Origin of the sequence: Mycobacterium sp., from assembly GCF_052144515.1 — a bacterium.
Classification (GTDB): Bacteria; Actinomycetota; Actinomycetes; order Mycobacteriales; family Mycobacteriaceae; genus Mycobacterium.
In genome coordinates, this window is record NZ_JBKQQD010000113.1 from 1 (window position 1) to 51,477 (window position 51,477).

Consider the following 51,477-nt stretch of genomic DNA (forward strand, 5'->3'; position numbering starts at 1 on the left):
AAGATCATGCGCGACAATGCGTTAGATCTTCTGGGCGTCAAAGCCACAGTGGCGGCCTAGGCAGCCCGCCCGTGAGCGAATGGACCGTCGGGGCGGTGTTGGACGCCATCGCCGCCGTCATCCCCGACCGGCCGATGACGGTGTGCGGAGACCGCTGGAGCACGTTCGCGGAATCGGCACGGCGGACCACCCAATTGGCAAACTTCTTGAACGCCAACGGCTTCGGGGCGCACCGAGAGCAGGACACACTGAACCGCTGGGAGTGTGGTCAGGACCGGGTCGCGCTCATCATGTACAACGACCTGTACCCCGACGCGGTGATCGGATGCCTCAAGGCGCGAACCGTGCCGGTCAACGTGAACTACAGCTACTCGCCGCGGGAGATCGCCGAGCTGCTCGCCTACGTCCGGCCGCGCGGCATCATCTATCACCGGTCGATCGGTGCGCGGTGCGCCGAGGTGCTGCCGACGGTTGGCGCCGAGCTGCTGATCTCGATCGACGACGGAAGCGACGCCGCCGAACTGCCGGGCGCGGTATTGCTGGATGATGCGCTGGCACAAGGCGGTTCGGGCAACCCGGCGCCGGGATCGCCCGACGACCTGATCATGATGTGCACCGGCGGGACCACCGGCCGCCCCAAGGGAGTGCTGTGGCGGCAAAGCGACATGTACGTGGCGTCGATGGTCGGCGCCGACCACGCCAGCGGCGACGAGATCCACGCCAAGGTACGCGGCGGCGGACAGCCGTGGTTCGCCGTCTCTCCGCTGATGCACGCCGCCGGCATGTGGACCGCCTTCTCGGCGATCATGCACGGGTTGACGGTGGTGCTCTATGACGGGCGGGGCAAACTGGACGTGCGCTCGATCTGGGAAACCGCCCAGCGCGAAAGGGTAGCCATGATGACCATGGTCGGCGACGCCTACGCCGGCCCGCTGGTCGCCGAGCTGCAACGAGGTTCCTACGATCTGTCGTCGCTGAACACGATCGGCACCGGCGGGGCAGCCACCAACCCGAAGTTCAAGCGCGCGCTGATGGAAAAGCTGCCGCAGGTCACCATCATCGACGGGTACGGCTCATCGGAATCCGGGAACATGGGGTTCGGACACAGCCAACGCGGCACCCAGAGCGAGACCTTCCACCTCCGCGAAGGGGGAGCGGTGGTGTCTGAGGATCGCAGCAGGTTCCTGCAGCCCGGCGATCCCGAGATCGGCTGGGTCGCCCGCAGCGGCCGGATTCCGCTGGGCTACTTCAACGACGCCGACGCCACCGAGCGCACCTTTCCCGAAATCGACGGCAAGCGGGTGGTGATCCCCGGCGACCGGGCGAGCATCGAATCCGACGGCACCCTGCGGCTGTACGGGCGCGATTCGTTGGTGGTGAACACCGGCGGTGAAAAGGTCTTCGTCGAAGAGGTCGAAGAGGTGCTGCGCACACACCCCGGTGTTGCCGATGCGTTGGTAGTGGGGCGGCCCAGCGAGCGGTGGGGCCAAGAAGTCGTCGCGCTGGTGGCGCCGCACCCAGACTCGGACGTCATCGGGGAAGCCGAACTCACCTCCCTCTGCAAGTCGCAGCTGGCCCATTTCAAAGCGCCCAAGGCGATTCTGTTCGTCGAGCAGATTCAACGACTTGGCAATGGCAAGCCGAATTACCGGTGGGCTAAACGGGCTGCTGCAGAACAACTTCCGGCTGCCGCGCTGGCTGGTGTGGATACAGAGGGGCCCGCATGACCGGAAAAGCGATCGACTGCCTGATCAATGTGCATTTTGGCGAGACCGAGTCCCAGCCCAACTGGATGCTGAAGGTCCGCGACGACTACTTCAAGGGCCCGGAGTCGATGTTCGCCCCGGTCGACCTGTCCGAACTGCTCGACGAGATGGACGAGCAGGGCGTGCAGAAAGCGATCCTGATGGACAACCTCGCCAGCCCGTCGACCACCGCGCGCAAGTTCGTCGAAGCAAAGCCCGATCGCTTCGCATTGGCCATGGGCGGTGTCAACCTGCTGCGCCCGGTGCGGTCGCTGCGAGAGTTGACCGCGATAGTGAGCGAGCTGCCGGTCGCATACGCCGTTGTGGGACCCAGCTTTTGGGGCGACGGCCAGTACCCGCCCAGCGACGCGGTTTACTACCCGCTCTACGCCAAGTGCGCCGAACTCGAACTGCCGCTGTGCGTCAACACCGGCATCCCCGGGCCGCCGATCCCCGGAGAGGTGCAGCATCCCATGCACCTGGACCGGGTCTGTGTCCGGTTTCCTGAACTGCGGCTGTGCATGATCCACGGAGCCGATCCGTGGTGGGACGTCGCGATCCGGCTGCTGCTCAAATACGCCAACCTGCGCCTGATGACCTCGGCGTGGTCGCCCAAGCGGCTACCGGAAAGTCTGCTGCACTACATGCGAACGCGCGGCCCGAGCAAAGTGATCTATGCATCGGACTGGCCGGTACTGCGGATGCGACGAGTAATCCCCGAAGCGCGTGGGCTGGAGCTGCCCGCGGACGTGCTCGACAACTACCTCTACAACAACGCCCAGGAATTCTTCTTCGGACAGGAGCACTGACGATGGACCGCTTCGAACTGCGCAGACAGGACTACAGCCTGTCCGAACACCACGTGGACCTGCAGACCGCCTACAAACAGTTCTTCAAGACCCACTGCTCGATCGAAACCGTGCGTGCCGCAGAGCCTTCCGGCTTCGACAAGAACCTTTGGGAGCGGCTGTGCGCGATGGGCGCCTCGACGATGGCACTGCCCGAGTCGTGTGGTGGCGATGGTGCGACGCTGGTCGACCTGACCCTGGTGGCCGAAGAGATCGGTCGGGCGCTGGCGCCGGTTCCGTGGATCGACCACGTCTGCGCCGCGCGACTCTTGGCGCGCCTGGGAGCCCTGGGCACCGAAATGGCCCCCGAAACAGCCCTAGTGGCTGACGGAGAACAACTCGCCGCATTAGATGCGCGACTCGACAGCGTGCAGGGGGCCCGGCTGATTCCCATCGGGTCGATCGCCGATCACATCATCGTCCGCGACGGAGACCAGATTGTGCGCCTGACCTTCGGCACCAGGCCGGCGAAGGTAGACAACATCGGCCGGCTGCCGATGGCCTGGGTGGATCCGGCCGCCGCCGACACCCGTACCGTCGTGGCACAGGGCCTCGACGCGCTGACGAATTACCAACTGGCGCTGGACGAGTGGCGACTGCTGACCGCTGCCGCCCTGGTCGGTCTGGTCGAGGAGACGATGACCATCGCGGCCGAGTTCGCCAAGACCCGCTACACGCTGGGAGTGCCCATCTCCACATTGCAGGGCATTTCGCATCCGCTGGCGAATATGGCCATCACCGTTCAGGGTGGACGCAGCCTCGCGCGGCGGGCCGCCTGGTTCCTGGACAACGAGCCCGACGAGCGGCCCGAATTGGCGCCGTCCGCATTCGTGTTCATGGCCGAGGAAGCCTCCAGGGCGGCGACCATGGCGGTGCATATCCAAGGCGGCCTTGGAGTTTCGGCCGAAGCGGCGGCGACGGCATATCTGGTGCGGGCTAGGGGCTGGCCGTTGGCGGGCGGCGATCCGGGCGCGACGGCTCAGCGCGTCGCCGAGATCGTGGCCGCCCGCGAAGCCGTGCGCGTCTAGGGCAGGAGCGAGACGATGGATTTCTCCCGAGTCGAACTCTCCGACGAGGACCAGGCGTTCTATGACGAGGCACGAAGCTTTCTGGCCACGCACATGACCGAAGAGGTCAGGCGTCGCGACCGCGAGACGGGCGACAACTTCGACGAGGGCCTGCATCTGGCGTTCGGCGCCGCAGGCTATCTGGCCGGGGAATGGAAACCGGCGTCCGAAGGCGGCTTCACCCGGGTGCGGCGGCGGATCTGGGAGCAGGAGAAGCGGCGGGTGCATGTGCCGTGGGTGACCTGGGGGACCACCGCCATGGTGGCGCGGTCGGTGGCGAAGTTCGGCTCGCCCGAACTGCAGGACGAGGTGATGCCCGGGGTCTTCAGCGGCCATATCCGGCTATGCCTCGGCTACACCGAACCCGAGGGCGGCTCCGACGTCGCCACCTGTAAGACCCGCGCGGTACGCGATGGTGACGGTTGGATCATCAACGGCTCCAAGATGTTCACCACCGGTGCGCACAACTGCCAATACGTCTTTCTCATCACCAACACCGCCCCTGACGCGCCAAAGCACAAGAGCCTGACCATGTTCCTGGTTCCACTGAACTCGCCCGGCATCGAAATCCAGGGCGTCCGCACCGTGGACGGTGACCGGACCAACATCGTCTACTACAGCGACGTCCGCGTCGACGACAAGTACCGGCTGGGCGAGGTGAACGCGGGCTGGACGGTGCTGCGCGAGCCACTCAACGCCGAGCATGGCGCGGTTGCCGCGGTGCCGGATGGGCTGCAGGACACCGCGATCATGATGCACCAGGCCAATTTCATGGCGGCGGCGGTCGATGAGGCCGCCGCGCGCGTGACACGGCCGGATCCCAACGGGCGACGCCTGCTCGAGGATCAGTCGGTCGCATATCGACTGGGCCGCAGCGTCGCCAGGATGGAAGTGGCTCTTTCGTCTCCGAACATCTTCGGGCGCGTGGCCATCGCCCAGACGATGCGAGACATCTCCCCGGACCTGATGGACATACTCGGGGCCGCGTCGGCGCTGCCCCATGGGACAGACGGAGCCGCCGATGACGGCTGCGCCGAGTACGTCTACCGCTTCGCCCCGTTGGTGGGAATCTACGGCGGCACGCTGGAAGTGTTCCGCAACATGATCGGCCAGTACACGCTTGGCCTGGGTAAGCCCAACTACTCACCGCCGGTGACAAAGGTGTCCTGACGGTTCCGCGGGCTGGCCAGGGGCCCCGTCGCTGAGCGATTGTTGGGATCGGTAGCAAACGCGCGACGCAAGAATTTCGCAAGTGCTCGGCAATAACTTGAGGTCGACACCAGCGAAAGGACCACCCGTGAACTCGTCAATTCTGAAGCGGACCATTGGCCGGGCGCTGCTGTCGGGCGGCATCGCGGTGGCCGGATTAGGGCTGGCCGTGGGTACCGCCCAGGCGGATCCCGACCCCAACTACGGCCCACACCAGTGGTGCCCCGGGCAGTCGATGGAGTGGCCGACGGGGCCGTGGGGCCAGGTCGTTTGGGACATGGGTCGCTGCCACACGTGGTACGTCGTCGGCTACGGGAAGGGCAATGTCCCCGAGAGAACCGGCAGTCCGAGCGACATTTATGAGGGCCCGAATCCGACCCCCAACAACGCGATCCGGCACTGCCCGCCCATTGCTTTCATGTGTCCGTAACAGCTGCGCCGAACACCGCTGCGTGGCTAAGAGTGGAATCTAGGCCTGGTGGCCGCGCTTTTACTTAGGATCAGTATCCGGTCGCCGGCGCCAGCGTCCCGACCAGCTGCTCGGCGCAAAGGCGCGCACCGCGGTGTAACTTCAATCCGCACGTCCGCATATCCGAGGTGAGGTGCGTCATGGCTTCCGTCGAGGGGCTATCCCTGCAATTCTCGGATAACCGCGTCGTGCCAGACAATCTGGAAGCCATCAACAACGAATTGCAAAAGATCGGCGCCGGGGTGTGGCCGCTGGATCTGCGCGACAGACCAGCCGAAATCCGTGCTCTGCTGGCCAAACCCGTACTCGACGCGGCCGAAGCCGAACGTGTCAAAACGCAGTTCCTGCTGCCGAGGGAGCGGCTGCTGCAGATCGTGGCCCAGGCGGGGCGCATGCCGGCGGTTGCCGGCGGGGGCGCCCTCGCCACGTTTGTCGCCAATCTGGGCCATCACTACCCGCAGTTGCATCAGGTCCAAAAGGTGTCGATTACACCAGGTTCGACCGATTCCACGTAAATGCCGGGCCCGACGGCAGCGGTGTCGACGAGGTCTTTCAAATGCTCTCGGGCAGTGGATTTGTCATACATCAGCGAGTCGATGGCGGCAACATATTGACCTTGAGGCTGGGCTGCCTCGATGAGCGGCGCGGATGGCTGGGAACCTATAGCGGAGTCCGCCCGCATATCGGCAGCCTCAGTTCGGCCGCACTGGGTTCCAAGCTGTTGGTCCAAGCCTTTGGTGCCCCCGAGTGGACATTGACCTACACCGAGGAACCGCCGCTGAAATCGGCCCCGAAATGACGAACGAGCCGTAACGGCATACTGCGCTGCACAATATGGGCCGCTCGCGACTGGCCTGAACACTTGGTGGTGCCATCCGGCCGGGTTCTGGCGTTTACTTCGCCTGCACCCTGAATACCCCCCGGGCTATGATGGACATCATCACTAGCGAAGGGACCACGATGGTTGGTGACGAAGAAAGCATTGCCGCAGTGCTGAATCGGCTGCGGCGCGCGCAGGGCCAACTTGCCGGCGTGATCTCGATGATCGAGCAGGGGCGCGACTGCAAGGACGTTGTCACTCAACTCGCCGCGGTTTCGCGTGCGCTGGACCGCGCGGGATTCAAGATCGTCGCCACCGGCCTGCGCGAATGCGCAACCGGTAAAGGGGCAAAAGGGAAAAAGCCCCTGACGGAGGCCGAGCTGGAGAAGCTCTTCCTCGCTCTTGCCTGACACGCCGGATCGGGGCCACCTACGGTGGAGTGGCCGAATAGTGAGGCAACGGGTTCGAATCCCGTCTCCACCTCTTTCGTCGAATCGCGTCTCCGGGGTCGCGCAGAGACTGAAGTAGCGGGACGTCGGTTGTTGTCCCCGATCATCATCATGATGAAGGTTTCCTGACGGCGCTCCGACGCTGGGACGGTGTTGAATTCGTGCTGAGACGGGTCGACGCCGCGTTGCTGGAGCAGCAGTGTATTCGCAGGGCCGTGACGATACGTCCACGCCCATATGCCATACGGGGTAGGGTATAGAGATGCTACGCTCCAATTCGGAGCCAACGGGCCACATGAGGAGGTCAACATGCCAGGCCGCCGATTTGCGCAAGTGCCGAGGCAATCGCAGCCGATATGCCCCGAAAGCCCTCTAAAAGGGGGCCTAACGGCGCTGTTCTGCTGAGCGGCGCCGGCGTGTAACTGCGTTACCAACAGAATCAGCCACCGAACGGAACCACAATGTTGACCTTTGTCAAGCGGGCTTGGATACCGCTCGTCGTGGTGGTGGCAGTTGCGGTTGGTGCGATGGCCGTCGATAGGCTCCGTGGCGTTTTCGGGTCCGACGAGCTCTTTTCGTCGACGCGTAGTAGTGCAGAGGCAATCGTGCCCTTCAATCCCAAGAGTGTGACGTACGAGGTTTTCGGGCCGGGTGACACCGCGGGCAGCGTGAGTTATTTGAACAAGAATGCGGTGCCAGAACAAGCGAACTTCACCAGCCTGCCGTGGACCTACACGCTCACGACGACGGTTCCGGCCGTCATCGCCAACGTGGTAGCCCAAGGCAACAGCGACAGCATCGGGTGTCGCATCATCGTCAACGGCGATGTCCGGGACGAGCAATCTTCCAGCGGACACCATGCCCAGACCTTCTGCCTGGTGAAGGCCGCATGAACGTCAAGGATGACGACACCCGCCCGCTCTTCATGCGGATGGTCCGTACGTTAGCGGTGCCGATCATCCTGGCCTGGCTGCTTTTAACGATCGCCGTGAACGTTCTCGTGCCGTGGATAGAGTTTGTCGCGCGATCGCATGCCGTAACGATGTCGCCGCAAGATGCACCGGCAATGATCGCCGCGAAGCGCATCGGTGCGAAGTTCCAGGAGTCCGATTCGGACAACATTGTCATGGTTGTCCTGGAAAGCAACAAAGAGCTCGGTGAGGAAACTCACACCTATTACGACGGCTTGGTGAAAAAGCTGGCGGTCGACACCAAACACGTACAGCATGTCCAGAACTTGTGGGGAGACCGCATCACCGCCGCCGGTTCTCAAAGCGGGGACGGCAAAGCCGCCTACGTCCAACTCAACGTAGCCGGCAACCAGGGCAGCACCCTGGGAAACCAGTCCGTCGATGCGGTCCGCAAGATTGTCGACTCGTCACCACCGCCCAGCGGAATCAAGGCATACGTCACCGGCCCGGGAGCGCTCACCACGGACATGAACGAGGCCGCTGACAAAAGCATGTTCAAGATGATGGGCGTGACGGGCGTGGTCATCATGATCATGCTTGCCATCGTCTATCGCTCCGTCAGTACTGTGCTTCTGGTTCTCTTTATGGTCTTCGTCGAGATGCTCACGGCCAGGGGGGTCGTCGCGATTCTCGGATATTATGACCTACTGGGCTTTTCGACGTTCGTCGTCGCCATGTTGTCGTCTCTGGCGATTGCGGCGGGAACGGATTACGCGATATTCCTCATCGGGCGTTATCAAGAAGCACGTCAGGCCGGTCAAGATCGGGAAACGGCCTATTACTCGATGTTCCGCGGCACCTATCACGTCATCTTGGGGTCGGGGCTGACGATTGCCGGAGCATCGTTCTGCCTGCACTTCGCGCGGTTGTCCTATTTCAAGGCTCTCGGCATTCCTTCCGCATTGGGACTGCTCGTCGTGATCGCGGGAGCACTGACCGTAGCGCCGGCTGTGGTTGCTGTGGCCAGCCGGTTTGGTTTGCTCGATCCGAAACGGATGATCAAGACGCGGGGATGGCGTCGCATCGGAACTGCTACCGCCCGCTGGCCCGGGCCGATCTTTGTGGCCTCATTGCTCATCGCGCTCGTCGGCTTGCTCGTGGTGCCCAGCATGAACATCAGCTACAACGACCGCTTCTATATCCCGTCGAACGTGCCATCGAACGTCGGATACGCTGCGGCCGAACACCATTTCAGTGCCGCCAGACTCAATCCCGATATCCTCATGGTCGAGGGCGATCACGACTTGCGGAATTCAAGCGACATGATCATCCTGGACCGGATCGCCAAGGATGTGTTCCGCACGCCCGGTATTGCGCGCGTGCAAAGCATTACCAGGCCCTTGGGCGGCCCGATCGAACACAGCTCGATCCCATTCCAGGTCAGCATGCAGTCGCTTCCGATACAAGAGAACTTGCAGTTCATGAAAGACCGGATGACCGACATGCTCAAGATGAGCGACGATCTTGGCGTCATGATCGGCTCGATGCAACGCATGTATGGCTTGATGGGCCAGATGACCAACACGACACATCACATGGTCGGCGACATGGGTGACATGAAGGCCACGCTGGACGAGATGAGAGACCATTTGGCGGACTTCGATGATTTCGCGAGGCCGTTCCGCGGCTACTTGTACTGGGAACCACACTGCTTCAACATTCCCGTCTGCTGGGCGACGAGGTCTGTGTTCGAGGCGATCGACGGCGTGGACAAGTTCAGCGAGAACATGAGCGCGCTGCTCAAAGACATGAACAACATCGACGCGGTGCTGCCGCAAATGCTCGCACAGTTCCCGCCGATCATCGCGGTCGCAAAATCCATGCAAGGGACCCTGCTGACCCTGCACAGCAGTTTCTCGGGGCTGGTCACGCAAATGTCGCGGATGACGGACACCGCGAGTGCTATGGGCCAGGCCTTCGACTCGTCGAAGGCCGACGACTACTTCTACCTGCCGCCGGAAGCGTTCGACAACCCCGACTTCCAACGCGGCCTGAAGCTCTTCCTGTCGCCGGACGGCAAGGCAGCGCGGTTCATCATCACCCACGACGTAGACCCGGCAACTCCCAAAGGAATCTCGGCCGTCAAGCCGGAGCTCAACGCCGCGCATGAAGCCGTGAAGGGAACGCCGCTGGCCAACGCCAAGTTCTATCTCACCGGCACGGCGGCGGTGTACAACGACATCCAGACCGGCTCAGGGTTCGACCTTTTGATCGTCGGAATAGCTGCGCTGACACTGATATTCGTCGTCATGGTGGTCATCACCCGGGCTCTGGTCGCTTCACTGGTGATCGTCGGGACGGTGCTGCTATCGCTGGGCGCCGCCTTCGGCCTGTCCGTGTTGGTCTGGCAACACATTTTGGGCCTCGACCTGAACTGGATCGCCCCGGTGTTTGGGTTGATCATTCTTCTAGCTGTCGGGTCCGACTACAACCTGCTGCTCGTCTCGCGGTTCCAGGAGGAAATCGGCGCGGGACTGCGGACCGGCATCATTCGCTCGATGGGCGAAACCGGCGGTGTGGTCACCGCGGCAGGACTGGTCTTCGCCTTCACCATGATGTCCATGGCGGCGAGTGACCTGCGGTCGATTGGCCAAGCAGGCACCACGATCGGCCTCGGTCTGCTGTTCGACACCCTGGTCGTGCGCTCACTGATGACGCCGTCGATCGCGGCGCTACTCGGGCGGTGGTTCTGGTGGCCGCAGAAGGTGCGGCCGCGCCCGGCCAGCTACATGCTCCGGCCCTTCGGTGCGCGCCGGCTGGTTCGCTCCCTGCTCTTGGGCGAGGACGTCGATGCGGTAACGACCAAGCGCCAGGCGCCGTCAGGAGTCGGGGATTCCCAAACCGTTACCGCGGCTCCGTATGGTGCCGCAGGAAAGACGACTGAGTCCGAGCCGGTTTAGCCGATTGCGCTGATTGCAGCCATCAGCTTGGCGGCAGCTTCATCGGCGATTGCCTGCAGCGCCGGCTGGTCGACGACTTTGATCATGAGCTGTGGGTCCATCGCCTCGACCAGCACCGCATCACCCTGGCCGCCCGGATCGGTTCGCACGACGACGTTGCACGGCAACAACTGTCCGATCTGGCGGTCCACATCCAGGGCTCGGTGTGCCAGTGTCGGATTGCAGGCACCCAGAATCAGGTAGTCCTCCATGTCCGCGCCAAGCTTTTGCTTCAGTGTGGCCTTGACATCGATCCTGGTCAGCACTCCGAAACCCTGATCTGCCAGGGCTCGAGTGGTCCGTTCGACCGCTTCCTCGAACGTGGTGTTCAACTTGGTGCTCAGAGTCATTGCGACTCCTTCCTGATGGTTGTGCGCTGTGCCGATATTTGGTTGCGTGCCTGCGCTTTTGACTAGGTCGAGCGTCTCGGTGGTTGCCCGGGCGAAATGCCGTCGAGCCGCCCCCTGGGCACTGCCTCCTGCGGCCCGACAGGCAAACCTCCGCAGAGTTTCGCCATATGAGGAAATACCCCCACGGGTATTGATATTATACCGGATATGAGCGAACAGAAGCACTACCACGATGTACTGAGCGACCTCAACCCGCAGCATCGCGCCCTGCGCCAAAAGATCCCAGAGGTGTACCGGGGGTTTGCCGAGATGAGCAACGGCGCGCTCGCCTCAGGGGCATTGGACAAAAAGGTCAAGGAGTTGATCGCGATGGCCATCGGGGTCGTAGCCGGGTGTGACGGCTGCATCGCCTCCCACGCCCAGGGGGCCGCTCGTGCCGGAGCCTCCAAAGAGGAAGCCGCCGAAGCCATTGGCGTAAGCATTGTCATGCATGGAGGACCAGCGACGATTTACGGTGCTCGTGCTTATGACGCGTTCTGTGAGTTCGCCGACGCGGACGCCCACCCTGCAGCGGGATCGCCTCAATGAGTGCTGGATCGAAAGTAGCCGAAATGTCTGGGTGCCAAGATCGTGGAGCGCAAGCGGCCGCAAAGGCTTAACGGTCCAAGGACAATCCCGCGGGCTTGGGCACGCGCTCAGGTTGTCAGGATGGTGGCGGCGGCTGTGCCGGGCGCGCCGTAAACCTGCGCAAATCCGACCTGCGGGGTTCCGGGGACCTGGCGGTCACCGGACTGGCCGCGCAACTGGCGCACCAGTTCGTGCACCTGCCGCAGCCCGGACGCCCCGATGGGTTCGCCGTTGGCGATCAGTCCGCCGTCGGTGTTGACCGGCATCACGCCGGTGATCTCGGTGGCGCCGTCAGCCAGCAACTTTTCCTGTTCGCCGTCGGCGCAGAAACCGCACTCGGCCATGTGAATCACCTCGGCGCCCGCGTCCGTATCTTGCAGCTGAATCACGCCGACGTCTTCCGGTGCCACACCGGCCTTTTCGAACGCGGCCTCGGCGGCGTAGACCGTCGGCGACACGTCCTCGTCGACCGGCGCGTAGGTGGTGTTCACCTCGTAGGCGCCGTAGCGGCGGGTGCGGACCTCGACCGCGCGAACGTACACGGGTTTGTCGGTGAACCGCTCGGCGATGTCGGCGCGGCACATGATGGCCGCGGCGGCTCCCTCGTCGGGGGCGCAGAACATGTACTGCGTCAGCGGGTAGTTCAGTATCGGCGAATTGAGGATGGCGTCCTCGGACATCGGCTTGCGCCGAAACGCGTTGGGGTTCAACGCCCCGTTGCGAAAGTTCTTGGCCGCCACCTTGGCCAGCGTGCCGACGGAGACGCCGTGGTCGTGCAGGTAGCGGTTGGCCTTCATGCCGAAGAACTGGGTGGTGAGATACTGCCCGTTCTCGGCATACCAGCTGGGCATCCCGACCAGCGCCGGGTCCTCGGTGAAGGCGCCGCGCGGGTGCTTGTCCATGCCCACCGCGATACCGATGTCGTAGTCGCCCAACCGGATTCCGTCGGCGCACGCCTTGGTCGCGCTGGCCGCCGTCGCACAGGCGTTGAACACATCGGTGAACGGAATTCCGGTGAGCCCCACCATGCCGACGATCGCGTCCGGATTAGCCACCGTCCAGCTGCCACCGACCGCGAACTGGATGTCCTTCCATTCGACGCCGGCGTCGGCGAGCGCGAGTCCGATCGCGTCGGCGGCCATCTCCATGGCGGACTTGCCCTCGAAGCGACCGAACGGATGCAGGCCCACCCCGATGATGGCGACATCGTTCATGAGCGCCACTCTCCCCCGCAAGCGGGAGGTGCCCCCACCTCATCGCTCCGCTCTGCATCGTCGCCGGCGCGGTTCACGCGATAGCTCCCGCTTCCTTGAGTGCTTCGATGCGGTCCCAATCCATGCCGATCTCCATGAGCACGAGCTCGGTGTGCTCCGAGGCCTGCGGGGCCCGGGTCGTCACCAGCGGTTCGTGGTTGAACTGGACCGGCCCGCGCACGACTTTGAACGGTGCTCCGCCGCTGGCGAGCTCGACCTCGGCGATCATGTCGTTGGCGATGGCCTGCTCGTCGCCGGCCAGGTCGAGGAGGCTCTGGAACGGTGCCCATTGCCCCTTCATCGTCTTCAGGTGTTGCCGCCAGTAGTCAAAGGGCTTGGTGGCGAAGGCCTTTGCGATCAGTTCGGCGGCCGCGTCAGCGTTTTGTATCAGCGGTAGCACCTCGGAGAAGCGGGGATCGTCGGCGGCCTCGGGGATGCCGAGGTGCTCGAAGGTGTCGCGGATCAAGCCGGTCGGGCTGATGATGCACTGGTTGATCGTGCCGCCGTCGGAGGTCAGGTAGTTGCCCATGAAGGGGTTCACCGACACCGCGGTGGCGGAGCCCGGCATGGGCGTGCGCATGACCTCTCCGGTCTCCATGCCCTGTGTCATGCTCGCGCCCGCCGCCCACCACGCGGTGCTCAGCAGCGACACGTCAAGCTCCAGGGCTTCGCCGGTGCGCTCGCGATGCAGCAGCGCGGCCGAGATGCCGCCGGCGATGAACATGCCGCCGATGGAATCGCCGAACGCCGGAATGCCCTGTCCCAGTGCGCCGCCCAATTCCTCCGGCGTCAGGGCGTACCCCACGCCGCTGCGCGTCCAGAACGCCGTCCCGTCATAGCCGCCGATGTCGCGCTCGGCCCCCTTGTCGCCGTACGCCGAACCGCGAGCATAGACGATGTTCGGGTTCACCGCACGAATGTGCTCCACGTCGAACTTGTGTTTTTGCCGCTGCGCGGGCATGTAGTTGGTCAGGAACACGTCGGAGGTCTTGGCCAGTTCGTAGATCACTTCCTGGCCGCCCGGCGTCGAAACGTCGACCCCGACGCTGCGCTTGCCCCGGTTGGGGTGCTCCATCAGCGGATGCCGGTCCGGGTTGACCGGGATGCCACCCATGTTGAGAAAGCCGCGCTGGGTGTCACCTCGGACCGGGTGCTCGATCTTGAGGACGTCGGCGCCCCAGTCGGCGAGGATGGCTCCCGCCGCCGGGACGAACGTGAACTGTGCGAGCTCCAGGACCCGAAAGCCCTCCATTACCTTCACCATTGCAAGACCATGCCTTAGAACCTACTTGGCGCCGAACGTCACCGGAAGCGCATTCGGTGAACGGAAGGGTTGGCCGTGGATATGCGGGTCTTGAACGTCACTGTCGGTCAGCAGCTTGACGTTGGTCAACCGATTCAGCAGGCATTCGAGCGCGACGCGGGTCTTCAACCGGGCCAGGTGTAGACCCAGACAGGTGTGCTCGCCGGCGGCGAAGGAGATGTGCGGCACGTGCTTGCGGAAGATGTCGAATTCTTCCGAACGTTCCCAGCGCCGCTCGTCCCGATTCGCCGAGCCAATGCACACGCCGACCACCGAACGCGCCGGAATCTCGACCCCTTCCACCTCGGTGTCTTCTGTCGTGAACCGTTGCACCGTGGTTAGCGGGGTCTCGAACCGCAGCCCCTCCTCGATCGCCTGGGGCAGCAGCTCGCGGTCGGCTTGCACCGCGGCGAACTGGTCCGGATGTGTCAGCAGCAGGTACAGCAGGTTTCCCGAGGACCGGTAGGTGGTTTCCAGGCCCGCGGGCAGGAGCAGCCGCAGGAATGAGTAAATGGCTTCGTCGCTGAGCTTTTCGCCGTCGATCTCCGCGGTGACCAGGTCGCCGATAATGTCTTGGGTTGGTCTGGAGGCGGGCTTGGATTTGCGCTGTTCTATCTGCTCGAGGAAGTAATCCTTGAGCGCCGTCGACGCCTCGAAGGCGCGTTCGTAGTTGACGTGATAACTGATCAATTGCACGGCGCGCGTGCGGAACGTCGGCAGGTCTTCGGCCGGCAGTCCCAGTAGTTGAGCTATGACGCGGGTGGGAAATTCGAGGGTGAAATTCCGGATGAGGTCGGCTTCACCGGTCTGGATGAACTCGTCGATCAGCGCGTTGCAGATCGGCCGGACGATCGTGTTCTCCCACCGGGCCAACGCCTTGGACTTGAATGCCGCCGACACCAGGTGCGATGGTCGCGATGCTTCTTTCCCTCCATCGCCAGGATGGTCGGCCCCATGAACAGGCCGATGGTTTTGTCGTATGGCTTGGAGCTGAACACCCGGCCGTCTCGAAACACCTTGTTGACTGAGTCAAATGACATCGCCGAGAACTCGCGCTTGGGCCGAAAGTCCTCCGGCGTCTTGGAATAGTCCATGACGGTGCCCTTGAACACGGCGGCGTGCCGGCGTTTGTGGGCGAAGAACGGGTACGGGTCACGCAGGGCAACGGATTGGTCGCCGGTGCCGGCGGCGGTGTGAACGTGAGTCGTCACCTGATCTCCATTGCGTAAGATCGTACTGTAATTCTTACAGTACGCAACTCCGCTCCCGCAACGAAGGGGCCTTCACGGCTGGTGGGGCAGTAGGCTGACCATCAGGCCGTGGGCTTCGCTGAGCAGCGTGCCGTCGCCGGCCGTCATGGTCGCGGCGATGAACACCTTCCTGCCCTCGATGTCGGTGATGCGGCCGTGTGCGGTCAGCGGCTCATCGATCGGGGTGATGCTGCGGTAGTCGACATGGAGGTAGGCGGTGCGGGTCGGCCGAATCTCCGCAGCGGACACCACCATCCCGAACAGCCAGTCGTAGAACAGGGGGATCATCCCGCCATGCACCGCGTGGTTGCCGCCCACGTGGGATTGGGTGAAGTGCCCGTCCATGGTGACGCCGTCCGCCCCGGCGTCGGTCAGGGTCCACGGCGGCAGCAGTGGATGGCCCAACCCGGGCAGACTCAGGACGCGACCCGCGACAGCCTCGGTCTCCGGAACCTGGTGGCCGTCCAGCAGCGCGCACGCGTTGAGGACGTGCTCGGCCGCGGCGGCCCACAGTGCCTTGTCCGGGCGGGTGGAGACGGTTAAGTCTTGTAGCCGGTGCATCGCGGCCACGAAGTGGCCCAGCTCAGCCGGCGCGTCTTCGACCGGTCTGACTTCGGGAAACCCGCCGCGGATTTCGGGTGCTGTTTCGGTCAATGCGTCCCCCATGCCTGCAGCAGGTCGTCGGTTGTCGTGATGGTTGCCAGCAGTGACAGCGTGTTGGCGATGACGGCGGCGCCGTAGTCGGTGGGGATGCCGGCCACGGCATCGCGCGGCACGATCACCCGATACGCGGCATTGACCGCATCCATGACGAAGTTGGGGATCGCGATGTTCAGCGAAACACCAACCACGACGACGGTGGACACGCCGAGGTTGCGCAGTACCGCGTCGAGGTCGGTGCCACCCATCGGCCCGACGCCGTGCCACCTGCTCAACATCAGATCGGTTGGCTCGGGGCCTAATTCGGGTAGCAGCGCCGCCCCGGGCGTGCCTGGAGTGATGTCGACGTCACCGCGTCCGATGGCGAAGATCTTGGCGTTGTGGTTGGAGCCAAGCCCGTCTGGCCGTCGCTGCACCAGGCAGTGCACGACGCGCACCCCGGCCGCCCGTGCCGCCGGCAATAGCTTGACGATGTTGGGTAACGCGACGCGGCGTGCTTCTTCGGCGAGCAGCGCCAGCCCGGCGTGCGGGCCGATGACCGCGCCCTGGCACTCCTGAGTGACGATCGCGGTGTGTTCGGGCGCCGCGAGTTCGGCCAGTCCAGTCATCTTTGCCGCAACATTTCAGCGGGTGGCACCTCGTAGAACTGAGTCGCCCACTTACGCAGTGCCATATACCCTTTCGCGTCGACTTTGGAGAGTGCCGGATGCTCAACGTAGCGCTGGTAGCGCCAGATCTCCAGGTCGTCGAAGACGGTTGACAGGAACTGCTTTTCAATGAGTTCGCGCAGCTTGCCGTGCGGCACGTCGGCCGTGTCGCCCGGGATTCGCGGCCACCAGATCGAGTAGAACAGGTCCGAGCACTCGTCGTCGACCGGCGTGCAGGTGAAAATCAGCCGATGATTCTGCGCGCCCTCGAAGACGCTGATCGCTCCGCCCAGGCCGAACAGGTGGCTGTGGAACCGCAACGCGAGATCCTCGGGGTTGTCGCTCCGCGCGTCCGGCCAGCCCGCGATGAATTGCCATTCGTGGTCCACGATCTTCCAGTCCAGCACCCTGGGCGTCACTGTGGCGTGGTGTACGTACTCGAAATGGGCACTGTCGGGGGCGTTCTCCGCCACGATCTGCGGATGCACCGGTTCGCGCTCCGCTCGCCGGGAGAATTCCGGATACGCCCGGTAGTAGGCCGCCGGATCGGTCTCGAACTGCGGAAACTTTCGGAAGATGTCGGGCATCTCCCACTGCGGCTCCTTGCCGTCCGGCTGATGCCAGACGAACACGCAGTCGTACTGCTCCCGGACCGGAAACACCCGCAGCCGCAGCGCGCGGTTGGGCCGCTCTGGTTGATAGGGGATGTATCGATTCGTGCCGTCCGGGCCCCAGCGCCAGCCGTGGAAGGGGCACTGGACGCAGTCGCCCACCACCGTGCCGCCGTGGCCGATGTGGGCGCCGAGGTGCTTGCAGTGCCCTTCCAGAACATGCAGCTCACCCGACTCGTCGCGGTAGGCGACCAGATCCTCCCCGAAGTACCGAAGCGGCCGGACCTCGCCGACCGGGAACTCGGGTGACCACCCGACCATGAACCAGCCGGTGACCTTCCAGGTGAACGGGACCTTCACGCCGGCGCCTCCCACGGGTTTCGGTAGTTTCGCTGATACTAAATTCGTTACAGTATAGATTTCAGCAGGTCGATGGAAGTTCGTCCAGGGTGCGGCGAGGAGCTGGTTTATGAGTGCAGAGGACGTTGGGGCGGCTGACGAGCTCGCAGCGATGTCAGCGCCCCCAGTGCAGGGCGGTAAGCGGCGAATCGGCAGCAGCGGTGATTTCTGCGTCCCGGAGAATCTGTCCCGTGCCGGCTAATCATGAATCGGGCCCGCGCTTCGACGTGCTCGTCATCGGCGCCGGGTTTTCCGGCCTGTACATGCTGCATCGGCTCCGGCAGCTCGGATTGCGCGCCCGGGTACTGGAGATGGCCGAAAACGTCGGCGGCACCTGGCTGTTCAATAGATACCCTGGTGCGCGATGTGACATCGAGAGTATCGAGTACTCGTACAGTTTCTCCGAAGAGATTCAGCAGGAATGGGTTTGGACGGAGTCGATGCCGGCTCAACCCGAGATCGAGGCCTACCTGAACTTCGTTGCCGACCGACTGGATCTTCGCCGCGATATCCAGTTCGACACCAAGGTCGTCGCGATGGCATTCGACGAGGAAGCCGCGCAGTGGGTGGTGCGAACCGAGGCCGGCGAAACTTTCCAGGCCCCGTTTGTCGTCGCCGCCTCGGGCATCCTGTCGGTGCCACTGGAACCCGCCATCCCCGGAATGGCATCCTTCGAGGGAACCTCGTTGTTCACCAGTCGGTGGCCGAAGGACGGCGTCGGTCTCGCCGGGAAGCAGGTCGGAGTCATCGGCACCGGTTCGACCGGGATTCAGCTGATCCCCATTGTGGCCCGGGAAGCCTTGCAGCTCTGCGTCTTCCAGCGTTCGGCGGCATACACCTTGCCGTGGCAGGTGCACCGGTTCGAGCCCGGAGAGCTGGACGAGATGAAGGTCGGCTACGCCGAAATCCGTGCGGCCCAGCGGGCACACCCGATCGGCGCGGCGCGGTTGAGCGCCTTCTCAGTGTTGCTCGGGATGCTCGGCAAGCCGCCACTGAAATTGGCGTCGCGCGAAGAGCAATTGCGCGCCATCGAGCAGAACGGCGTATTGGGGGCGCTGGACTGGGGCGATATCTTCTTCGATATCGAAGCCAACCGGATGGCCGCCAAGCTGTACGGCGAGGCGGTGGCCCGAATCGTCAAAGACCCGGAAACGGCTGCCTCGTTAGTCCCCACGCATCCGTTCGCGTGCAAGCGACCGATCATCGACCAGGGTTATTACGAAACATTCAACCGGGACAACGTCACGCTCGTCGACCTACGAAAGTCGCCAATCCGCGAGGTGACACCGACCGGCATTCGCACCGAGCACGAGTTGTACGAGCTAGACGTCATCATCTACGCCACCGGATTCGACGCAATGACCGGTGCGCTCAGCCGTATCGATATCCGCGGTCGCGACGCCATGTCGCTGGCCGAGTTTTGGGCCAGCGAGGGTCCGCTGTCTTATCTGGGCCTAGCCGTAGCCGGCTTTCCGAATCTGTTCACGGTTCAGGGACCGGGTAGCCCGAGCCCCGCCACCAATTTCGTCCCCGCGCTGGAACAGCATGTGGAGTGGATCGCCGACTGTATCGCGCATCTGCGCGCCAACGGAATCCGCACCATCGAGGCGCTGGCCACCGCACAGCAGGAATGGATCGACCACACCACCGAGCTCGTCGCGTCGACGGTGCTGGTTCACCCGACCTGTAAGTCCTGGTACAACGGCGGCAACGTTCCCGGCAAGAAACGGATGTACATGGGCTATGTCGGCGGGATTCCCGAATATCGCCGTCGCTGCGATGAGATCGCGGCCGACGGGTACACCAGCTTCAAGCTCGCTTAGCTGGTTCAAGGAGGCGATGACATGTCTTTGGTGACACGCACTACGGAAGTTGCGCGCGAATTCGCAATGGTGCTGCCGCGGACCGCGTCTGGCCTCAAAGAATCGACCGGCTGGAACCCGGCGTCGCCACGTGGCGCGCGCCAGTTCGGCGAGGTCATGCTGGACGAGCTTGTGCTGAGCGGCTTTTCGCTGCTGAACGGACGGCTGACCAAAGAGGTGAGACCGCTGAGCGCATGCTCCGCGGCCGCCGAAGAATTGTCGGCGCTGGGCATCGACGGTGCGCATGCCGACCCGAAACCGTTGCGCACAACATCGATACAGCGGCGGCGGATCGGCGGACTGGCCTATGAGCGGGTGACGTTCGAGCATGATCCGGTGCTGCCGAAGACGCTGGCGGCCGAAGGCCTGGGTGGCCCGGCGCGCGCGGTGGTGCACGTGTGCCGGCACCGCGACGGGCCCAGGCCCTGGCTGGTGTGGGTACACGGCGCGGGTCAGGGCGGCGTAGAAGACCTGGTGCTGTCTCGAATCGGCCGACTGCACCACCAGCTGGGGTTCAACGTCGCAATGCCGGTGCAGCCCGGCCACGGTTGCCGGCGCCGCGAATGGCCGGCCTATCCAGACATGGATCCACTTGGCAATGTGGCGGGCATGATGCGCGCGGTATCAGAGGTGCGCACTGTCGTGCGATGGGCACAGCCGCAGGCCACCGCCGTTGTGGTATCCGGGATTTCGATGGGCACCCCGGTGGCCGCGCTGGTTTCGCATCTGGAGCCCCAGATCGACGCGGTCGCGCTGTACACCCCGATTCTGGGCCTCAACGCGATGATCGCGCGGCACCTGGGGCGTTGGGGGCGGTCTCGCGACGGATTCCGTGAGCTGCTTGGCTCTCCCGTGGTCGCGCAGCTGACTTCGGTGATCGATCCCTTGAAGGTCGCCCCGGTCCCACCGCCGGATCGGCGGCTCATTGTCGGGGCGTGGCACGACCGGATGGCTATGCGGGAGCCCGCCGTTGCGCTGCAGGAGCGCTGGGGTGGCCGACTGTATTGGTACGACGGCAGCCACGTCGGTCACATTTTCTCGCGGCGCGTGCAGAAAGTGTCCGAGGAGTTCCTGCAAGAGGTGGTCGACACCGCGGTGTCCGGACCATGACAGCCACGCGGACGGCGCGCGAAGTAGTCGAGCTCTACAACCTCGTGGTGTGGAACGAGCGCAACATCGACTTGGCCGAGGAGTTGTTGGGTGACACCGTCATCCGGCATGAGGTCGGCGAGGCGCACACCCTGACCCACTCTCAGGCGGTCCAACGGGTAGCAGACATGTGGCGAATGGTCGACTCTTTGCATTTCGACCTGAACGTCGTCGTCGCCGGTGACGACGGCGAGCACGTCGCGATCGTCTACGACTCCACCATGACCACCAAGGACGGAACCGAAACCAACGTCGCGAGTATCGAGGTCTTCCGTGTCATCGGCGGCAAGATCACCGAGGTCTGGAACTGCGGCTACCAGCAAGGAGTTTGGAATTGAGCGATCGCGCGCTTGACGAACTGGGCTACTACCTGCTGGCTGGCGCCGGCGGTGAGGGACCTGCAACCTTGATGGACGAGGCTCGCTGCGGTGAGGAGCTGGGCTTCGGCACGGCGTTCATCTCAGAACGCTGGAACGTCAAGGAAGCGTCTTCGCTCGTCGGGGCCGCGTGCGCGGTGACCAACCGGATGCAGATCGCCACCGCCGCAACCAATCACAACACCCGCCACCCGTTGATCACCGGGTCGTGGGCGACCACCATGCACCGGCTGTCCGGCGGTCGGTTCACGCTGGGTATCGGCCGCGGCATCGCCGCGATCTACGGAGCGTTCGGCATACCGGCGGTCACGACCGCGCAGATGGAGGATTGGGCTCAGGTCATGCGCCGTCTGTGGCACGGCGAGGTCATCTTCAACCACGAGGGCCCGATGGGCAAATACCCGATCCTGTTTCTCGACCGCGACTTTGACGAAGACATCCGATTGGCGCTGGTGGCTTTCGGACCGAACACTCTCGCGCTGGGCGGCAGGGCGTTCGATGACGTGATACTGCACACCTACTTCACTCCGGAAACGTTGCAGCGCTGCGTCAAAACCGTGAAATCCGCTGCGGAAAAGGCGGGCCGCGATCCGGACAGCGTGCGGGTGTGGTCGTGTTTCGCCACGGTCGGCGACCACCTCCCGGAACAACTGCGGCTGAAGAAGACCGTCGCGCGTCTGGCCACCTATCTGCAGGGGTACGGCGATCTGTTGGTGAGCACCAACGCCTGGGATCCCGCCGTGCTGCAACGCTTCCGGGAAGATTCGGTGGTGACGTCGATCGCCGGCGGGATCGATCACAAGGCCACATCCGAGCAGATCGAGCACATCGCGACGCTGATTCCCGACGCGTGGCTGGAGCCCTCGGCCACCGGGTCGGCCCAGCAGTGCGTGGATCGCATCCGCGCCGAATTCGATTACGGGGCCGATGCGGTGATCATGCACGGCGCGACGCCCGACGAGCTCGAGCCGATCGTGGCCGCGTATCGCGCCGGCGGTTTCTAGGCGCGGTGCCGGTTCTCTTTGACCCAGTAATCACGTGGGCCACATGAGTACCGTCCGCCGGCCATTAGGCGATTCAAAAATGTGATATCGCAGGCGATATCACATTCAAGAGTCGTCTAGTGGTCGGTCGCGCAGCACTGCGCTGAGGCGCCGGTTCTCCTTGAGGTAAGCAGAGCTGCGGATCACGAACCACGTGGCCAGTGGACGAACGAGACGGACGAAGTGCCGTCGCATGCCGAAGGCATTCCTCATGTCTTCCAGCTGCGCGTCGAGTCCTCGCTGCTGGTACTGAAGCAGCTGCTGGCTCTCCGCGGTGTCCGCCCAGTCGCCGAAATAGCGAGCAGGCCGTCGTCGCACGAATGCATCGATCGGGACGGGACCGATCCCGATCGCACCCATCAGGGCGTTGATGAAGTCGCTATAGGTCATACGGCAGGTTGTGCCGCCGGCTATGTTGAGTATCTTTCCGATCGACGCCTCACAGGCCACCGCGCGGGCAAACGCGGTGCCGGCGTCGGCGGGATGGAGGAATTCGAACCGCGCGCCGGGGCTGAACTCGAACATGATGCTCGGGTCCTGCGCCTGTATCTGGAGTGGTGTCACCGCCGCAAGCCGCAGGATGCTCCACTGCAGCCGCGACTGCCGGATCGCTTGCTCGCACTCGACCTTCTGGCGCCCGTACTCGTCGGTGGGAGAGGCGGGCGTGTCGACACGCAGCGGTGGCTCGCGATCCTGGACATCGCCGAAGATGCCCTGCGACGACGCGAATACCAGCCGTTTAGCCGTGGGTGAGGCCTCCATCTGCGCGATCAGCTCGTGTGTGGCGTCGAGGTTTACCTTGCGAGCCAACTCGGGCGCCCTGTCTGAATAGGGCGGGATGATGGCCGCGAGATGGATCACCGCGTCCACGCCCTCCATCGCATCGCGCAGCGATTTCGGATTGGTGATGTCGCCCCAGACGAAGTGAGCCCGTCCGTCGAAGCCGGATGCGAGGTTGCGCGCCCTGCGAGATTCGAGGTCGAGCGCGACGACGTCGTGGCCCTCTTCGGTCAACGTCTCCAAAGTGGCCAAGCCGATGTTGCCCAGCGCACCTGTCAACAACACTTTCATGTCTCATCCTCTTTTCGGTTTCGGTGCGCTGAGTTCCCGCAGGGCAGACAGGAACAATTCATCCATCTGCGGGCTCAAGTCAGCCAGGGTCGCCGCGCTGGCATAGCTGGCGGAGCCGAAGACACGCTCGAGCGTATCGGTGGCCCCGGCGCCGACGGAAAGGCACAGGCAGGCAACGCCTTCCATGCGGAGCTCTTCGAGGGCTTTAGCGGCGTCGGCTTCGGCGTAACGGCCCTCGTAGCCATCGTCGTAAGGGAAGCCATCGGAAAGGACGACCAGCAGCCGATTTGGTGTGCCGGCTTCGGCTTTGAGGATTTCACCTGCACCTCGGATGCCAGCGCCGAGGCGCGTGTAGCCCGATGGCTTGAGTTGGTTCAGCCGGGCTCGCTCCATGGCGCCGAACCGATTTCCGAATCCTTTGATCGAGGGCAGATGCACGGCGTGCCGGCCTTGTGACCGAAAGGCATAGACGGCAACGCGATCGCCGAGCTCTTCGAGCGTAACCGCCAACGTGGCAGCCGCCCGTCGTTGGTGATCGTGTACGGCCAGGCCGTCCGGATCCGTCTCGGTGGCCGATCCCGAGGCGTCGAGCAAGACGAGGACGCCGAGATTGCGAGCAAGTTTGCGGCGTTCCAGGTAGACGCATTCTGCTGGCGAGTAGCCGGAGCGCAAATCGACGAAAAGGTTGATGAGCGCCTCGATGTCGAGCTCGTCGCCATCGGGACGGCCGCGCAGCACCTTGGGACCCAGGCCAACGCGAGACAAGCGACGGCGCAGCATGTCGTCGTGCGGGACGCCTGCGGCGACGATGCCCGAGATGTCAGGGGCGGCCATCAGCGGGAAGTCGATGACCCGGCACCAATCCGGCCGATAGCGGTTGTTGTGTTCGTCCCACTCCGGGTAGAGCGCGCCGCCAACCCCCGCCGTGGCGCCGGGATTGCGGTCATCGGTGAATCGGATCCTCGTAGGCACAGGCCGGGAATGTGTTCCCGCCGCGTGCGCGCGCCGAACGGCGCGAACCCGCATTTCAGCGCCGGCAACGCCGTCCCCGGGGGAACGCGAGCTGCCAAACAGTTTGCGGAAATAGTCCGAGAGCGTCCATGAGGTAAAGAGCGGATTCTCAAACAGTTTGAGGATCTTGCTCTCCCGGGTCCGCTCCCGGTCGCCGTCGTCGCCAGCCTCGGGCAGGTCGACGGGATCGAACTGCAGACGCAGCTCTTTGTCGGTGGCCTGCGAGCCCGGTCCGGCCGAAGGCGCCAGCAGTCGGGAGGGCCGGATAGCCCCGAACCAATCGGGTGGGTCGGGGACTTCCACTGGGCTCTTGGCCATGTCGAGTGACTCATCGGCGGTCGCGGTGCGCGGTGCGCCATAGGGACCGAGATAGGGACCCAGCGCAGCGGCGAATGGGATCTGCCTGGCAAGCTCGGCAAGCACGCGGTGACCCTCGAGCGCGAGGTAGCGGCGCGCGATCGAGGGACGTGCCCGTAGCGGTTTCACCAATCGCCGATCCAGACTCCCCGCTCCCAGCAGGGCGCTCTGGATCAGCATCTCGCGACGCTGCTCAGCGAGAGAGCGGCCCGCCGAGACGAATATGACCGCGCCGTTGGTGTGAGCGGCGTCGCCCGCCAACGCCTCCGCGACGTCGACGGATCTGCCGGCAATGTAGGTGGCGAGGAGTCGAAACCGGTTAGGGTTCTTCGGATTTAGGGCGGTCACGTCCGGGGCACGACGGCGTCGGCGAGTTCGCCGAGGGCGCGAACGACGTCCGGATCGTCTGTGAGCGCCTCGACGATGGCCGACTGGACGGCACTGCGCAGGCTCAGCCCTTCGGCGACAAGGCCGCCGGCGAGGATCAACATCCGGGTGGACGATACTTCGCGCAGTGGTGAACCAGCCAGGTTCCGGATCGCGTCACCCAATGTGACCAGAACGCGGGCGGTCTCGAAGTCGATCCCGGCTTCGTAGGCAACCACTTCCGTCTCGATCTCGGCGGGTGGGAAATCGAGCGTGATGGCGACGAAGCGTTGACGGGTCGACTCCTTGATGTTCTTCAGAACGCTTTGGTACCCGGGATTGTAGGAAATCACCAGCTGGAACCCCGGTGCCGCCTTCAATGTCGTGGCGAGTCGATCGACCGGGAGCTCGCGGCGGTGATCGGCGAGCGGATGGATGACCACGGTGGTGTCCTGGCGCGCCTCCACCACTTCGTCCAGATAGCAGATGGCGCCGTCGCGCACGGCCCGGGTTAGCGGCCCGTCTACCCACACCGTTTCTCCGCCTTTGAGCAGAAACCGGCCCACCAGATCCGCCGAGGTCAAGTCCTCGTGGCCCGCAACGGTGATCAGATCGCGACCAAGCTCGTGGGCCATGGCCTCCACGAAGCGTGTCTTCCCACATCCCGTGGGACCCTTCAGCAGCACCGGCAGACCGCGGCGCGCCGCTGCCCGAAAAACCTCCGCCTCTTCGCCCACCGCTCTGTAGAACGGTGCCTCCGCGACCGAATCCACAATGGCGGGTGGACCGTTCAACAAATCACTTCCCCCGATCGAAGGGAACGATCGTCGGAAGCTTTACGCCGTCTGGAAGCACAAGCTTGCCATCGGGATTGATGTAGCCGGAGTTTTTGCCCGGAACCGGGAGTGCGGGATCGGGGCAGAGTCGATCTGTCCCGTCGCCGCAGATTCCCATGAGGAAGTACGACCGCTTCGCAATGTCGGCGGGCCAGGGGTCCTGATGCATGGCGAACCACTGCGCCGGAATGTTGTAGAACACAAAGAAGAACATGCTGCACGCGGCGAAGATCGCCAGGAAGCGTGTGAGTTGCTGCTTCGCAAACCCGCCTTGGACTCGTTCCAGTCCCCGTTCGACAAATGTCCGGCCGCGATCGTCGGTGAAGTAGCGCAAAGCGCACAGCCCCGCTTGAACGCCCCCCCACATCAGCCCTTCGTACACCGGCCATTGGTAGTAGGTGCCGGCATTGATGGATAAGGACCTGATCGCGCCGGGGTAGATGTAAAGCCCCATCGGCATCAGGAACAAGCCCTCCATGACCAAGTCGAAGAAGAACGTCCAGACGATCAAGACGCCGATCAGACCGGCGTTGCTGATGTTCGGCCAGCGCGATTTGGCTCGGCGCATGACCCAACAGCCGAGAATCGTGCACAGCAGAACTCCGTACGAGTAACCCGGCGCATTCATCAACAGCGGTTCGGCCATCATGCGGCCCGGTTCCCCGTACGACACCCAACCCGGGATGTGCTGTAACCATGAGCCCCGGTTGAACATCCAGCTGTTGTATGTGCTCCACGTGTTGAAGTAGTTCAGCAGCGGGTCTTGAAAGAACAGCAAGCCGCACGCCACCAGCAGCATGCCGTCCAGCGTGATTCGCCGTTCCCGCCGCCAGGGCCGGACGATGAAGTAATAAAGGCCGACCGGCAGGCCAAGCGCGATTACCGCGGTCCAGGTAAGGAGGATCACCTTCATGAGCGTCGGCGGATCGCTGGGCCCCGCGGGCACCCGCTTGAAATAGGGACCGGTAATCCATCGGATCCAGACGTATAGCTGAAAAGCCAGGATGGCAGCACCGGCGATGGCCCAGATCCGCACGGGCTTGGCCGTCGACTCGGGCCGGGTACCGAGCCCGGCCACTCTACGGAGCGATTCGGCCACCACGGGTGCGCTCTTGTTCTCCGACAGTCCGCTCATGGCTCTGTCTCCTTCCGGCATGCGTGAATATACCAACTGGTATCTCAATAACAAGAGTGTTTATGAGATTCCCATGGCACAATCGCTCGCATGGTCGAGCGTTGGACGCGGGAGCGACGTGTCGAACACACGCGGTCGCTTCTGCTAGACGCTGCGGAGCTGGTGTTCGCCGAAAAAGGCTTCACGCCAGCAACTCTCGACGACATCGCAGACACGGCGGGCTACACGAAAGGCGCCATCTACAAGCACTTCGCCACGAAGGAAGACCTCTTCCTGGCGGTGAGCGACCGGTACTGGCGTCGCTACTTCGACAATTTCGCCGAGGTGCTGTCGGGGGCCAAGGAGCTGGGAGCGCGCGAACTCGACGACATCGCCCAGCGGTGGCGCCAACTCAGTTATGACCACGGTGCCGCACACGCCGCGTTGGGCCTCGAGTTCACCTTGTATCTGCGGCGCAATCCCGAGGCGCGGGACCGGGTGGCGGCAAAAAGGTCAGAGGTCGTTGAGGCGCTGGGAAGGTTCGTCGCTGAGGGCGTCGACCGACTCGGCGGAACCCTGCTGGTCCCGCCGCTGACGTTCGCGCACATCCTCATCGCCACAAGCGATTCCGTCATGCTGGGGAGCCAACTGGATGATGTCGACCTCTACCGGCCGATCCTGGAAATGTACGTATCGGTGATCAAGCTGCCCTGATTCATCGCGCCTGTTCTCAACCGGTTCGCCGGGCCCGTGGGGCGCCTCGGACGACGCCGGGTGGTAAGCACGATTCGTGCTGTTCAGACCTAAAGGGGACACCAAATAGAATGAAAGTCTCTGGTATGCGACGTGTTTCAGTCGACCGTACTCGTCGCAGGCGAGCAACGGCTTCAGTAGTCACGTTGGCCACATGAGTACCTTCGGTCGGCCATTAGGCGACTGTTGAATGCGATATCGCCTGTGATATCACATTCAAGAGTCGTCTATTCGTCGGTCGCGCAGCAGCACCGCCGCCACCACTCGTAACCCGCTTGTTCTCAACCGGTTTGCCGGGCTCGCGGGCGCTTGACCGCGGCAGGCTTGGGCACCACGTTGGACATCACCATCCGTAAGAACGGCTCGTGGAGATCCTGCCCATCCAGATGTGTACTGATGGTGACGGCGTCATGGCTGGCGATCAGAACGCGGGCCAAGGCGTCGGGCGGGATCGTCAGTGCGCCCCCCAGTCGCGCGATGTTGCTGGCGATGTGGTCGGCCAGCGACCGGATCGTTTCTTCGCGTTTGGCCGCCAACCGTTCGCGTGCGCCGGGATTGCGTAGCAAAAACAGCGAGAACTCGTAACCCAGCGCCGCGCTGTCCGGCCCGGCGATGGTCAGCTCACGCCACCGCTCGGCGAATTGAGCGACTTTGAGATCCTCGAGGCTCTCGAAGGCGCCGATGATGTCTTCGAAGCCGTTGAGAAACCGGAGCAGGTGTCGCTCGATGACGGCCAGGAATAATTCTTCCTTGGTGCCGAAATGTGAGTAGATCGCGCCGCGGGTGTATCCGGCGACCTCAGCGATGTCTTCCAGCGCCGCGCCGCCGAACCCCCGCTTGGCAAACACTTCCCCGGCGGCGTCCAACAACACATCGCGGGTGTGCTCAAGGCGCCGTTGCCGCGTCCATCGTTCCGCCACAGGTTTCATCTTCCCAGTTACGGCAAGATCACCGTGCGGCTCACCGGTTCGGCTGCGGCCTGCCGGCTAGAGACAGCGCGGTGTAGGGCAGCCAGCAGCGCATCACGTGTCTCGCGGGGATCGATGAGTTCGTCGAACCCCATGTGTTCGGTTGACCGGTAGGAGGCTTGCAGCTCCGCGTCGCGCAGCTTGGCGGACAGGTCCTCACCGGCATGCGACGCGCGACTGAGCGCCGCGGCGCCCATGGCTCCCATCGTGGCGCCGGGGTAGGCGAAGGTGGCCGACTGGTGGTCGAAGCCGAGGAGCGACATGACCATGGAGCCGAAGCCGTACGCCTTGCGCAGCGTGACGTGCAGCTTGATCGTCGTGGCGGCGGTCTGGGCCGCGAACATCCGTGCGCCGCTGCGAAGTACGCCCTCGCGTTCGGAGCGGCTGCCGGGCAGCATCCCGGGGTTATCGGCCAGGAAGACGATCGGCAAGTGAAAGGAGTCGGCCACCAAGATGAAATGCGCCGCTTTGTCGGCGGCGGCGGCGTCGATGGACCCGGCCAGCACCTGTGGTTGATTGGCGACGATTGCGACGGGATGCCCGCCAAGATGCGCCAGGGCGCAGATGATCGCCCTGCCGTACTGCGGCTGCACTTCGAACCAGTCGGGACGGTCGAAGACCACGTCGAGCACCGCGCGCATGTCATAGACGCGGCGGTTGTCACGGGAGACGATGTCCAGCAGCTCCGGCGTCGGACGCGGTTCGGTCAGTGTGTCGGCCGGTTGCGACGGTGGGTAGGACCACGCGCTCGGCGGAAAATACGACAAATAGCGGCGAATATCGTCGAGCGCGGCTTGGTCGTCGCCGGCGAGGTTGTGGATCACCCCGCTGAGCGGCGCGACGCCCGGTCCGCCCAGATCCTCCTTCGAGATGTCCTCACCGGTGGATTCTTTGACGACGGGCGGTCCGGCGGTGAAGATGGCACCCTGCCGGCTCATGATCCGGAAGTCGCACACCGGGGCGACCAGGGCGCCGTGTCCGGCCGAGGGTCCGAGCACCGCGGCGACGGTCGGGACCCGGCCAGAGCACTGGGTCTGGGCGAGCAGGTCGGTTGGGGTGCGCCCGTAATGCCCACCGGTCGGACGAAAGCCGGCGCCATCGAGCAGCATCACCAGCGGGATCCTGTCGCGCAGTGCCAGTTCAGCAATCCGGTAGCGCTTGGAGTTGCCTCCGGGCCCGATGCTGCCGGCCAAGGTGGTGAAGTCCTCGGCGCCCACCATTACCGGCACTCCGTTGATAAGACCGGACCCGGTGACGATCGCGTCGGCGGCGATCTCGCCACCGACCAGCGTGCCGATTTCGCGGAAGGTGCCTGGATCGAGGAGTCGCGTTATGCGCGCGCGGGCGTCGAGTTTCCCCTTGCCGCGTTGCTTGTCGAGCCGATCCGGGCCGCCCATGGCCAACGCGTGGCGACGACGACGGTCCAGATCGTCGAGCGTCTCCTCCCAATCCTGGCCTTTAGTCATCGTTCCGTCCTACCTCGCCGAAAGGCGGTCGGTACTTACTGAAGTGCTTACTGTAGCGTCTGCGACAGACGGAGCACGATTGGGGCGAACCAATGATCCGGTTGACCGAAGACGAAGCATGGGCAGAAATCGCGGCCACGCACACCGGAATTCTGACCACGCTGCGCCGCGACGGAATGCCGATCGCATTGCCGGTGTGGTTCGTGGCCGAGGATCGCACGGTCGCGATGACGACACCGGCCGGCACCAAGAAGATCGCCAGGGTCCGGCATGACCCCAGGGCCTCGTTTCTGGTCGAATCGGGACAGCGCTGGGTCGACGTGTGCGCTGTCCATCTCACCGGGCGCGTTGAATTCGTCACCGACGAGCCGGCGATACTCCGCATCGAGGAGGCCGTCGACGCGAAGTACGCCGCGTTTCGCCCGCCGGCTGCCGGTCTGCCCGCGGCGACGCAGAAGCGCCGCAAAGCTACTAGCCAGCTCCGTCTATCCGCGGTTCGTGCCCGAGGGCAAGATCCTGACGTGGGACAACGCCCGGATCGCGGGGCGGCGTTCGTGACGTTGACCTTACCGAATTGCTTACTGTAGCTTCGCTTCCATGACGCCGGTGTCGGGCCTGAAGATCGATGGCGGCATCCCCCTTCGGCTCGAACGCGCGGCCGACGGGGCCGCAGCCCTGGAACGAGACGGGTATGACGGAGGCTGGACGGCCGAAACCAGTCATGACCCGTTTCTGCCGCTGCTGCTGGCCGCCGAGCACACGTCGCGACTCGAGCTCGGCACCAACATCGCGGTGGCGTTCGCGCGCAATCCGATGATCGTCGCTAACGTCGGCTGGGACCTGCAGGCGTATTCGAAGGGCCGATTCATCCTTGGTCTGGGAACGCAGATCCAGCCGCATATCGAGAAGCGATTCAGCATGCCGTGGAGCCATCCGGCGCGCCGGATGCGCGAATTCGTCGCCGCGCTGGACGCGATCTGGTCGACGTGGAAGGACGGCACCAGGCTGCGTTTCGAGGGTGAGTTCTATACCCACAAGATCATGACCCCGATGTTCACGCCCGAGCCGCACCCCTATCCCGCGCCGAAAATCTATCTGGCCGCCGTCGGCGAAGCGATGACCGAGATGTGCGGCGAGGTCGCCGACGGCCACCTCGGTCACCCAATGGTCTCGAAGCGCTATCTCGATGAGGTGACGATGCCGGCGCTACTGCGCGGCATGCAGCGAGCCGGACGCGATCGCAACGATTTCCAGGTGTCCGGCGAGGTGATGGTGGCGACGGGGCAGAACGACGCCGAACTGGCGACCGCCACCGCCGCCACCCGCAAACAGATCGCCTTCTACGGCTCAACACCGGCCTACCGCAAGGTGCTCGAGCTGCACGGCTGGGGTGACCTGCACACTGAACTGCACCGCCTGTCCCTACAAGGGGAGTGGGACACCATGGGCTCGCTCATCGAGGACGACATGCTGAACGCTTTCGCCGTCGTCGGTCCCGTCGACACCATTGCCGCCGCCCTGCGAAAGCGCTGCGACGGAGTGGTCGATCGGGTGCTGCCGATCTTCTATTCCGCATCGCAGGATTGTGTTACAGCCGCACTTAAGGAGTTTCGTCAATGAGCGCACCGACGGTCGATGACGCCGCCAAGGTATTCGCAGATCCGTTGGCATACACCGACGAGGCCCGACTGCACGCGGCGCTGACTCACTTACGTCGCAACGCTCCGGTGTCATGGGTCGATGTGCCCGACTATCGCCCGTTCTGGGCGATCGCCAAGTACGCCGACATCATGGACATCGAACGCGAGAACATGCTGTTCACCAACTGGCCGCGCCCAGTACTGGCAACCGTTGAAGGCGATGAGATGCAGGCCGCCGCGGGCGTTCGCACGCTGATTCATATGGACGATCCGCAGCACCGGGTGGTGCGCGCGATCGGTGCGGATTGGTTCCGGCCCAAGGCGATGCGGGCGCTGAAGATGCGCGTCGACGAGCTCGCCAAGATCTACGTGGACAAGATGATGGCCGCCGGTCCCGAGTGCGACTTCGTTCAGCAGGTCGCGGTCAATTACCCGCTCTACGTGATCATGTCGTTGCTGGGCATACCGGAGGCCGACTTCCCGCGCATGCTCAAGCTGACGCAGGAGTTGTTCGGCAGCGCCGACAGCGAGTTCAAGCGCGGCAACTCCGAAGAGGACCAGTTGCCGGCGCTGCTGGATATGTTCCAGTACTTCAACGGTGTGACCGCGTCGCGCCGCGAGCATCCGACCGAAGATCTCGCATCGGCGATCGCCAATGCCCGCATCGACGGCGAGCCGCTGTCGGACCTCGACACCGTGTCCTACTACCTCATCGTGGCCACGGCCGGCCACGACACCACCAGCTCCACCATCTCCGGCGGCATGCACGCGCTCATCGAGAACCCGGACCAATTGGCGCTGCTGCGCGACGATCTCGGCCTCATGCCGCGGGCCACCGAGGAGATGATCCGCTGGGTCACTCCGGTCAAGCATTTCATGCGCACCGCCGCCGAGAACACCACCGTGCGCGGAACACCCATCGCCGCAGGCGAATCCGTGCTGTTGTCGTATGCGTCAGCCAACCGCGACGAGGACGTCTTCGACGACCCCTTCCGCTTCGACGTCCGGCGCGAGCCCAACAAACATGTGGCCTTCGGCTACGGCGTGCACTTCTGCATGGGCGCCGCGCTGGCTCGCATGGAGGTCAACAGCTTCTTCTCCGAGCTGCTCCCGAGGCTGAAATCCATTGAACTGGGCGGTGATCCGCAACTCGTCGCCACGACGTTCGTGGGCGGCCTCAAACACCTGCCGGTTCGCTACTCCTTGACCTGAGCGCGATCGGGCGCGCGCGCCGACACCCCGCCTTTGCGCTCCTCGCGGGTCTTGACGCGCGTACACAACTTTCAGTATTTTCTGAATCTAATGAATAATAACGACGGATTGCCGCCGCCCTAGACGAGCTCGCCTACAGCCAGGACGAACTGAAACTCAACGGCGTGATCCTCTTGACCAACTACGACGGGTATTACCTGGGTGACGCAAGGTTCGACGAGTTATTCGCCGAGTTGAACCGACGGAAGGCGGTGGTCTTCATTCATCCGCAATCCCCGCCAGGGCAAGAGCAATCCCACCTGGATCTGCCTGAGGCCATGCTCGACGTATGTTTCGACACCACCCGCACAGCGTTCTCCCTCCTCGTCAATGGCGTGACCAAGAATTATCCCGACATCCGGTTCATCCTCGCGCACGCCGGCGGCGCGGTTCCATACCTGGCCGGGCGGGTTGCCATCACGGCTTCGATGTTGGCGAATCTCAAGGGAGCGGCGCCGGTCGTGGCCGACGGCATCGGCAAGGTTTTTTCCGTTTCGCACATACTGGAGGAAAAGATGCCCGACCAGCTGAGTTACTACCTCAGGTTCAAACGCAACGTGCTACCCGAAGGACCCGACTACTTCCTGCGACGCTTCTACTACGACACGGCACTGTCGGCCTCACCGCACTGTTTTTCGTCGCTGCTCACCGTCACGGACTGCTCGCATATTGTCTTCGGAACGGACTATATATTCGCAACCGAAGCAGCTGCACCGGCAACCATAAGCGCCATCCACGGCCACGATGGGTTCACCCAGCATGACCTCGATGCGATCGGACGGGAGACGGCACTCACGCTGTTTCCAACGCTACGATGACCGACTGGCAGGACGCATTCGTCGAAGAGCTCGGAGCGCTCGGACCAGAGCTCGGCCTGCCCCGGGCCATGATGCGTATCACCGCCTGGATGATGGTTTGCGATCCGCCCGAACAGTCAGCACGACAGATCCAGGATGGCTTGCACCTGTCGGCAGCCGCGGTCAGCGCCGCCACCCAGCAACTGATCACCGCCCGGATGCTCGAACGTGTGTCACGTCAGGGCGATCGCAAGATTTACTACCGGCTGGCATCGGGAAGTTGGGATGCACCGCTGGCGGCGAAGCTCCGCGCGCTCGGCCGACTGCGCCAGGTCGCCGATAAGGGTATTGCGGCGGCCGGTAAGGGGGCTGACTACCGCCTGATCGAGATGCGAGATGCCTTCGGCTGGTTCGAAGGTCAGCTGGACGAGCTCATCAAGCAGCGCCGGCAATCGAGTTAAGCAGGTGGGTCATCTTTGGCCGGTGCCATGCCTAGCGGGCGGTCAGTCGATGGCCTTTGGTCGAGATCGATACACTCCTCGCGTGACGCCAAGGACGATCGTCATCACCGGCGCCAGTGACGGTATAGGCGCCGCGGCGGCCCGCCGGTTGCGCCAGAACGGCGACAATGTCGTCGTGATCGGCCGATCACAAAGCAAGACCGCGGCCGTGGCCGCGGAATTGGACGTGGACCATTTCGTGGTCGATTTCGCCGACCTGTCGCAGGTGCGAGCCTTGGCGCAGAAGCTCAGTTCGCAGTACCCCCGCATCGACGTGCTGCTCAACAATGCCGGAGGCATGAGCACCAAGATTTGCCTGACACCCGACGGCTACGAGCACACGTATCAAGTCAATTACCTGGCGCCGTTTCTGCTGACCACCCAGTTGATGGATGTACTTCTTGAGTCCCGCGCCACCATCGTCAGCACGACCAGCTCATCGCATAAGTTGGTTTTCCGGGCCACCGTCGATGACTTCGAGAACACGGCCAGGCGCCGACCCGGCACCGCCTACGCTTTGACGAAGTTGGCAATCGTGTTGTTCACCAGGGAACTACACCGCCGCTACCATGCCGGCGGGCTCTCTGTTGCGACAGTGCACCCCGGCTATGTCTCCTCCAACTTTGGACATGCATCCGGATCGCGGTTCCTTGTCTTTGTGCAGCAGCACACGCCATCAGAGCTGTACACCTCGACCACAGACGAGGGAGCCGACCAGCTGGTGTGGCTCGCATCAAGTACACCCGGTGTCGATTGGACGTCTGGCGAGTACTACTCGAGGCACAAGATCGCCAAAGCCAGCCGCTTGGCCAACAATCCCCGCCTTGCCGCCGAGTTATGGGATCGGACCCTGGCCAAGGTCACTGGAACCGCGTGCTAGGCGTACACCACTCGGCGATCTGCACCGCCGATATGCAACGTTCGCTTAGGTTCTGGCGCGACGGCCTGGGCTTGTGCCAGCTGTTCGACCACACCTTTACCGGAGATTGGCCAGAACTATTCGGCGCCAAGGGCGATCGGCTGCGGTCGATCTTCCTGGGCGATCCGCAATCACCCGACTGCGGGATCGTCGAACTGGTGCAGTTGCCGGGTACCGATGAAGCGGTGCCCGCACACCCGGCTCCCCGGTACGGATTCTTTCTGCTCTCCCTGGAGCGCGACGTCGACGAGACGCTGTCCGGCTTGGCCGCATTGGGTTTCTCCGACGGCGTACGGCGCATCACCATGCCGGCCCCGGGCGGCAAGACTGTCTCGATGGCGGTCATCACTGCCCCGGACGGCGTGCTTGTCGAACTGATCGGGCCAGCGCAATGACCGCCCTGGTAACCGGCGGCGCGTCCGGGATCGGACGTGAGGTCGCCGGGCGGCTGCGCGACGCGGGCCACGACGTCGTTGTGTGGGATCTCTTAGACGCCGATATCGCCTGCGATGTCAGCGATCCCGACGCGGTCTCGGAGGCGATAGACCAGACGGTGCGCGAGCACGGTGTGCCCACCCGGATCGTGACCTGCGCGGGAATCGGGGCCTCGGGCCTGCTGCTGAAACAGCAGCCCGCGCAATGGGAACGGGTATTGGCGGTCAACCTGACCGGCACCTGGCTGACCATCCGCGCCGGAGCGCAAGCCATGATCGACGCCGGCGTGGGCGGTTCGATCGTGGCTGTTTCCAGCATCAGTGGCACCGTCGCCGACCGCGATATGGGCGCCTACTGCGTGTCCAAGGCCGGCGTGGACATGCTGGTCAAGATCGCCGCCGCGGAGTGGGGGAGTTACGACATCCGGGTGAACGCCGTCGGGCCCGGTGTCACCCGAACGCCGATGCTGGTGGACGCCCAACGACTTCCCGGCTGGGTGGACGGCCTGAGCGAGCGCACCCCGCTGGGTCGGCTGGGTGAAGCCGCCGACGTGGCCGGCGCCATCGTCGGAGTCCTCGAGCTGCCATGGGTGACGGGGCAGATCGTGCATGCCGACGGCGGCCTGGCGCTGCACAGCCCGATCGACGCGTACGGCCAGATGCAACGGGTGATGGCGAAGAAAGACGGGTTCAGCTGAGCCCGAAATCGATGATGCCCCGGATGATTTGACCGTTGCGCAGGTCGTCGTAGGCGTTGTTGATCTCGTCGAGGCGATAGCGTCTGGTGATCATCTCGTCGAGCTGAAGCTGACCGGTCATGAACAGCCTGGCGAGCCGGGAGATGTCGGCCCTCGGGTTGCACGAGCCGAAGACGGTGCCCGCCAGGGACTTGTTCATCAGGATGAAGTCCTGCAGGTCGATGTTGACGGACCGGGTCAATTGCGAGGACATGCCGGTGAGCACACAGGTCCCGCCCTTGCGGGTGAGCTGCAGCGCATCGCGGACGTCGTCGGGGGTGATCAACGACGGCGAGACCACGACAGCGTCGGCCATCACCCCACACGTCAGGTCGCGGACCAGATCCAGCGCCTCGGCGGCCGTCGCGGCGCTGTGGGTAGCGCCGAACTGCAACGCCGACTTCTGTTTGAACTCCACCGGATCTACGGCGACGATCTGCGCGGCGCCCCCGATCCGGGCGCCCTGGACGGCACCCGTTCCGATTCCGCCGACGCCGATCACAACGACGGTATCGCCGGCGCGCATGCCGGAGCGGTTGGCAACCGATCCATAGCCGGTCGGAATGGCGCACGACAGCAGCGCGCTCGGCGCCAGTGGTAGGTGCGGCTCGATCTTCACCAGTGAATTCGTGGATACCACAGTGTGCTTGGCGAATGCGCCCACCTTCGCCAGATGCCCGAGCGGCTTGCCGTCGGCGGTGTGATGGCGGAAGGTCCCGTCGGTCGGCATTCCCGGGGTCAGGACGGTTGCCCCGACGTCGCAGATGTACTCCATTCCGGTTGCGCACCAGCGGCATTGGCCACACACGGCGACGAATGACATCACCACATGATCGCCCGGCGCGAAGTCGGTTACCCCTTCGCCGACTTCACGCACGATGCCGGAACCCTCGTGACCGCCGATGGTGGGGAACATGGTCGGCAGCCCGAGGGACCGCAACACCTCGTTGGGCGCTGACAGATCACCGTTGAGGATGTGGTCGTCGGAGTGACACAACCCGGCGGCGGCCATCTCGACCAGGACCTCGCCGGCACGAGGCGGATCCAGTTCGAATTCTTCGACAGACCAGGGCCCGCCGACGTCGTGCAGGATCGCCGCGCGACTTTTCATGCGGCCGTGAACGTGACGGGAAGTTTGTTGGGCGAGCGGAAGGTGAGTCCAACGATCCTGGACTCCTCGCCGGTTCCGTCGTCCGGAACGAACGTCAGGTCCTTGACGCGGTCGAGCAGGCTGTTCAGCATCACCCGCGTTTCCAGCCGGGCCAGGTGCATACCCAGGCACATGTGAATGCCGCCGGCGAAAGCGATGTGGGCCTGCCGCGGCCGCCGGATGTCGAATGTGTTGGGGTCGGGCCAACGGCTTTCGTCACGGTTGGCCGAGCCCATGCACATGTCGACTTGTGCATCGGCCGGGATCGTCTTGCTACCGATTTCGACTTCCTCAGTGGTGGTCCGCATGACCATGGTCAGCGGGGTCTCCACCCGTAGCCCTTCCTCGATCGCGGCCGGTATCAACGACCGGTCCTGCTGGACCATCGCCAACTGCTCGGGGTGGGTCAGCAGCAGGTACAGCAGGTTGCCCGAGGAACGGTAGGTGGTTTCCAGCCCGGCGGGTAGCAGCAGGCGCAGGAACGCGATGATGGCCTCGTCGGTGAGCTTCTCGCCGTCGATCTCGGCGGCGACCAGGTCGCCGATGATGTCGTCGGTGAGCTTGCTGCGCCGCTGCTCGACTTGGTCGAGGAAATAGCCGTGCAACTCGCTCGCCGCGGTCAACCCCGCCATGATGTCGGTCGGGATCGAGATGAGGTCGAGGGACAAGCGCCGGAACAGGTCGAGATCCTCTGGGGGGAGTCCGAGCAACACCGAAATGATCCGTGTCGGAAATTCGAACGTCAGCGCCTTGACCAGGTCGGCGTGACCGTCGTTTTTGATCTCGTCGATCAGCTGATTGCAGACCGGCCCGATGACCGACGGTTCCCAGCGTTCCAGGGCCGTGGCGCGGAACGCCTTGGCCACCAGGCTGCGATGATCGTGGTGCTCCTTGCCGCCCATCGCCAGGATGGTGTGCCCCATGACCAATCCGATTGACTTGTCGTAGGCGGCCGAGGTGAAGATGCGCTCGTCGCGGAAAGCCTGGAACAGCGGGTCGTAACCGAACAGCACCCACTCGTCGTTCGGCCGCAGTTCCTCCGGCATCTGTGAGTGGTCGGCCAGGGAGCCGTGCCAGACGGGATCGGTGCGCCGCATGTATTCGAAGAAGGGGTAAGGACTGGTCTCACCGGTGAGGTCGAGGGTGACGAGCTGGTCGTCAGGTTCGGTGCGCAGCGTCATTGCCGCTCCTTCTGGGCACTGGGGAATGTCGCTATCATAGTATAAATAGCAACGAAGCCCAATGGGTTGTGGACGTTACCGTAACGGGCACAGTATGGAGTCGGGTGCTCGTCAGGAGGCGGTGATTCTCAAGTGCTTCAACGCCGATTCGTGTGCTCGCTGGACGAGCTGCCGCCCGGCGGGATGAAGCTGGTCGACGTCGGGAAATTCGGCGTGGGTGTGTACAACGTGCGCGGTGCGCTGTATGCGATCGTGAATTACTGCTCACACCAGGGCGCCCCACTGTGTCAGGGCCTGATCGGCGGCACCAACGAATCCGACCCTGACGGGCCCGACCGGCTCCGTCGGGTCCGTGACGGCCAGATCGTGCGATGCCCTTGGCACAACTGGGAATTCGACCTCGCCACGGGTCAAAACGTCGCCGATCCGCGACGCCGTGTCCGTACCTACCAGGTCGATATCAGCGACGGAGAGGTGTATCTGACCGCATGATTATCGATACCAATGTGCAGCCGCATTTCCGCTATAACGCCGAGATCCGGCGGTATCTCCCCGATGCGCACCAGCTGCGGTCGATCCCCGACGTCGAGCAGCAGTGGTACCAGGCGCCCGGCGGCGACTACCGGCAGGACCTCTACGGAGAGCACTACCCGGGGTCGGAGCCCGAGATCGTCAGTCGGCACCTGTTCGAAGACGCCGGAGTCGATTACGCGATCCTGAACCCGCTGACCCGCGGCAACATCGCCGACTACCTGCTGAACAGCAGAATCTGCGCCGCCGTCAACGACTGGCTGCTCGACCGGTGGCTAGAGCCCGACACCAGCAACCGATTCTTGGGCACCATCCGGGTGAATCCCGAAGACCCCAAGGGTGCGGTCGACGAGATCGAGCGGCTCGCCGATCACCCCAAGATGGTGCAGGTCGGTGTCCCGATGCAGTCACGCGAGCCCTACGGCAAGCCGATGTTCGAGCCCATCTGGGAGGCAGCCGCCGCCCACGGGCTGCCGGTCGCGGTACACATCAACGGCGGCAACGGCGTCGACCATCCACCGACGTTCGCCGGGCACGCGCACACCTACCCGGGATATGCGGCATTCATGCCGCTGAACTACTTCGTGCACCTGGCCACGCTCATCGTCGAGGGCATGTTCGGCCGGCACCCGGGGCTGAAGTTCGTCTTCGCCGACGGCGGATACGACATTCTCACCCCGCTGATGTGGCGGCTGGACACCTTCTGGCTGTCGATGCGCGACCAGACGCCGTGGGTCGACCGCTATCCCAGCGAGTACCTGGTGAGCCATGTCCGTTTCTGCTCGTCGGCATTCGACGGGCCGGTCGAGGTGGGCAAGATGCGGCGGTGGATGGACTTCACCGGCAAGTCCGAGCTGGTGATGTACGGATCGAGTTACCCCCATTGGTCCACATCGTCGCCGGATGTGCTCACTAGTGACCTCAAGGGGCTCGATGCCGCCCAACGCGACAAGGTGTTGTGGCAAAACGCCAGTGAGCTCTATGGGCTTAAGGAGAGGGTGCGATGACCACCATTGAGCGGGTCGACTCGGCGGATTCGTCAGCGGGTCAAGAAGACGAAATAGCGGTCGCCATCGTCGACACCGACGTGCACCCGCTGCCGGTATCGACCGACGTGCTCAAGTCCTACGCGCCCGCCGAATGGGTGGACAAGATCTGGCCGACCGGAAATGCGGTCGCCCCGGTGCCGCATTTCTACGACACCCCCGACTCGTACAAGACGATGTCGCTGCGTATGGACGCGTCCCCGCCCAACGGCGGAGTCGCCGGCAGCGACCCGGATTTTGCCGCCAAACAGTTGCTTCTCGACGCCGGTGTGAGCATCGCGTCGCTGGAGCCCATGTGCGACGCCCAGCTGCCGCAGGCCGAGCATGTGCTCAAGTCGACGTACAACGACTGGCTCGCCGACGTATGGCTCGACAAGCACAACGCGCACGGCCGCTGGCGCGGGTCGATCAGTGTCAGCGCGCAGACCCCCGGGCAGGCGGCGCGTGAAATCGAACGGTGGGCCGGGCATCCGTATATGGCCCAGGTGCTGATGACACCGCAGACTCGCGGAATCCCCTTCGGCAGCCCGCATTTCGACCCGCTTTACGAGGCCGCGTCGCGAAACGGGCTCCCGGTCGCCACGCATCTCATGGGTCAGACGCCGTTCGAGTTGATCCCGCTTTACCCGGTCGGGAACCCCGCGCACTGGCATGATTTCTTCGCGTCCTGGCCGCTGCTGTACGTGTCGCACTTGATGAGCCTGGTGTTCGACGGCGCCTTCGACCGGCATCCCGAGCTACGGGTTGTTTTCATCGAAGGTGGCTTCACGTGGGCGATGCCGGTGATGTCGCGGATGGACCGGATCTGGGAAGCCCGTCGTAGCGACCTGCCGCACGTGCGTCGCCGTCCGTCGGACTATGTGCGCGAACACGTCCGGTTCACCACCCAGCCGCTGGAAGACGCCGACACCGTGCGGTTCCGCGAGTACCTGGAAATGATGGACCTGGGAGACAACCTCATGTTCTCGACGGACTATCCGCACTGGAGTTACGACTCGCCCACGTACGCGATCAACCGGTTCCCGCCCGACCAGCGCGAGCGCATCATGCGCGGTAACGCGACGGCTCTCTACGGCCTACCGCCGACCGTCAAGGCCCTTCCCGAAGAACGGCCCGCGGTTGGGGAAGTCATAGGCTAATCTCTCGGATGTCACGACGCGCAAGCGCGCGTGACAAGCCTGGGAGTAAGAGGGTATGACCCAAACGAATCTCACGCGGCCACAAGGCCTTAGCCGCATCGATCCGGCGCTGCGAGACGCCGCGGCCGAGCTGGGCATCGTCGAATTCCTTAGTGAAACACTGCCCGCCGAGCGGGAGAATGCGAACCGTGCGGCGGCCGAGCGGGCCGCGTCGGTCGACACCACCGGTGTTGCCGTCGAATCGCGAACGATCGCCGGTCCGGGCGGCCAGCAGCTGCAGCTTCGTCTGTATCAAGGCCAAACCCAGTCGCCGACACCGCTGGTGGTGTACGCACGGCGGTGGCTTCGTGACTGGGAACCTCGACACCGACCATGCCCACTGCGTGGAGCTGGCCCGGGAGGCCGGCTGTTTGGTGGTCTCGGTGGACTACCGGCTTGCGCCCGAGTATCCCTGCCCGGCGGCGATGAATGACGTCGAAGCGGGATTCCGCTACGCGATCCAGAACAGCGCTGATCTGAATGCCGATGGCAGCCGCGTCGCGGTGATGGGCCGCGATGCGGGCGCCGCAGTGGTCGCCGGCTTGGCCCAGCGCATGTTCGACGAGGAAGGTCCGCCCATCCTCGTGCAGATCCTGCACCAGCCGATGCTCGACTCCGATGCCACGCCGTCGCGGCGAGAGTTCCAGCGCACCCCGGGCCTCAACGGTCCTGCCGTCAGCCGGGCGTGGGGCCACTACCTCGGCCACGCCAGTGCCAACGGACAGCGCGTTCCCGCGCACCGGGCGAACCTGGAAGGCCTGCCTCCCACGTTCATCACGTGCTCCGAGATCGACCCGTGCCGAGACGAAGCCATCGACTACGCCAACCGTCTGTTGCACGCGTATGTCCACACCGAATTGCACGTTGTCGCAGCGACCTTCAACAGCTTCGACTCGTTGGTACCGGATTGGGTTGTCTCAAAGGAGAACCGGGCCCTGCACGCCCAGACGCTGCGCCGCGCCTTCGACGTGTAGGTCCGAGTGATCTAGACGGGGTCGAACTTGACGATCAGCCAATTGCCGTTGACACGAGCCATTCCCACCAGCACACTGCTGGTCGATATCGCCGGATCGGGGCTGTCTTTGCTTGTGGTCGTCTGGTCGACGTAAAGCAAAACGACGGCCGAATTGGGCCGCAGCTCAGACAGCGCGGCGGCCACCACACGGGCGGTGGTTTTCAGCGACTTCTGTTTAGCCGCCGGAGCCACGATCCGCTGGGTGAAGTCGTTGTAATAGGACAGGAAATCTCCCGACAAGCGTGACCTGGCGGTGGCGAAATCCTTGTCGAGCGACTCGGGTGAGTAGGACAGCAAAGCGACCGTGCCGTCGGATGCGGACCTGACCACCGTCGCGGCGACGCCGGTGTCGGTTTGTTGGTTGGGCCGATACTGCGTGAAGTACAGCGACGTCGTCAGGCCACCAGAGATCAGCGTGAGCAGGACCAGAATGGCGGGAACGAGCTTCACACCGAAAAAACTGCGGCGTGGGGCGCGTCGCGGTTCACTTGCGGCTTTGTTTGCAGCCGAGTCGGTTTCGCTGTCGCGCGCATCCGTCACGGCACGAACTCGACTTTCGACATCTTGTACTGTCCGCCGTCGTCGGCCATGGTGACTTTGAGCCGCCACATCCGTGGCTCGTCCTTGGCATCTGGCTTATTGGTGACGCGTGATGTCGCGCATACCAATACCTTCGCGGAATGCTCGTCCATGGATTCGACTGCCGCGCCGTTCACGGTTCCTTCGGTGATTGCTTTTGACTCCTGCACCACCCTCGTGAAATCGGCAGCCCGCTGTTGGAACTGGTCCTTGAATTCGCCTGTGGAGCTGTCGATCACCCGCTGGACGTCTTCCTTGGCTCTGTTGAAGTCCAGCGAGGTCAGGTTGATGACGCCCTGCCTGGCCCCGGTGACGAACGCCGCGGTGCGCTGCCGTTGCCGGGTGGCCTCATGGCTTTTCCAGACCATGTATCCGCTGGCCGCGGTGAAGCCGAGGATGAGAATGATCGCGACCGGTTTGGCAAGCGTCGAGGCCGACGGCATCCGCGACCGGCGGCGCGCCGGCTCATTGGCACCCGCGACAGTCTCGTCCAGGGCTAGCGCCTCACGTCGCAGCCGGGCGGCGCGGGCTCGGGTACGCGCGGCAGCCGCCAGTGCTTCGGCTTCGGCGGCCTCTGCTTCCGCTTCTGCGACCAACGCCATCGCTTCGGCTTTGGATTTAGGCGTCATTATCGATTGAGCTCCGGTATCACTTACGGTATCGGCCATTGCTACCATCGGAGTCGCCAGCCAACTCCGACGAAGACCGATCAGGCGAATGATAATTCACCCGAACTATCCCCCTTGCTTGCTCCGCAGCGGTGAACCCATGTTAAGGAAGAACCCCCCGGCACCATGACCGCTGTCGACTCTCCCGAAAAGATACTCTTCGCCTCAACCACTCAAGCTTTTCTGCACAAAGAGGCGCCACTGCGCCATGTCCGGGAGTTGCACGCCGCGGGTGCGTCCTTCGACCCGGCGTGGTGGCGGAGGGCCGCTGAACTCGGGTGGACGAGTCTGCTCGTTCCGGAAGAGTTGGGCGGCGGCAGCGTTTCGGAAAGCGGTATTGCGGATCTGGCCATGGTCGCCGAACAGCTCGGCAAGACGGTGGCACCCGGACCCCTGTATCCGGTCAGCGTCGTCCTGGCGGGACTGGTCGACTGCAGCGACTCGCAAGCGCACTCCGAGATCATCGAATCGCTGATGTCGGGTGAAACGGTGGCGTCGTGGGCGGTTTCCGAGCCGGGCCGCGGCTGGGCGCCGTACGAGCCGTCGGTGACCGCCACCCCCACCGACTCCGGCTACCGCATCGACGGCATCAAAGACCGTGTCGAGGCGGGCGCTCAGAGTGGTGTGCTACTGGTGGTGACGCGATGCGGTGACGAGGTACGCCAGTTCCTGGTTCCGACGGACGCGGCCGGCGTCCGGGTCGTAGCACAGCAGTCAATCGATCTGGTCAAGCACTATGCGCGGGTGCACTTCGACGGTGTGCTTGTGGAGCCGTCCGCGGCTGTCGGCACCCCCGCCGAGACCGCCGCGCTGATCGACCGGCAGAGCCAGATCGCGCAGGTGCTGCAGTGCGCCGAGGTGGTCGGCATCCTGCAAACGGTATTCGACTTCACTGTCCAGTGGGCGCTCGACCGGTACACATTCGGCCGGCCCCTGGCGTCCTACCAAGCGCTCAAACACCGGTTCGCCGATATGAAGATGTGGCTGGAAGCCTGCCGCGCGACGACGGCCGCGGCGGTCTCCGACGTCGCCGACCGCTCGGCGGGAGCGGACCTGTCGGCCAGCATCGCCAAGTCCTATGTGGGTGAGATGGCGGGCCAGATTATTCAGGCTTGCGTGCAGATGCACGGTGGCATCGGCGTCACTTGGGAACACGACCTGCACCTGTACCTGAGGCGGGTTACGTTGTACCGCTCCATGTTTGGCACCCCGGAGGAACACAACCTGCGGGTCTTCGAGGCGGAGAAAGCCAGCCGAGGCGCATGACCGAATCGGTTGCCGAGTTCGCCGCCCGAGCCCGAACGTGGCTGGCGGACAACATGCCTGCCATCGATCCCGAGTCGCCGCCAGCCGCCCCACGCGACGAGCAAGGCCCGTGGCAACGAGCCCGAGAACTGCAAAAGCGGCTGTATGAAGGCGGATTCGCGGGAATCTGTTTTCCCCGCGAGTATGGCGGACTGGGCCTGGACTACGAATATCAGAAGGCGTTCGACGAGGAATCCCTCAACTACGAGATGCCGCTGATCCTCAACGTGCCGACGTTCGCCATCTGCTGCGCCACACTGCTCGACACGGGCAGTGAAGGCCAGAAAAATCAGCACATCGCGGCCGCCCTGCGGGGCGACGAGGTGCAGGTGCAACTGTTGTCCGAACCCAGCGGCGGATCGGATCTGGCCGGTGTGATCACTCGGGCCGACCGGCAGGGCGACCGGTGGGTGATCAACGGCGCCAAGACATGGAGCACCAGCGCGTTCGCCGCCGACTACGGATTGTGTCTGGCCCGCACCAATTGGGATGTGCCCAAACATGATGGCCTGACCATGTTTCTGGTGCCCATCGCCCATCCGGGAATCACATTGCGGCGCATCACGCAGGTGAACGGTGGCTCCGAGTTCTGCGAGGAGTTTCTGGACGGGGTCGACGTAGACGACGACGCCGTGGTCGGCGAGGTCGATGGCGGCTGGGCGGTGGCGTCGCGGCAGCTGTACCACGAGCGCCGGGCGGTCGGGCAGGGCTCGGAATTCGCCAGCGGCTCCGGCAGCGAGGGCGGTCACACCACGCCGGTCGACTACGCCGACCTGGCGGCGAAGACCGGGCAGGCCGACAGCGAGCGCGTGCGCCAGATGGCCGGTCGCGCACTGACGCACCGCGTGGTCGCCGAACAGCTGATCGATCATGTGTACCGCAATGTCAGGGACGGCATACTGCCGCCGGCCGCCGGGACGCTGATCAGGCTGTTTCACGCCGACACCGTGATGCTGGAAATGGACACAGCGATGGCGATCGCGGGAGCGGCAGGCGTTGTCGGGGAGTACGGCGAGGGCCTGCAGACCGGGCTGCGATACCTGGCGCGGCAGTCGATCGCTATCGGCGGCGGCACGACCGAGATGGCCCGCAACGTCATCGGCGAACGGGTCCTGAACTTCCCACGGGAGTACGCCGCCGACCGGGGGGTGCCGTTCAATCAGGTGCGGCACGGCCGGGCGGGCTGACGCTATTCTTCGGCGAAGATGTTTTCGGCGTCGCCGCTGGCCTCGTCGCTCGCCTCGCCGGCCTCGCTGACGAAGGGTATCTGGACCAGCGACAAGACGTGGTGCGCGGGGCTCCCGGGCGGAGCAACCAGTACACAGTCGCTGCCCTGACTCCGCGCCCGGTCGCGGGCGGCGGCCAGGGCGCTGACTCCCGCCGACCCGAGGTGGGTGACTGCGCTGAGATCGATCGTCAAAGGTGCTATGCCAGAGCGGCTTTCGACTGCGATCTGGCGTTCCAGGGTAGGCGCAGTGTTTGCATCGATATCACCGCTGACGACGATACGGCCGGCCAGTTCTCCCGAGCCGACCATCGAGACGAATTCGCAGTCGATTGCTCGTTGATAAGTTGAGCGGCTGACCACTGTGGCGGTGACGAAGTTGGCGGGTCGCGACAGACGATGTGTCAGCGTCGCAGTGGTGCCATCGGGTCCAGACGTCACGCGCGAATGGGACACCAGGGCTTCGGCCATCGCGAGTCCGCGTCCGCGGCCCTGCTCGCCTTCCCGGTAGTCCTTCCACTGGCCGCGGTCGGTCACCGAGGCGCGCAGGTTGCCATCCCCGCCCAGCGATGCCTCGACGACAACACCGTCGGAAACCTCGGTGCTGTAACCATGTTCGACCGCGTTCTCGACGAACTCGGACATCGCGTGTACGACTTCGGAGATGTCGGAGGCGTCGGCGCCGATCTCTGCCAACCATTCACGAAGCCCGGCGCGGACCTTGCGTGCGGCGTGAAGTGTCGCATCCAGCGTCATGTGCAGCGGAGGCGGTGGTGTACGCCGTTGTGCCGCAAGCAGAGTGACGTCGTCGTTATAACCGGTCGACCGGAGCAGCAATTCGAGTGTCTCGGAACAGATGCGGTCGATGGATCGCGTCGGGGAGTCGATGACGAAGCCGCTGGCACCGCTGGCGATATTCGCCGCCAGATCGGCGAATTCCGCGGTGCTGGCACCCAGCGGACGGCCCGGGCGCTCGATCAGGCCGTCGGTGTAGAGCAGGATCGAGTCGCCCACGCTGAGCATTTCGGTGCGCACCGGGAAACCGACGCCGCTTCCGAGCGGACCCGCGCCGGATGGTTCCACATACCGCGAGCTCGCGTCGGCGGTCACCAGCAGCGGCGGCGGGTGTCCGGCGGTGCAGTAAAGGAATTCACCCGTCGCGAAGTTGAGCGAGCCGACGCACAACGTGGCCGACTTCGATCCGGGTACGTGTTCGCGAAAGTGGTCAACCGCCTCGAGCGCTTCGACGATGGTGTGCCCCGCCGCGATCTGCATGCGCACCGCGGTCCGCAATTGCGACATCACCGCCGCGGCTTCGACACCATGGCCGACGACGTCGCCGACGACGAGCACCAATCGATCCCCGAGGGCCATTGCATCGAACCAGTCGCCGCCGGCCGCGGTGTCCTCCGCGGCCACGAGGTACTCCGCCGCAATGTCGACGCCGGGAACGACGGGCACAGACGGGGCCAGCAACGCCTGTTGCATAACGGTCGCGGAATCCCGGGCGTTGCGGTACCGCTCGGACAGCTCTTCGACGCGCGCCTCGGCGGCCAGCCGTGCTTGCACCCGGTTCGTCACGTCGTCGAAGACGAGCTGGACCCCCTCGATCGACCCGTCCGTGCGGCGACGCGGCGTCACGACGAAGTCGAAGTATCGCTCCTGCAGTCCCGAACCGTCGGCGTCAACCTGTAGCCGCCACTCTGCTCCGGTTTGTGGCTCACCGGTTTCGTACACCCGGTCGAACATGTGGTAAATCTGCTGGCTCTCCAGCTCGGGAAAGACTTCGCGTGCGGTGAGCCCTACAGCGTTGAACGTCGAATTGAACGAACGATAGGCGGCGTTGACCGCGATGAACCGGTGGTCGGGCCCCTCCAGGCCCACTATCGACGCGGGGACGTTCTCGAAGATGCGCCGGACGTCTTCGGCTTTGCCCACCGTTTCGTCCCAGTCGATTTCGGCCGCCATTTGGCCGTCCCTCCTAGGACTTTTGCACGGACCCCACTACGGACCTCGTTCACAAACGACACAACTGCGCTGCGACTTCGCCGAAGCGCAGCTTCCAGATTATCAATCCGGGCTCAGATGCCACTCGCAGCAGTTTGCGGGCGCGTCGCCGAGCTCACGCCGCGGCCGGGGCTGGCACGGCGCCTGTGAGGGGCGTAGCAGTTATCGCCGCAATTGGCGGCTCCCCAACGGGGATCAGGCTGAAACAGGCTTCGAGACCTTCATCAGCTTCATCAAGTTGCCGCCCATGATCTTGGCGACGTCCTCTTCATCGAAGTCGGTCAGCTCGTCGACGAAGGTGATGGGGTCCTTCAGGCCCTCAGGGTGCGGCCAGTCTGACCCGAACAGCACCCGGTCGGTGCCCACCATCTTGACGATCTCGCTGAACCGGTCCTCCCAGAACGGGGTGATGTACACGCACCGCTTGAACGCCTCGATCGGGTCCTCGCTGAACGCCTGCGGCATCTTCTTGTAGACGCCCTTGAGGCCCTTGAACAGGTTCGGCACCCAGTCGGCGCCGTTTTCGATGGACAGGATCCGCAGGTCAGGGTTGCGCGACAGCGCGCCGTGACAAATCAGGGCGCCGAATGCGTCTTCGACAGGCCGATGGCCCATCGCCAGGCTCCGGAAGGCGGTCGGCTTGAACGGCAGGAATTCGTCGCCGGGCTCCCAGATGTTGAGCAGCTCCGAGTAGCCGCTGTCGGAGGCGTGCATCGAGACCGGGATCTCGGCCTCGACGCAGGCCTGCCAGAACGGGTCGAACTCCTCGAGTCCGAACGACCGGCTGCCGCGGAAGCCGGGCACTGGCGCCGGGCGGACCAGCACGGTGCGTGCGCCGCGCTCGAGGCACCAATCGAGCTCTTCAAGCGCGCGGTCGACGATGGGCAGGGTGATCACCGGGGTGGCGAAGATGCGCTCCTTGTAGTTGAACGACCATTGCTCGTACATCCACTCGTTGAGCGCATGGATGACGTCGTGGGTCATCTCCGGGTCGTCCTTCATCCGCTCTTCAACCAGGCTGGCCAGTGTCGGGAACATCAGCGCGTAGTCGATGCCGAGCTCGTCCATGACCTCGAGCCGCGCGCCCGGCTCCCGAAAAGCGGGGATGGCCTTCATCGGCTCGCCCAGGATCTCGCGGTAGCTCTTGCCCTGTGCGCCGTTGCGGAAGTAGTCCTCTTGGGCGCCCGGGCGGGCCACCACCTCAAAGGTCGGGTTGGGAATGTACTCGCTGATGTGGCCCCGGACCACGATCTTGGTGCGACCACGGACCTGCACGTAGTCGATCACGTTCTTGCGCTTGTCGGGCAGGAACTTGGTGAGCGCTTCCTGCGGTTCGTACATGTGGTTGTCGGCGTCGAACACGGGGAAGGAAAGCTCGCGAGAGGGCATGGCGATCTCCTCTGGAAAGTCTGAATTCTCGGTATGTGGTAATGACGTTACCACTTCTGCGCAACAAGGTGTACCGGGGCCTGTTGCCTATGCCTCCGGCCAGCTGGGCAGCTTTGGTGTCGTTCCGTGGATCACCGCGAAGTTCACGGTCGCCGTCGCCAGGAGTTCGTCCTCGCCGTCGCCGTAGATGTCGACCTGCATGACCATCGCCCGCCGGCCGGACCGCAGCATCCGGGGCACCGCGAATGCAGAGCCCTGCCGGATCGGCCGCAGGTAGCGGACGAACAGGTCGGCGGTCGTCATGGTGGTGCCCGGCTGCAGGTAATTCAGCCCGAACTGTCCACCTGCGACGTCGACCAGCGTGGCGATCAAGCCGCCCTGAAGCGCGCCGGAGGTGTTGATTACCTGAGGGCTGACCGGCATTGTCATCGCGAACTCGCCATTGCGGGTACCAGGACGCATCCCGATCAGAGCGAACAATTCGGCCAGCGAGGGTGCGGCAGCCTCGTCGTCGGTATCGCGGATGCCGAGGGCGCGGCTGCAGAATTCATACAGCTGGCCGTCGTCGACCGGCGTTCCGTTCAATTCCGTGCCCAGCCAATGCAATCGTTGCGCGCCCATCACCGTCTGCATCACGATGGCGGCCGCCGCACCCACATCCAGTCCGGGGTTAAACACGCCCTCGGTGATGCCCTGCCCCACGATGTCGCGAATCAGTTGATGCAGGGGGGACAGCACTCGCGCATATTCGCGAGGACGGGTCTCGGCCAAATGCTGGTTGTACAGAGTTAATGCACGATTGAGGCTGTCTTGGGTGGTTGATTCCGGTTGTTGGCTGATGCGGTCGATCAGAAATTTCAGTGCGGCGGTGCTGTCCAATCCGGTGGTCTCGGCGCGCCAGATTTGCACCGACTGCGCGATAGTCCTGTCGAAAAGCGCGAGCAGCAATTCGTCCTTGCCGGAGAAATGTTGGTAGAAAGCCCGCAGTGAGGTCTTCGAGCGTGCGACGACCTCCTGCACCGTGAAGTCGGTGCGTCCGGTTTCGCCGAGTATCTCGACCGCCGTCTTGATAAAGCGGTCGGCGCGCGTCACTTCGGCTTCGTCGCTGGGGCCGGCCATGGGCGGTATCTCCTCTTCGGCTGCGCTGTATACAACGCGTCGAGAATGAGGTTACCGCGTTCGGGACGATATCCGCGAAGCTGGAAACGGCGGCGGCTTGTGGTCGGTCTGGGTGAGGCTGGCCACGGCACACCGCCGGTGGACAGGCACAAACCCGGGTGCAGCAGAGGCCCGGGCCCGGTTGGTGGCGCGAACAAGTCGAGTAGTGGTCGAGTAGTGAAGTACTCGTGTCCGCGCGCGTGCTCGGTGAAACGATGGCCTCAACCGCCCGGTCTGGCGCCGGATCAAGAGTCGAGGTGCATCATGAACAACCTCACCACTGTGTGCCTTCGCCCAATACTGCGACTTATGCCACGGAGCACGCGAAGCGACAGTCACGGCGGACCGCGTGGCGGTCTAACGGCTGGCCAAACACCGAGCACACCACTCAACCGCAGTTCCATCCTCGTTCCTTGCGCCGTGTGCATTGAAGCTGGGCGCGTAACAGAAGCCACCCACCAAACGAGGGACCAGCTGTGCGGCTGCGACAAACACATCCAGGAACTGGAACAACACGGGCGCGCCGCTGTACGCCGACAACGACGTGCCGCGGTACGCCGACAGCGAAGCGCAGAACCGCATGGATATAGGGACCGTGGAGCACCACCTGCGCGCGGAACGACTGGCGACCGACCGGCAAGCTTGCGCGACTAGTGCTCCGTCTGTTAAATAATGCGGTAGTTTGTAGTATGCCTGTTATGACTGCCGCGGCGATGCCGGTCACCGATGAGCAGCGCGCGCAGTTGGAGCGGATGGCGTCGTCGACGTCGTTGCCAC

49 protein-coding genes and 2 pseudogenes are annotated in these 51,477 nt (G+C 64.0%); 31 read left to right on the forward strand and 20 right to left on the reverse strand.

Features of this window, described 5'->3' with window-relative positions:
- Positions 1–71 precede the first annotated feature (71 nt).
- From ACLP9N_RS06940 to ACLP9N_RS06985, 10 genes are all read left to right on the forward strand, one after another.
- The gene (locus tag ACLP9N_RS06940; protein ID WP_442406695.1) at positions 72–1,727 is read left to right on the forward strand and encodes an acyl-CoA synthetase; all 1,656 of its coding nucleotides are present in this window, start codon (positions 72–74) and stop codon (positions 1,725–1,727) included.
- Entirely contained in the window at positions 1,724–2,554 is an 831-nt protein-coding gene (locus tag ACLP9N_RS06945; RefSeq protein ID WP_442406696.1) for an amidohydrolase family protein, read from the forward strand. The genes ACLP9N_RS06940 and ACLP9N_RS06945 overlap by 4 nt, the downstream gene beginning before the upstream one ends.
- 2 nt (positions 2,555–2,556) lie before the next feature.
- On the forward strand, positions 2,557–3,621 hold the full coding sequence (locus tag ACLP9N_RS06950; protein WP_442406697.1) for an acyl-CoA dehydrogenase family protein: 1,065 nt from the start codon (positions 2,557–2,559) through the stop codon (positions 3,619–3,621).
- A 15-nt stretch (positions 3,622–3,636) separates the two neighbouring features.
- Positions 3,637–4,830 (forward strand): acyl-CoA dehydrogenase family protein, encoded by a 1,194-nt coding sequence (locus tag ACLP9N_RS06955; protein WP_442406698.1) that lies wholly within the window; start codon positions 3,637–3,639, stop codon positions 4,828–4,830.
- Positions 4,831–4,957: 127 nt separating this feature from the next.
- Complete coding sequence (locus ACLP9N_RS06960; RefSeq protein ID WP_442406699.1) at positions 4,958–5,299, forward strand: hypothetical protein; 342 nt, start codon at positions 4,958–4,960, stop codon at positions 5,297–5,299.
- Positions 5,300–5,478: 179 nt separating this feature from the next.
- Positions 5,479–5,853 (forward strand): hypothetical protein, encoded by a 375-nt coding sequence (locus ACLP9N_RS06965; protein WP_442406700.1) that lies wholly within the window; start codon positions 5,479–5,481, stop codon positions 5,851–5,853.
- Between the two features lie 95 nt (positions 5,854–5,948).
- A complete protein-coding gene (locus tag ACLP9N_RS06970) occupies positions 5,949–6,137 on the forward strand; it encodes a hypothetical protein (protein ID WP_442406701.1) in 189 nt (62 codons plus the stop codon).
- Between the two features lie 161 nt (positions 6,138–6,298).
- On the forward strand, positions 6,299–6,568 hold the full coding sequence (locus ACLP9N_RS06975; protein ID WP_442406741.1) for a metal-sensitive transcriptional regulator: 270 nt from the start codon (positions 6,299–6,301) through the stop codon (positions 6,566–6,568).
- A gap of 500 nt (positions 6,569–7,068) precedes the next feature.
- On the forward strand, positions 7,069–7,500 hold the full coding sequence (locus ACLP9N_RS06980) for an MmpS family transport accessory protein (protein WP_442406702.1): 432 nt from the start codon (positions 7,069–7,071) through the stop codon (positions 7,498–7,500).
- Positions 7,497–10,478, forward strand: coding sequence for an MMPL/RND family transporter (locus ACLP9N_RS06985; RefSeq protein WP_442406703.1), 2,982 nt, complete (start codon positions 7,497–7,499; stop codon positions 10,476–10,478). Before ACLP9N_RS06980 ends, ACLP9N_RS06985 begins: the two co-directional genes overlap by 4 nt.
- Here the strand turns inward: ACLP9N_RS06985 and ACLP9N_RS06990 are convergent.
- Positions 10,475–10,867: a DUF302 domain-containing protein gene (locus tag ACLP9N_RS06990; RefSeq protein ID WP_442406704.1), complete on the reverse strand. Its 393-nt coding sequence runs from the start codon at positions 10,865–10,867 to the stop codon at positions 10,475–10,477. The genes ACLP9N_RS06985 and ACLP9N_RS06990 overlap by 4 nt on opposite strands.
- Positions 10,868–11,074: 207 nt before the next feature.
- On the opposite strand from ACLP9N_RS06990, the gene ACLP9N_RS06995 reads away from it, so the two are divergent.
- Positions 11,075–11,455, forward strand: coding sequence for a carboxymuconolactone decarboxylase family protein (locus ACLP9N_RS06995; protein ID WP_442406705.1), 381 nt, complete (start codon positions 11,075–11,077; stop codon positions 11,453–11,455).
- A 107-nt stretch (positions 11,456–11,562) separates the two neighbouring features.
- Here ACLP9N_RS06995 and ACLP9N_RS07000 read toward each other — a convergent pair whose 3' ends face one another.
- From ACLP9N_RS07000 to ACLP9N_RS07025, 6 genes and pseudogenes are all read right to left on the reverse strand, one after another.
- Positions 11,563–12,708 carry a thiolase family protein gene (locus tag ACLP9N_RS07000; RefSeq protein WP_442406706.1) on the reverse strand — a complete coding sequence of 382 codons (1,146 nt, stop codon included), beginning with the start codon at positions 12,706–12,708 and terminating at the stop codon, positions 11,563–11,565.
- Positions 12,709–12,781: 73 nt separating this feature from the next.
- Positions 12,782–13,999 (reverse strand): CaiB/BaiF CoA transferase family protein, encoded by a 1,218-nt coding sequence (locus tag ACLP9N_RS07005; protein ID WP_442406742.1) that lies wholly within the window; start codon positions 13,997–13,999, stop codon positions 12,782–12,784.
- 33 nt (positions 14,000–14,032) lie between these two features.
- Positions 14,033–15,261, reverse strand: a pseudogene (locus ACLP9N_RS07010) (cytochrome P450).
- A gap of 72 nt (positions 15,262–15,333) precedes the next feature.
- Positions 15,334–15,954 carry a PaaI family thioesterase gene (locus ACLP9N_RS07015; RefSeq protein WP_442406707.1) on the reverse strand — a complete coding sequence of 207 codons (621 nt, stop codon included), beginning with the start codon at positions 15,952–15,954 and terminating at the stop codon, positions 15,334–15,336.
- Entirely contained in the window at positions 15,951–16,568 is a 618-nt protein-coding gene (locus ACLP9N_RS07020) for a cysteine hydrolase (protein ID WP_442406708.1), read from the reverse strand. The genes ACLP9N_RS07015 and ACLP9N_RS07020 overlap by 4 nt, the downstream gene beginning before the upstream one ends.
- Positions 16,565–17,578 (reverse strand): Rieske 2Fe-2S domain-containing protein, encoded by a 1,014-nt coding sequence (locus ACLP9N_RS07025; protein WP_442406709.1) that lies wholly within the window; start codon positions 17,576–17,578, stop codon positions 16,565–16,567. The genes ACLP9N_RS07020 and ACLP9N_RS07025 overlap by 4 nt, the downstream gene beginning before the upstream one ends.
- 109 nt (positions 17,579–17,687) lie before the next feature.
- Between ACLP9N_RS07025 and ACLP9N_RS07030 the strand changes: the two genes are divergently transcribed.
- The 5 genes from ACLP9N_RS07030 to ACLP9N_RS07050 are packed head-to-tail and all read left to right on the forward strand — an operon-like array spanning position 17,688 to position 22,009.
- Positions 17,688–17,819: a hypothetical protein gene (locus tag ACLP9N_RS07030; RefSeq protein ID WP_442406710.1), complete on the forward strand. Its 132-nt coding sequence runs from the start codon at positions 17,688–17,690 to the stop codon at positions 17,817–17,819.
- Positions 17,809–19,440, forward strand: a complete 1,632-nt coding sequence (locus ACLP9N_RS07035) for a flavin-containing monooxygenase (protein ID WP_442406711.1) — start codon at positions 17,809–17,811, stop codon at positions 19,438–19,440. Before ACLP9N_RS07030 ends, ACLP9N_RS07035 begins: the two co-directional genes overlap by 11 nt.
- Positions 19,441–19,461: 21 nt before the next feature.
- The gene (locus ACLP9N_RS07040) at positions 19,462–20,589 is read left to right on the forward strand and encodes an alpha/beta hydrolase (RefSeq protein ID WP_442406712.1); all 1,128 of its coding nucleotides are present in this window, start codon (positions 19,462–19,464) and stop codon (positions 20,587–20,589) included.
- Positions 20,586–20,966 (forward strand): ester cyclase, encoded by a 381-nt coding sequence (locus tag ACLP9N_RS07045; protein ID WP_442406713.1) that lies wholly within the window; start codon positions 20,586–20,588, stop codon positions 20,964–20,966. Before ACLP9N_RS07040 ends, ACLP9N_RS07045 begins: the two co-directional genes overlap by 4 nt.
- Positions 20,963–22,009: a TIGR03857 family LLM class F420-dependent oxidoreductase gene (locus ACLP9N_RS07050; RefSeq protein ID WP_442406714.1), complete on the forward strand. Its 1,047-nt coding sequence runs from the start codon at positions 20,963–20,965 to the stop codon at positions 22,007–22,009. The genes ACLP9N_RS07045 and ACLP9N_RS07050 overlap by 4 nt, the downstream gene beginning before the upstream one ends.
- A 105-nt stretch (positions 22,010–22,114) precedes the next feature.
- Here the strand turns inward: ACLP9N_RS07050 and ACLP9N_RS07055 are convergent, their stop codons facing one another.
- Genes ACLP9N_RS07055 through ACLP9N_RS07070 form a run of 4 tightly spaced genes read right to left on the reverse strand, consistent with a single transcriptional unit; the run spans position 22,115 to position 26,824 of the window.
- Positions 22,115–23,119, reverse strand: a complete 1,005-nt coding sequence (locus ACLP9N_RS07055; RefSeq protein WP_442406715.1) for an NAD-dependent epimerase/dehydratase family protein — start codon at positions 23,117–23,119, stop codon at positions 22,115–22,117.
- Between the two features lie 3 nt (positions 23,120–23,122).
- Entirely contained in the window at positions 23,123–24,835 is a 1,713-nt protein-coding gene (locus tag ACLP9N_RS07060; RefSeq protein ID WP_442406716.1) for a nitric oxide reductase activation protein NorD, read from the reverse strand.
- A complete protein-coding gene (locus ACLP9N_RS07065; protein WP_442406717.1) occupies positions 24,832–25,647 on the reverse strand; it encodes an AAA family ATPase in 816 nt (271 codons plus the stop codon). The genes ACLP9N_RS07060 and ACLP9N_RS07065 overlap by 4 nt, the downstream gene beginning before the upstream one ends.
- Before the next feature lie 4 nt (positions 25,648–25,651).
- A complete protein-coding gene (locus ACLP9N_RS07070; protein ID WP_442406718.1) occupies positions 25,652–26,824 on the reverse strand; it encodes a spirocyclase AveC family protein in 1,173 nt (390 codons plus the stop codon).
- Between the two features lie 90 nt (positions 26,825–26,914).
- Between ACLP9N_RS07070 and ACLP9N_RS07075 the strand changes: the two genes are divergently transcribed.
- A complete protein-coding gene (locus ACLP9N_RS07075) occupies positions 26,915–27,517 on the forward strand; it encodes a TetR/AcrR family transcriptional regulator (protein ID WP_442406719.1) in 603 nt (200 codons plus the stop codon).
- Positions 27,518–27,837: 320 nt separating this feature from the next.
- Here the strand turns inward: ACLP9N_RS07075 and ACLP9N_RS07080 are convergent, their stop codons facing one another.
- Both ACLP9N_RS07080 and ACLP9N_RS07085 read right to left on the reverse strand, forming a co-directional pair.
- Complete coding sequence (locus tag ACLP9N_RS07080; protein WP_442406720.1) at positions 27,838–28,476, reverse strand: TetR/AcrR family transcriptional regulator; 639 nt, start codon at positions 28,474–28,476, stop codon at positions 27,838–27,840.
- Between the two features lie 17 nt (positions 28,477–28,493).
- Positions 28,494–29,990, reverse strand: coding sequence for an acyl-CoA carboxylase subunit beta (locus ACLP9N_RS07085; RefSeq protein WP_442406721.1), 1,497 nt, complete (start codon positions 29,988–29,990; stop codon positions 28,494–28,496).
- A gap of 92 nt (positions 29,991–30,082) precedes the next feature.
- Here ACLP9N_RS07085 and ACLP9N_RS07090 point away from each other — a divergent pair, with 92 nt between their 5' ends.
- From ACLP9N_RS07090 to ACLP9N_RS07125, 8 genes are all read left to right on the forward strand, one after another.
- Entirely contained in the window at positions 30,083–30,577 is a 495-nt protein-coding gene (locus ACLP9N_RS07090) for a pyridoxamine 5'-phosphate oxidase family protein (protein ID WP_442406722.1), read from the forward strand.
- Positions 30,578–30,587: 10 nt separating this feature from the next.
- A complete protein-coding gene (locus ACLP9N_RS07095; protein WP_442406723.1) occupies positions 30,588–31,610 on the forward strand; it encodes an LLM class F420-dependent oxidoreductase in 1,023 nt (340 codons plus the stop codon).
- Positions 31,607–32,842: a cytochrome P450 gene (locus ACLP9N_RS07100; protein ID WP_442406724.1), complete on the forward strand. Its 1,236-nt coding sequence runs from the start codon at positions 31,607–31,609 to the stop codon at positions 32,840–32,842. Before ACLP9N_RS07095 ends, ACLP9N_RS07100 begins: the two co-directional genes overlap by 4 nt.
- Before the next feature lie 107 nt (positions 32,843–32,949).
- A complete protein-coding gene (locus ACLP9N_RS07105) occupies positions 32,950–33,699 on the forward strand; it encodes an amidohydrolase family protein (RefSeq protein ID WP_442406743.1) in 750 nt (249 codons plus the stop codon).
- Positions 33,696–34,139, forward strand: coding sequence for a GbsR/MarR family transcriptional regulator (locus ACLP9N_RS07110; protein WP_442406725.1), 444 nt, complete (start codon positions 33,696–33,698; stop codon positions 34,137–34,139). Before ACLP9N_RS07105 ends, ACLP9N_RS07110 begins: the two co-directional genes overlap by 4 nt.
- Before the next feature lie 82 nt (positions 34,140–34,221).
- Positions 34,222–35,058, forward strand: coding sequence for an SDR family NAD(P)-dependent oxidoreductase (locus ACLP9N_RS07115; protein WP_442406726.1), 837 nt, complete (start codon positions 34,222–34,224; stop codon positions 35,056–35,058).
- Entirely contained in the window at positions 35,052–35,492 is a 441-nt protein-coding gene (locus tag ACLP9N_RS07120; protein ID WP_442406727.1) for a VOC family protein, read from the forward strand. The genes ACLP9N_RS07115 and ACLP9N_RS07120 overlap by 7 nt, the downstream gene beginning before the upstream one ends.
- Positions 35,489–36,229: an SDR family NAD(P)-dependent oxidoreductase gene (locus tag ACLP9N_RS07125; protein ID WP_442406728.1), complete on the forward strand. Its 741-nt coding sequence runs from the start codon at positions 35,489–35,491 to the stop codon at positions 36,227–36,229. The genes ACLP9N_RS07120 and ACLP9N_RS07125 overlap by 4 nt, the downstream gene beginning before the upstream one ends.
- Here the strand turns inward: ACLP9N_RS07125 and ACLP9N_RS07130 are convergent.
- Both ACLP9N_RS07130 and ACLP9N_RS07135 read right to left on the reverse strand, forming a co-directional pair.
- Positions 36,222–37,379 carry a Zn-dependent alcohol dehydrogenase gene (locus ACLP9N_RS07130; RefSeq protein WP_442406729.1) on the reverse strand — a complete coding sequence of 386 codons (1,158 nt, stop codon included), beginning with the start codon at positions 37,377–37,379 and terminating at the stop codon, positions 36,222–36,224. The two genes, ACLP9N_RS07125 and ACLP9N_RS07130, sit on opposite strands and share 8 nt — an antisense overlap.
- Complete coding sequence (locus tag ACLP9N_RS07135; protein ID WP_442406730.1) at positions 37,376–38,599, reverse strand: cytochrome P450; 1,224 nt, start codon at positions 38,597–38,599, stop codon at positions 37,376–37,378. Before ACLP9N_RS07135 ends, ACLP9N_RS07130 begins: the two co-directional genes overlap by 4 nt.
- A 132-nt stretch (positions 38,600–38,731) precedes the next feature.
- On the opposite strand from ACLP9N_RS07135, the gene ACLP9N_RS07140 reads away from it, so the two are divergent.
- The 4 genes and pseudogenes from ACLP9N_RS07140 (at position 38,732) to ACLP9N_RS07155 (ending at position 42,328) form a co-directional block, all read left to right on the forward strand.
- Entirely contained in the window at positions 38,732–39,091 is a 360-nt protein-coding gene (locus ACLP9N_RS07140; RefSeq protein WP_442406731.1) for a Rieske (2Fe-2S) protein, read from the forward strand.
- On the forward strand, positions 39,088–40,137 hold the full coding sequence (locus ACLP9N_RS07145; protein ID WP_442406732.1) for an amidohydrolase family protein: 1,050 nt from the start codon (positions 39,088–39,090) through the stop codon (positions 40,135–40,137). Before ACLP9N_RS07140 ends, ACLP9N_RS07145 begins: the two co-directional genes overlap by 4 nt.
- A complete protein-coding gene (locus ACLP9N_RS07150; RefSeq protein ID WP_442406733.1) occupies positions 40,134–41,315 on the forward strand; it encodes an amidohydrolase family protein in 1,182 nt (393 codons plus the stop codon). The genes ACLP9N_RS07145 and ACLP9N_RS07150 overlap by 4 nt, the downstream gene beginning before the upstream one ends.
- A gap of 55 nt (positions 41,316–41,370) precedes the next feature.
- A pseudogene (locus tag ACLP9N_RS07155) lies at positions 41,371–42,328 on the forward strand (alpha/beta hydrolase).
- 11 nt (positions 42,329–42,339) lie between these two features.
- Here the strand turns inward: ACLP9N_RS07155 and ACLP9N_RS07160 are convergent.
- Both ACLP9N_RS07160 and ACLP9N_RS07165 read right to left on the reverse strand, forming a co-directional pair.
- Positions 42,340–42,909 (reverse strand): hypothetical protein, encoded by a 570-nt coding sequence (locus ACLP9N_RS07160; protein ID WP_442406734.1) that lies wholly within the window; start codon positions 42,907–42,909, stop codon positions 42,340–42,342.
- A complete protein-coding gene (locus tag ACLP9N_RS07165; RefSeq protein ID WP_442406735.1) occupies positions 42,906–43,577 on the reverse strand; it encodes a hypothetical protein in 672 nt (223 codons plus the stop codon). Before ACLP9N_RS07165 ends, ACLP9N_RS07160 begins: the two co-directional genes overlap by 4 nt.
- A gap of 165 nt (positions 43,578–43,742) precedes the next feature.
- Between ACLP9N_RS07165 and ACLP9N_RS07170 the strand changes: the two genes are divergently transcribed.
- The gene (locus tag ACLP9N_RS07170; protein ID WP_442406736.1) at positions 43,743–44,882 is read left to right on the forward strand and encodes an acyl-CoA dehydrogenase family protein; all 1,140 of its coding nucleotides are present in this window, start codon (positions 43,743–43,745) and stop codon (positions 44,880–44,882) included.
- Complete coding sequence (locus ACLP9N_RS07175; RefSeq protein WP_442406737.1) at positions 44,879–46,108, forward strand: acyl-CoA dehydrogenase family protein; 1,230 nt, start codon at positions 44,879–44,881, stop codon at positions 46,106–46,108. The genes ACLP9N_RS07170 and ACLP9N_RS07175 overlap by 4 nt, the downstream gene beginning before the upstream one ends.
- Positions 46,109–46,110: 2 nt before the next feature.
- Here ACLP9N_RS07175 and ACLP9N_RS07180 read toward each other — a convergent pair whose 3' ends face one another.
- The 3 genes from ACLP9N_RS07180 to ACLP9N_RS07190 form a co-directional block, all read right to left on the reverse strand.
- Entirely contained in the window at positions 46,111–48,114 is a 2,004-nt protein-coding gene (locus ACLP9N_RS07180; protein WP_442406738.1) for a SpoIIE family protein phosphatase, read from the reverse strand.
- Positions 48,115–48,348: 234 nt separating this feature from the next.
- Positions 48,349–49,542 carry an amidohydrolase family protein gene (locus ACLP9N_RS07185; RefSeq protein WP_442406739.1) on the reverse strand — a complete coding sequence of 398 codons (1,194 nt, stop codon included), beginning with the start codon at positions 49,540–49,542 and terminating at the stop codon, positions 48,349–48,351.
- 87 nt (positions 49,543–49,629) lie between these two features.
- A complete protein-coding gene (locus ACLP9N_RS07190) occupies positions 49,630–50,661 on the reverse strand; it encodes a hotdog fold thioesterase (protein WP_442406740.1) in 1,032 nt (343 codons plus the stop codon).
- Positions 50,662–51,477 lie beyond the last annotated feature (816 nt).

What these genes read in the sequence shown, in the direction of transcription:
- ACLP9N_RS06945 (WP_442406696.1), top strand. Translation starts at nt 1,724, where the DNA reads ATGACCGGAAAAGCGATCGACTGCCTGATCAATGTGCATTTTGGCGAG.
- ACLP9N_RS06950 (WP_442406697.1), top strand. Translation starts at nt 2,557, where the DNA reads ATGGACCGCTTCGAACTGCGCAGACAGGACTACAGCCTGTCCGAACAC.
- ACLP9N_RS06955 (WP_442406698.1), top strand. Translation starts at nt 3,637, where the DNA reads ATGGATTTCTCCCGAGTCGAACTCTCCGACGAGGACCAGGCGTTCTAT.
- ACLP9N_RS06965 (WP_442406700.1), top strand. Translation starts at nt 5,479, where the DNA reads ATGGCTTCCGTCGAGGGGCTATCCCTGCAATTCTCGGATAACCGCGTC.
- ACLP9N_RS06975 (WP_442406741.1), top strand. Translation starts at nt 6,299, where the DNA reads ATGGTTGGTGACGAAGAAAGCATTGCCGCAGTGCTGAATCGGCTGCGG.
- ACLP9N_RS06980 (WP_442406702.1), top strand. Translation starts at nt 7,069, where the DNA reads ATGTTGACCTTTGTCAAGCGGGCTTGGATACCGCTCGTCGTGGTGGTG.
- ACLP9N_RS06985 (WP_442406703.1), top strand. Translation starts at nt 7,497, where the DNA reads ATGAACGTCAAGGATGACGACACCCGCCCGCTCTTCATGCGGATGGTC.
- ACLP9N_RS06990 (WP_442406704.1), bottom strand. Translation starts at nt 10,867, where the DNA reads ATGACTCTGAGCACCAAGTTGAACACCACGTTCGAGGAAGCGGTCGAA.
- ACLP9N_RS06995 (WP_442406705.1), top strand. Translation starts at nt 11,075, where the DNA reads ATGAGCGAACAGAAGCACTACCACGATGTACTGAGCGACCTCAACCCG.
- ACLP9N_RS07000 (WP_442406706.1), bottom strand. Translation starts at nt 12,708, where the DNA reads ATGAACGATGTCGCCATCATCGGGGTGGGCCTGCATCCGTTCGGTCGC.
- ACLP9N_RS07005 (WP_442406742.1), bottom strand. Translation starts at nt 13,999, where the DNA reads ATGGAGGGCTTTCGGGTCCTGGAGCTCGCACAGTTCACGTTCGTCCCG.
- ACLP9N_RS07020 (WP_442406708.1), bottom strand. Translation starts at nt 16,568, where the DNA reads ATGACTGGACTGGCCGAACTCGCGGCGCCCGAACACACCGCGATCGTC.
- ACLP9N_RS07030 (WP_442406710.1), top strand. Translation starts at nt 17,688, where the DNA reads ATGAGTGCAGAGGACGTTGGGGCGGCTGACGAGCTCGCAGCGATGTCA.
- ACLP9N_RS07040 (WP_442406712.1), top strand. Translation starts at nt 19,462, where the DNA reads ATGTCTTTGGTGACACGCACTACGGAAGTTGCGCGCGAATTCGCAATG.
- ACLP9N_RS07045 (WP_442406713.1), top strand. Translation starts at nt 20,586, where the DNA reads ATGACAGCCACGCGGACGGCGCGCGAAGTAGTCGAGCTCTACAACCTC.
- ACLP9N_RS07055 (WP_442406715.1), bottom strand. Translation starts at nt 23,119, where the DNA reads ATGAAAGTGTTGTTGACAGGTGCGCTGGGCAACATCGGCTTGGCCACT.
- ACLP9N_RS07070 (WP_442406718.1), bottom strand. Translation starts at nt 26,824, where the DNA reads ATGAGCGGACTGTCGGAGAACAAGAGCGCACCCGTGGTGGCCGAATCG.
- ACLP9N_RS07075 (WP_442406719.1), top strand. Translation starts at nt 26,915, where the DNA reads ATGGTCGAGCGTTGGACGCGGGAGCGACGTGTCGAACACACGCGGTCG.
- ACLP9N_RS07085 (WP_442406721.1), bottom strand. Translation starts at nt 29,990, where the DNA reads ATGACTAAAGGCCAGGATTGGGAGGAGACGCTCGACGATCTGGACCGT.
- ACLP9N_RS07090 (WP_442406722.1), top strand. Translation starts at nt 30,083, where the DNA reads ATGATCCGGTTGACCGAAGACGAAGCATGGGCAGAAATCGCGGCCACG.
- ACLP9N_RS07095 (WP_442406723.1), top strand. Translation starts at nt 30,588, where the DNA reads ATGACGCCGGTGTCGGGCCTGAAGATCGATGGCGGCATCCCCCTTCGG.
- ACLP9N_RS07100 (WP_442406724.1), top strand. Translation starts at nt 31,607, where the DNA reads ATGAGCGCACCGACGGTCGATGACGCCGCCAAGGTATTCGCAGATCCG.
- ACLP9N_RS07110 (WP_442406725.1), top strand. Translation starts at nt 33,696, where the DNA reads ATGACCGACTGGCAGGACGCATTCGTCGAAGAGCTCGGAGCGCTCGGA.
- ACLP9N_RS07125 (WP_442406728.1), top strand. Translation starts at nt 35,489, where the DNA reads ATGACCGCCCTGGTAACCGGCGGCGCGTCCGGGATCGGACGTGAGGTC.
- ACLP9N_RS07130 (WP_442406729.1), bottom strand. Translation starts at nt 37,379, where the DNA reads ATGAAAAGTCGCGCGGCGATCCTGCACGACGTCGGCGGGCCCTGGTCT.
- ACLP9N_RS07135 (WP_442406730.1), bottom strand. Translation starts at nt 38,599, where the DNA reads ATGACGCTGCGCACCGAACCTGACGACCAGCTCGTCACCCTCGACCTC.
- ACLP9N_RS07145 (WP_442406732.1), top strand. Translation starts at nt 39,088, where the DNA reads ATGATTATCGATACCAATGTGCAGCCGCATTTCCGCTATAACGCCGAG.
- ACLP9N_RS07150 (WP_442406733.1), top strand. Translation starts at nt 40,134, where the DNA reads ATGACCACCATTGAGCGGGTCGACTCGGCGGATTCGTCAGCGGGTCAA.
- ACLP9N_RS07165 (WP_442406735.1), bottom strand. Translation starts at nt 43,577, where the DNA reads ATGACGCCTAAATCCAAAGCCGAAGCGATGGCGTTGGTCGCAGAAGCG.
- ACLP9N_RS07170 (WP_442406736.1), top strand. Translation starts at nt 43,743, where the DNA reads ATGACCGCTGTCGACTCTCCCGAAAAGATACTCTTCGCCTCAACCACT.
- ACLP9N_RS07175 (WP_442406737.1), top strand. Translation starts at nt 44,879, where the DNA reads ATGACCGAATCGGTTGCCGAGTTCGCCGCCCGAGCCCGAACGTGGCTG.
- ACLP9N_RS07180 (WP_442406738.1), bottom strand. Translation starts at nt 48,114, where the DNA reads ATGGCGGCCGAAATCGACTGGGACGAAACGGTGGGCAAAGCCGAAGAC.
- ACLP9N_RS07185 (WP_442406739.1), bottom strand. Translation starts at nt 49,542, where the DNA reads ATGCCCTCTCGCGAGCTTTCCTTCCCCGTGTTCGACGCCGACAACCAC.
- ACLP9N_RS07190 (WP_442406740.1), bottom strand. Translation starts at nt 50,661, where the DNA reads ATGGCCGGCCCCAGCGACGAAGCCGAAGTGACGCGCGCCGACCGCTTT.